Source organism: Staphylococcus sp. HMSC068C09, assembly GCF_001813735.1.
In the GTDB taxonomy this organism is placed as follows: domain Bacteria; phylum Bacillota; class Bacilli; order Staphylococcales; family Staphylococcaceae; genus Staphylococcus; species Staphylococcus hominis.
The window spans coordinates 405,469-462,889 of sequence record NZ_KV813756.1; the positions used below are offsets into that span (position 1 = coordinate 405,469).

48 protein-coding genes and 1 pseudogene are annotated in these 57,421 nt (G+C 32.1%); 45 read left to right on the top strand and 4 right to left on the bottom strand.

Annotated elements, in window-relative coordinates; translation table 11 throughout:
- Positions 1-186: 186 nt before the first annotated feature.
- Genes rsgA through HMPREF2930_RS06750 form a run of 3 tightly spaced genes read left to right on the top strand, consistent with a single transcriptional unit; the run spans position 187 to position 2,352 of the window.
- A complete protein-coding gene (gene rsgA / locus HMPREF2930_RS06740) occupies positions 187-1,062 on the top strand; it encodes a ribosome small subunit-dependent GTPase A (RefSeq protein WP_017174574.1) in 876 nt (291 codons plus the stop codon).
- Positions 1,062-1,706 carry a ribulose-phosphate 3-epimerase gene (gene rpe, locus HMPREF2930_RS06745; protein ID WP_017174575.1) on the top strand — a complete coding sequence of 215 codons (645 nt, stop codon included), beginning with the start codon at positions 1,062-1,064 and terminating at the stop codon, positions 1,704-1,706. The genes rsgA and rpe overlap by 1 nt, the downstream gene beginning before the upstream one ends.
- 4 nt (positions 1,707-1,710) lie before the next feature.
- On the top strand, positions 1,711-2,352 hold the full coding sequence (locus tag HMPREF2930_RS06750; protein WP_017174576.1) for a thiamine diphosphokinase: 642 nt from the start codon (positions 1,711-1,713) through the stop codon (positions 2,350-2,352).
- A gap of 51 nt (positions 2,353-2,403) precedes the next feature.
- Here the strand turns inward: HMPREF2930_RS06750 and rpmB are convergent, their stop codons facing one another.
- The gene (gene rpmB, locus HMPREF2930_RS06755) at positions 2,404-2,592 is read right to left on the bottom strand and encodes a 50S ribosomal protein L28 (RefSeq protein ID WP_002448748.1); all 189 of its coding nucleotides are present in this window, start codon (positions 2,590-2,592) and stop codon (positions 2,404-2,406) included.
- Positions 2,593-2,862: 270 nt separating this feature from the next.
- Between rpmB and HMPREF2930_RS06760 the strand changes: the two genes are divergently transcribed.
- From HMPREF2930_RS06760 to rplS, 17 genes are all read left to right on the top strand, one after another.
- Positions 2,863-3,237: an Asp23/Gls24 family envelope stress response protein gene (locus HMPREF2930_RS06760; RefSeq protein WP_002448841.1), complete on the top strand. Its 375-nt coding sequence runs from the start codon at positions 2,863-2,865 to the stop codon at positions 3,235-3,237.
- Positions 3,238-3,251: 14 nt separating this feature from the next.
- Positions 3,252-4,910, top strand: coding sequence for a fatty acid kinase catalytic subunit FakA (gene fakA / locus HMPREF2930_RS06765; protein WP_017174577.1), 1,659 nt, complete (start codon positions 3,252-3,254; stop codon positions 4,908-4,910).
- A 583-nt stretch (positions 4,911-5,493) separates the two neighbouring features.
- Positions 5,494-7,545: an ATP-dependent DNA helicase RecG gene (gene recG / locus HMPREF2930_RS06770; protein WP_017174578.1), complete on the top strand. Its 2,052-nt coding sequence runs from the start codon at positions 5,494-5,496 to the stop codon at positions 7,543-7,545.
- 172 nt (positions 7,546-7,717) lie between these two features.
- Positions 7,718-8,254: a transcription factor FapR gene (fapR, locus tag HMPREF2930_RS06775; RefSeq protein ID WP_070597271.1), complete on the top strand. Its 537-nt coding sequence runs from the start codon at positions 7,718-7,720 to the stop codon at positions 8,252-8,254.
- Positions 8,247-9,233 (top strand): phosphate acyltransferase PlsX, encoded by a 987-nt coding sequence (plsX, locus tag HMPREF2930_RS06780; protein WP_017174580.1) that lies wholly within the window; start codon positions 8,247-8,249, stop codon positions 9,231-9,233. Before fapR ends, plsX begins: the two co-directional genes overlap by 8 nt.
- Positions 9,226-10,152 (top strand): ACP S-malonyltransferase, encoded by a 927-nt coding sequence (gene fabD, locus HMPREF2930_RS06785; RefSeq protein ID WP_017174581.1) that lies wholly within the window; start codon positions 9,226-9,228, stop codon positions 10,150-10,152. The genes plsX and fabD overlap by 8 nt, the downstream gene beginning before the upstream one ends.
- Positions 10,145-10,879: a 3-oxoacyl-[acyl-carrier-protein] reductase gene (gene fabG, locus HMPREF2930_RS06790; protein WP_017174582.1), complete on the top strand. Its 735-nt coding sequence runs from the start codon at positions 10,145-10,147 to the stop codon at positions 10,877-10,879. Before fabD ends, fabG begins: the two co-directional genes overlap by 8 nt.
- 126 nt (positions 10,880-11,005) lie before the next feature.
- The gene (locus tag HMPREF2930_RS06795; RefSeq protein ID WP_001830184.1) at positions 11,006-11,239 is read left to right on the top strand and encodes an acyl carrier protein; all 234 of its coding nucleotides are present in this window, start codon (positions 11,006-11,008) and stop codon (positions 11,237-11,239) included.
- Positions 11,240-11,320: 81 nt separating this feature from the next.
- Positions 11,321-12,052, top strand: a complete 732-nt coding sequence (gene rnc / locus HMPREF2930_RS06800) for a ribonuclease III (protein ID WP_002448736.1) — start codon at positions 11,321-11,323, stop codon at positions 12,050-12,052.
- Positions 12,053-12,121: 69 nt separating this feature from the next.
- Positions 12,122-15,691, top strand: coding sequence for a chromosome segregation protein SMC (smc, locus tag HMPREF2930_RS06805; protein ID WP_017174583.1), 3,570 nt, complete (start codon positions 12,122-12,124; stop codon positions 15,689-15,691).
- A complete protein-coding gene (gene ftsY, locus HMPREF2930_RS06810) occupies positions 15,688-16,917 on the top strand; it encodes a signal recognition particle-docking protein FtsY (RefSeq protein WP_017174584.1) in 1,230 nt (409 codons plus the stop codon). The genes smc and ftsY overlap by 4 nt, the downstream gene beginning before the upstream one ends.
- Complete coding sequence (locus tag HMPREF2930_RS06815; protein WP_017174585.1) at positions 16,904-17,236, top strand: putative DNA-binding protein; 333 nt, start codon at positions 16,904-16,906, stop codon at positions 17,234-17,236. The genes ftsY and HMPREF2930_RS06815 overlap by 14 nt, the downstream gene beginning before the upstream one ends.
- Positions 17,237-17,256: 20 nt before the next feature.
- The gene (ffh, locus tag HMPREF2930_RS06820) at positions 17,257-18,627 is read left to right on the top strand and encodes a signal recognition particle protein (RefSeq protein WP_002448737.1); all 1,371 of its coding nucleotides are present in this window, start codon (positions 17,257-17,259) and stop codon (positions 18,625-18,627) included.
- A 261-nt stretch (positions 18,628-18,888) separates the two neighbouring features.
- A complete protein-coding gene (gene rpsP / locus HMPREF2930_RS06825; protein WP_002448807.1) occupies positions 18,889-19,164 on the top strand; it encodes a 30S ribosomal protein S16 in 276 nt (91 codons plus the stop codon).
- 131 nt (positions 19,165-19,295) lie between these two features.
- The gene (gene rimM, locus HMPREF2930_RS06830) at positions 19,296-19,796 is read left to right on the top strand and encodes a ribosome maturation factor RimM (RefSeq protein ID WP_017174586.1); all 501 of its coding nucleotides are present in this window, start codon (positions 19,296-19,298) and stop codon (positions 19,794-19,796) included.
- Positions 19,796-20,533 (top strand): tRNA (guanosine(37)-N1)-methyltransferase TrmD, encoded by a 738-nt coding sequence (trmD, locus tag HMPREF2930_RS06835; protein ID WP_017174587.1) that lies wholly within the window; start codon positions 19,796-19,798, stop codon positions 20,531-20,533. Before rimM ends, trmD begins: the two co-directional genes overlap by 1 nt.
- A 104-nt stretch (positions 20,534-20,637) precedes the next feature.
- Complete coding sequence (gene rplS / locus HMPREF2930_RS06840) at positions 20,638-20,988, top strand: 50S ribosomal protein L19 (RefSeq protein ID WP_002448843.1); 351 nt, start codon at positions 20,638-20,640, stop codon at positions 20,986-20,988.
- A 74-nt stretch (positions 20,989-21,062) separates the two neighbouring features.
- Here rplS and HMPREF2930_RS06845 read toward each other — a convergent pair.
- The 3 genes and pseudogenes from HMPREF2930_RS06845 to HMPREF2930_RS06855 form a co-directional block, all read right to left on the bottom strand.
- Positions 21,063-21,536, bottom strand: a pseudogene (locus tag HMPREF2930_RS06845) (transposase); the annotation flags it as partial.
- Between the two features lie 390 nt (positions 21,537-21,926).
- Positions 21,927-24,551, bottom strand: coding sequence for a YfhO family protein (locus tag HMPREF2930_RS06850; protein WP_017174589.1), 2,625 nt, complete (start codon positions 24,549-24,551; stop codon positions 21,927-21,929).
- Positions 24,541-27,147, bottom strand: a complete 2,607-nt coding sequence (locus HMPREF2930_RS06855; protein WP_017174590.1) for a YfhO family protein — start codon at positions 27,145-27,147, stop codon at positions 24,541-24,543. Before HMPREF2930_RS06855 ends, HMPREF2930_RS06850 begins: the two co-directional genes overlap by 11 nt.
- A 255-nt stretch (positions 27,148-27,402) precedes the next feature.
- Here HMPREF2930_RS06855 and ylqF point away from each other — a divergent pair, with 255 nt between their 5' ends.
- From ylqF to infB, 25 genes are all read left to right on the top strand, one after another.
- Complete coding sequence (gene ylqF, locus HMPREF2930_RS06860) at positions 27,403-28,287, top strand: ribosome biogenesis GTPase YlqF (RefSeq protein WP_017174591.1); 885 nt, start codon at positions 27,403-27,405, stop codon at positions 28,285-28,287.
- Positions 28,271-29,038, top strand: a complete 768-nt coding sequence (locus tag HMPREF2930_RS06865; protein ID WP_017174592.1) for a ribonuclease HII — start codon at positions 28,271-28,273, stop codon at positions 29,036-29,038. The genes ylqF and HMPREF2930_RS06865 overlap by 17 nt, the downstream gene beginning before the upstream one ends.
- A 126-nt stretch (positions 29,039-29,164) precedes the next feature.
- Positions 29,165-30,331: an ADP-forming succinate--CoA ligase subunit beta gene (sucC, locus tag HMPREF2930_RS06870; protein ID WP_017174593.1), complete on the top strand. Its 1,167-nt coding sequence runs from the start codon at positions 29,165-29,167 to the stop codon at positions 30,329-30,331.
- 21 nt (positions 30,332-30,352) lie between these two features.
- Positions 30,353-31,258 (top strand): succinate--CoA ligase subunit alpha, encoded by a 906-nt coding sequence (gene sucD / locus HMPREF2930_RS06875; RefSeq protein ID WP_037540990.1) that lies wholly within the window; start codon positions 30,353-30,355, stop codon positions 31,256-31,258.
- 257 nt (positions 31,259-31,515) lie between these two features.
- On the top strand, positions 31,516-32,388 hold the full coding sequence (gene dprA, locus HMPREF2930_RS06880) for a DNA-processing protein DprA (protein WP_019835580.1): 873 nt from the start codon (positions 31,516-31,518) through the stop codon (positions 32,386-32,388).
- 138 nt (positions 32,389-32,526) lie between these two features.
- On the top strand, positions 32,527-34,596 hold the full coding sequence (gene topA, locus HMPREF2930_RS06885) for a type I DNA topoisomerase (RefSeq protein WP_017174596.1): 2,070 nt from the start codon (positions 32,527-32,529) through the stop codon (positions 34,594-34,596).
- A gap of 23 nt (positions 34,597-34,619) precedes the next feature.
- Positions 34,620-35,927, top strand: a complete 1,308-nt coding sequence (gene trmFO / locus HMPREF2930_RS06890; RefSeq protein ID WP_017174597.1) for an FADH(2)-oxidizing methylenetetrahydrofolate--tRNA-(uracil(54)-C(5))-methyltransferase TrmFO — start codon at positions 34,620-34,622, stop codon at positions 35,925-35,927.
- A gap of 137 nt (positions 35,928-36,064) precedes the next feature.
- A complete protein-coding gene (gene xerC / locus HMPREF2930_RS06895) occupies positions 36,065-36,958 on the top strand; it encodes a tyrosine recombinase XerC (RefSeq protein ID WP_017174598.1) in 894 nt (297 codons plus the stop codon).
- Positions 36,959-37,504: an ATP-dependent protease subunit HslV gene (gene hslV / locus HMPREF2930_RS06900; protein WP_002448739.1), complete on the top strand. Its 546-nt coding sequence runs from the start codon at positions 36,959-36,961 to the stop codon at positions 37,502-37,504.
- Between the two features lie 66 nt (positions 37,505-37,570).
- Positions 37,571-38,971 (top strand): ATP-dependent protease ATPase subunit HslU, encoded by a 1,401-nt coding sequence (gene hslU, locus HMPREF2930_RS06905; RefSeq protein WP_017174599.1) that lies wholly within the window; start codon positions 37,571-37,573, stop codon positions 38,969-38,971.
- A gap of 21 nt (positions 38,972-38,992) precedes the next feature.
- The gene (gene codY, locus HMPREF2930_RS06910; protein WP_037540991.1) at positions 38,993-39,769 is read left to right on the top strand and encodes a GTP-sensing pleiotropic transcriptional regulator CodY; all 777 of its coding nucleotides are present in this window, start codon (positions 38,993-38,995) and stop codon (positions 39,767-39,769) included.
- A 220-nt stretch (positions 39,770-39,989) separates the two neighbouring features.
- Positions 39,990-40,778, top strand: a complete 789-nt coding sequence (gene rpsB, locus HMPREF2930_RS06915) for a 30S ribosomal protein S2 (RefSeq protein ID WP_002448842.1) — start codon at positions 39,990-39,992, stop codon at positions 40,776-40,778.
- Positions 40,779-41,038: 260 nt separating this feature from the next.
- The gene (gene tsf, locus HMPREF2930_RS06920) at positions 41,039-41,917 is read left to right on the top strand and encodes a translation elongation factor Ts (RefSeq protein WP_017174601.1); all 879 of its coding nucleotides are present in this window, start codon (positions 41,039-41,041) and stop codon (positions 41,915-41,917) included.
- 138 nt (positions 41,918-42,055) lie between these two features.
- On the top strand, positions 42,056-42,778 hold the full coding sequence (gene pyrH / locus HMPREF2930_RS06925) for a UMP kinase (RefSeq protein WP_017174602.1): 723 nt from the start codon (positions 42,056-42,058) through the stop codon (positions 42,776-42,778).
- Between the two features lie 16 nt (positions 42,779-42,794).
- Positions 42,795-43,349: a ribosome recycling factor gene (frr, locus tag HMPREF2930_RS06930; protein ID WP_017174603.1), complete on the top strand. Its 555-nt coding sequence runs from the start codon at positions 42,795-42,797 to the stop codon at positions 43,347-43,349.
- Between the two features lie 185 nt (positions 43,350-43,534).
- Positions 43,535-44,305, top strand: a complete 771-nt coding sequence (locus HMPREF2930_RS06935; protein WP_017174604.1) for an isoprenyl transferase — start codon at positions 43,535-43,537, stop codon at positions 44,303-44,305.
- A gap of 3 nt (positions 44,306-44,308) precedes the next feature.
- Positions 44,309-45,091 carry a phosphatidate cytidylyltransferase gene (locus HMPREF2930_RS06940; protein WP_017174605.1) on the top strand — a complete coding sequence of 261 codons (783 nt, stop codon included), beginning with the start codon at positions 44,309-44,311 and terminating at the stop codon, positions 45,089-45,091.
- 211 nt (positions 45,092-45,302) lie between these two features.
- Positions 45,303-46,589 carry an RIP metalloprotease RseP gene (gene rseP, locus HMPREF2930_RS06945; protein ID WP_017174606.1) on the top strand — a complete coding sequence of 429 codons (1,287 nt, stop codon included), beginning with the start codon at positions 45,303-45,305 and terminating at the stop codon, positions 46,587-46,589.
- Positions 46,590-46,605: 16 nt separating this feature from the next.
- Positions 46,606-48,306, top strand: a complete 1,701-nt coding sequence (locus tag HMPREF2930_RS06950; RefSeq protein WP_070597273.1) for a proline--tRNA ligase — start codon at positions 46,606-46,608, stop codon at positions 48,304-48,306.
- 168 nt (positions 48,307-48,474) lie between these two features.
- Positions 48,475-52,785: a PolC-type DNA polymerase III gene (locus HMPREF2930_RS06955; RefSeq protein WP_141751512.1), complete on the top strand. Its 4,311-nt coding sequence runs from the start codon at positions 48,475-48,477 to the stop codon at positions 52,783-52,785.
- Between the two features lie 145 nt (positions 52,786-52,930).
- A complete protein-coding gene (gene rimP / locus HMPREF2930_RS06960) occupies positions 52,931-53,398 on the top strand; it encodes a ribosome maturation factor RimP (protein WP_017174609.1) in 468 nt (155 codons plus the stop codon).
- A 20-nt stretch (positions 53,399-53,418) separates the two neighbouring features.
- Positions 53,419-54,645 (top strand): transcription termination factor NusA, encoded by a 1,227-nt coding sequence (nusA, locus tag HMPREF2930_RS06965; protein ID WP_019835114.1) that lies wholly within the window; start codon positions 53,419-53,421, stop codon positions 54,643-54,645.
- 29 nt (positions 54,646-54,674) lie between these two features.
- The gene (gene rnpM, locus HMPREF2930_RS06970; RefSeq protein WP_002448835.1) at positions 54,675-54,959 is read left to right on the top strand and encodes an RNase P modulator RnpM; all 285 of its coding nucleotides are present in this window, start codon (positions 54,675-54,677) and stop codon (positions 54,957-54,959) included.
- Entirely contained in the window at positions 54,956-55,273 is a 318-nt protein-coding gene (locus HMPREF2930_RS06975) for a YlxQ family RNA-binding protein (protein WP_017174611.1), read from the top strand. The genes rnpM and HMPREF2930_RS06975 overlap by 4 nt, the downstream gene beginning before the upstream one ends.
- A 4-nt stretch (positions 55,274-55,277) precedes the next feature.
- Positions 55,278-57,383 (top strand): translation initiation factor IF-2, encoded by a 2,106-nt coding sequence (infB, locus tag HMPREF2930_RS06980; protein WP_017174612.1) that lies wholly within the window; start codon positions 55,278-55,280, stop codon positions 57,381-57,383.
- Positions 57,384-57,421 lie beyond the last annotated feature (38 nt).

A 57,421-nucleotide genomic window follows, 5' to 3' on the forward strand; every position in this document is an offset into this window, starting at 1 on the left:
TTCTATTGAAATAATATAGAAATTGTCTTTTTAACAACTATAATTTTATTATGTAAAGTTAATTTTTTAAGTGATTTCAATGTCTTTCTATCCTTATCTTTATGATGAGGGTATAGAATATATATATTATTAATTCTATGTTTGCTATAATAACGTAAACATAAATACTTAATTTGAGGTGTTAATTTGGAAACAGGACGTATTGTTAAACTAATTAGTGGAGTATATCAAGTAGATGTAGGTGGAAAAAAATATAATACTAAACCTCGTGGTCTTTTTAGAAAGAAAAAATTTTCTCCTGTAGTAGGAGATATCGTTGACTTTGACATTCAAAATGAAGATGAAGGTTATATTCACCACGTGCATGAACGCCACAATGCATTAAAGCGTCCTCCAGTAAGTAATATTGATGGTCTGATTATTGTAATGAGTGCGGTTGAACCTAAATTTTCAACACAATTGTTAGACAGATTTTTAGTGATTGCACATTCTTACAACTTATCTCCTAGTATATTAGTCACTAAAAAAGATATTGCTAGTGAAACGCAAATCAATCATATCGAAACAATACTAAATACATATAAGGAAATAGGATATTCTGTTCAATTTGTAGGTAAAAAAACTGATAAAGTTGATATTGTGAATACTTGGCCCAATGGTCTAATTGTGCTAAGTGGACAATCTGGTGTTGGAAAATCAACATTTATAAATACGTTTAAACCAGAACTAAATCTTGAAACCAATGATATCTCTAAATCACTTAATCGAGGCAAACATACGACAAGACATGTAGAGCTATTTGAAAGAGAAAATGGTTTTATAGCAGATACACCTGGTTTTAGTGCACTTGATTTTGATCATATTGAAAAAGATGATGTAAAGTATTACTTTAAAGAAATTAATACTTTTGGAAATGATTGTAAATTTAGAAATTGTAATCATATTAAAGAACCTAAATGCAATGTTAAACATCAATTAGAAAACAATAATTTAGCACAATTTCGTTATGAACACTATTTACAATTAGTTAATGAAATTTCGAATAGAAAGGTTAGATATTAATGAGACACATTTTTCCTTCTTTATTATCAGTCGATTTTTTGAATTTAAAACATGAAATACAATTATTAGAAGAAGCGGGCGTTGACGGTCTACATTTTGATGTTATGGATGGTCAATTTGTACCTAATATATCAATTGGATTACCCATATTAGATGCAGTAAGATCAACTACACAATTACCAATTGATGTACACCTCATGATTGAGAATCCTGAAAACTATATTGAGACATTTGCAAAACATGGTGCAGACATGATTTCAGTCCATATTGAATCAACCCCTCATATTCATCGTGCTATTCAACTTATCAAAAGTCTAGATAAAAAAGCAGGTGTAGTAATTAATCCTGGCACCCCTGTAGATAGGGTCGTACCTGTTCTTTCCATGGTGGATTATGTTTTAGTAATGACGGTTAATCCTGGTTTCGGTGGACAAACATTTATCGACATGTGTGCTTCAAAAATTAAGTTATTAAATGATTTGAAGTCATCTTTTAATTTAAATTTTAATATTGAAGTCGATGGCGGTATAAATGATAAAACGATAGATATTTGTGCAAAACATGGGGCTAACCTTTTTGTTACAGGTTCATACTTTTTTAACCATGATGATTATAAAACAGTGACTAAAATATTGAGAGGTTGAGATAATGAAAATTAATTTACTATGTGGAGATCGTCATTTACCACCTCATATTTTTTCAAAATTATCAACTGAACCTTGGGGTGGAATAGATCGTGGGACTTTAATTCTTTCTGAACACAGTATTGTACCTGTTTTTTCAGTGGGCGATTTTGACTCCGTCAATGATGAAGAAAGAGAAATTTTAAAAAAAACATTAAATATTCATCCAGTTAAAGCTGAAAAAGATGACACTGATTTAGCATTAGGCGTAGAACAAGCTATTCAAAAGGGATATACAGAAATAGATATCTACGGAGCAACGGGTGGAAGATTAGATCATTTTATGGGAACATTACAAATTCTTTTCAAGTCAGACTATATAAAAAAAGAAATTATAATTAAAGTAATAGATAAGCAAAATGAAATCATGCTACTTAATACCGGAACACATCAACTTCATAAATCTGATAAATATCAATATGTTTCATTTATTCCAGTAAATGGAGAAGTGATATTATCTTTATCTGGGTTTAAATATAATTTAAATCATCAGCACTTAGAAATAGGCTCTACACTGACAATTTCTAATGAAGTCAATCGATCAATGGCAATTATCGAAGTTGAAAAAGGTCAAGTACTGCAAATGAGAAGTAGAGATTTAGAGTAATAAAAAAATGCCTTCACCACATATGAAGGCATTTTTAGTGCATTATATTTATTAAACTCTAGTAACTTTACCAGATTTTAAAGCACGAGCAGAAACCCAAACTTTTTTAGGTTTACCGTCAACTAAAATTCTAACTTTTTGAAGGTTAGCGTTAAATCTGCGTTTGTTCGCATTTAAAGCGTGTGAACGATTATTACCAGTCGTAGCTTTACGACCTGTTACGTAACATTGTTTACCCATCAAAGTACCTCCTTTAATAAATATAAATACACTTAACTACTTATATACTTAAACTAAGATACCATATATCAATATTTAAAGCAATAAAATCATATGTAATTTATGTTAATTGTTTTGAAAATGTAAATCTATGGTATAATTAACTATTGTGGAGTTATTATAATATATTTTTATGTAGATTGGCTTATTTATAAAATAGTTATCTTTATCATATATGTATACATCATTTATTAAATATGATTTTAACCATAATTCAGGAGGATAATGAAGATGACATTAGAAATCTTAAATGACTATGGCAAAATTGATATCTCAAATGAGGTCATTGCTTCTGTTGTAGGAAGTAAAGCTGTAGAAAGTTATGGCATTGTTGGCATGGCATCTAGACAACAAGTAAGAGACGGTATTGCTGAAATATTAGGACATGAGAATTATGCTAAAGGCATTGTTGTTAAAGAAGATAATGGTGTGATTGATATAGATATGTACATCATTGTAAGTTATGGTGTCAAAATTTCTGAAGTAGCTAACAATGTACAATCATCAGTAAAATATACACTCGAAAGTTCACTTAATATTAAAGTGAATTCTATTAATATTTTTGTACAAGGTGTAAGACTTAATAACAAGGGCAAGAAGGTATAGGAGGACAAAGCACGATGATTAGCAAAATTAATGGTAAATTATTTGCCGATATGATTATACAAGGGGCACACAATTTATCTAATAATGCAGATTTAGTTGATTCCCTTAATGTATACCCGGTACCTGATGGTGATACAGGAACAAATATGAATTTAACAATTACCTCAGGTCGCGAAGAAGTTGAAAATAATTTATCTCAAAGTATTGGTGAATTAGGTAAAACTTTTTCTAAAGGACTTTTAATGGGAGCACGTGGTAACTCTGGTGTTATTTTATCTCAATTATTTAGAGGATTTTGCAAAAATATTGAAGATGAAAAGGAGATTAATGCTCAACAATTTGCTAGTAGTTTTCAAGCAGGTGTAGATACAGCTTATAAAGCAGTCATGAAACCAGTTGAGGGAACTATTTTGACTGTTGCCAAAGATGCAGCAAGTGCAGCTATGACTAAAGCAGAAGAAACAGATGACTGCATCGAAGTAATGGAATATACAATCGAAAAAGCTGAGCAATCTTTAAATAATACGCCAAATTTATTAGCAGTTTTAAAAGAAGTAGGCGTAGTGGATAGTGGCGGTAAAGGTTTATTATGTGTCTACGAAGGCTTTTTAAAAGGACTAAAAGGCGAAAAAGTTGAAGCTAACAAACAAAAATTAGACACAGAAGATTTGGTTCATGAAGAACATGATTTTCATGGGGTTATTAATACAGAAGATATTAAGTACGGTTATTGTACTGAAATGATGGTACGCTTTGGAAAAGATAAAAAAGAATTTAATGAACAAACATTCAGAAATGATATGAGCGAATTTGGTGATTCATTATTAGTTATTAATGATGATGAAATAGTTAAAGTCCATGTACATACAGAAACACCAGGTGAAGTGTTCAATTATGGACAACAATATGGTGAACTTATTAAATTAAAAGTAGAAAATATGCGTGAACAACATCGTGAAGTAATTAGAAAAGAACAAAGTCATCAACAAGCAACAGCTTCGCAACAACCTAAAACAGTTGAAACAGCAGTAATTGCCATTTCAATGGGTGAAGGTATCTCTGAGTTGTTCACTTCAATGGGTGCGACACACATTATTAGTGGTGGGCAAACAATGAATCCTTCTACAGAGGATATTGTTAAGGTGATTGAACAGTCTGAATGCCAGCGTGCAATTATCTTACCAAATAACAAAAATATTAGAATGTCTAGTGATCAAGCAGCACAACTTGTTAAAGCTGACACAGTAGTCATTCCAACTACATCTATTCCTCAAGGTATTGCAGCACTTTTCCAATATGATGTTGCATCTACGTTAGAAGAAAATGCGTCTCATATGAATACAGCGTTAGAAACAGTTAAATCTGGATCAATTACATTTGCTGTCAGAGATACTAAGATTGATGGTGTAGATATTAAAAAAGATGAATTTATGGGATTAGCTGAAAGTAAAATTGTGACTAGTAATGCAGATGAATTTAAAACTATTACTGGCTTATTAAGTACATTGTTAAATGAAGAAAGTGAAATATTAACAGTGATAACTGGTGAAGATGCACAATCTGATATGACAACTCAATTAGAAGAATGGATAGAAAATGAATATCCAGATGTTGAAATAGAAATCCATAAAGGTGATCAACCAATTTATCCATATTTATTTGCTGTAGAATAAAGTGAGATTTAATAGTGGGAGTGATAACGATGAAATAATTGTCGTTGTCACTCCCCATTTTATATTTAAGAAAATTATTGAAAAATATGACAATGGAGAGCTTAATTTAATAGATTTTTCAAGACATAATGACCAATCAATATATAGTAAAATAGAAAGATATGCTATCAGTAATGAACTGTAAAATAGAGGAAGATATAACAATTAAGAAGATATCTAATACTCAAAGAGTGATTAAAAATATCATATAATTCAGCAGTAATAATAACTGGGAATATATGTATAAATCGTTCTTGATTTGGACCTTGATGAAATATAAAATATTTCGTACTTCTAAAATTTAAATAAGATGAAGAGCTAATGCAAAATCAATTAAAATAGATTGAAACATTGTAGGATCTCTTTTTATTGGTTAAGTATGATAATTGATATTAGTGTTAAAAGTGAATGTTGTACGTTTATACGTTTAAATGAAGCGAGTGATATTCATTTGTCGAGTGAGCTATAGTAAGATGGTATCACTAAATATTTATAATAAACGTGATAAAATATAAATAAGATTAAAAATATTAGGTGAGAAATAATGTCGAAAGTTAGTTTAATTGAAAGTCCATATCCGCTTCAATCTATAAAAGGACTTGGACCAAAGAGAATTGCTTTACTACATGAATTAAACATTCACACAATAGAAGATTTAGTGTTATATTTACCAACACGTTATGAAGATAATACTGTCGTAGATTTAAACTTAGCTGAAGATCAATCTACTGTGACAGTAGCAGGAGAAATTTATTCTGTACCCACGGTAGCCTTTTTTGGCCGGAATAAATCAAAATTAACTGTCCATTTAATGATTGATAATATCGCAGTTAAATGTGTATTTTTTAATCAACCGTATTTAAAAAAGAAAATTGAGTTAAATCAAATAGTAACAATAAAAGGTAAATGGAATCGTGCTAAACAAGAAATTAATGGCAATCGTATTTTTTTTAATGACACTCATACCTCTACTGAAGAAGTGAGATTAGAACCGGTATATCGACTTAAAGAAGGTATTAAACAAAAACAGATGCGTGATATGATTCATCAATCTCTTAATGATGTCACTATACATGAATGGATTACAGAGGAATTAAGACAAAAGTACAAATTGGAATTACTAGATTATACTATTAAAACGTTGCATCTACCTAAAGATAAACAAGCGCTTATGCGTGCGAGACGTACATATGCTTTTACTGAATTATTTATGTTTGAACTACGTATGCAATGGTTAAATCGCGTAGAAAAAGCTTCAGATGAAGCCATTGAAATTAATTATGATATTAATAAAGTAAAGTCATTTATCCAGTCGTTACCTTTTGAATTAACAGATGCACAGAAATCGAGCGTTAATGAAATATTTAGAGATTTGAAAGCGCCAATACGCATGCATCGTTTATTACAAGGTGATGTTGGGTCAGGGAAAACAGTTGTAGCAGCAATTTGTATGTATGCACTCAAAACTGCTGGATATCAATCTGCACTGATGGTACCTACAGAAATTTTGGCTGAACAACATGCAAACAGTTTAACAGAACTTTTCGGTGACCATATGAATGTGGCTTTAATAACTGGATCGGTAAAAGGAAAAAAAAGACGTGTATTGCTAGAACAATTAGAGAATGGAACGATCGATTGTTTAATTGGTACACATGCATTGATTCAAGATGATGTACAATTTAAAAATGTAGGGTTAGTGATTACTGATGAACAGCATCGTTTTGGTGTGAATCAACGTCAATTACTAAGAGAAAAAGGTGCTATGACCAACGTATTGTTTATGACTGCGACGCCTATACCGAGAACGTTAGCCATTTCAGTATTTGGAGAAATGGATGTGTCCTCAATTAAACAACTACCTAAAGGTCGAAAGCCAATTATTACACATTGGGCGAAACATGAACAGTATGACCAAGTGTTAGCTCAAATGACAAGCGAACTAAAAAAAGGACGCCAAGCCTATGTGATTTGTCCACTAATTGAAAGTTCTGAACATCTAGAAGATGTACAAAATGTTGTTGAACTTTTTGAGTCACTACAAGAATTTTATGGTAAAACACATGTAGGTTTATTACATGGGAAAATGTCAGCAGACGAAAAAGATGATGTAATGGCACGTTTTAGTCATCATGATATTGATATCTTAGTGTCGACAACCGTAGTTGAAGTAGGCGTTAATGTTCCTAATGCTACATTCATGATGATTTATGATGCTGATCGCTTTGGATTATCTACATTACATCAACTTAGAGGTCGTGTTGGACGTAGTGAACATCAAAGTTATTGTGTATTAATTGCATCACCTAAAACAGAAACTGGCATAGAAAGAATGACCATTATGACACAAACTACAGATGGATTTGAATTAAGTGAACGTGACTTAGAAATGAGAGGCCCTGGTGATTTCTTTGGAGTTAAACAAAGCGGGTTACCAGATTTTATGGTTGCTAATATAGTAGAAGATTATCGTATGCTAGAAGTAGCTCGTGATGAGGCTGCAGAACTCATTCAATCCGGGGAGTTCTTTACTGAGAAATATGAACGTTTAAGAGCATTTATCAACGACCATTTACTTAACATAAGTTTTGATTAACATCAGTAAACTGATATTTAATTCAAATTATTTATTATATGAACATGTAATATTTGTTGAGGATAATAAATAGAAAGTGTTATGATATGTGAGGAATGATTAAGACTTGGTACTAAAATATTTAAAGGGGAGGAAAGTATGAAATTAAAAAAAAACAGAACGTCGTCATGAGATTAAGAAGGCGATTAATGAAAACCCCTTTATTACGGATAGTGAATTGTGTGAATTATTCAACGTAAGTATTCAAACTATCCGTCTGGATCGCACACAACTTAATATTCCTGAATTACGTAAACGTATTAAATCTGTAGCTAAACAAAATTATGAATATATCAAAGGATTGGAAGCTAATGAAGTGATTGGGGATCTTATTCAAGTTAAACCTAATTATTCTGCCCAATCTATTATAGAAATTACAGAAGAGTATGTGTTTCAAAAAACACGTATTGCACGGGGGCATATTTTATTTGCTCAAGCTAATTCATTATGTGTAGCCCTAATACATAACTCTACTGTGTTAACTCAAGAAAGTAATTTGAAATTTATTGAAAAAGTAAAGTTGCATGATAATGTTAGAGCAGAAGCAACCGTAATCAATAGAACAAATCGACATTATGATATAAAAGTGGAATCTTTTGTAAAAGATACACGCGTTTTTACAGGCATATTTAAAATGTTTTATATAAGTGAGGATGAAAACCATGGTTAAAATTGCTGTAGATATGATGGGTGGCGACAATGCACCAGGAATCGTATTAGAAGCTGTAGAAAAAGCAATCAATGATTTTAAAGATTTAGAAATTATTTTATTTGGTGATGAAAAACAATATACATTAAATCATGAGCGTATAGAGTTTAGACATTGTTCAGAAAAAATTGAGATGGAAGATGAGCCTGTACGTGCCATTAAAAGAAAAAAAGACAGTTCAATGGTACGCATGGCAGAAGCGGTTAAATCTGGTGAGGCAGATGGCTGTGTATCTGCTGGTAATACAGGTGCTTTAATGTCAGCAGGGCTATTTATCGTCGGACGTATTAAAGGCGTAGCTAGACCAGCACTTGTTGTCACATTACCTACTATCGATGGTAAAGGATTTGTCTTTTTAGATGTTGGAGCCAATGCAGATGCAAAACCTGAACACTTATTGCAATATGCACAGCTAGGTAATATTTATGCTCAAAAAATTAGAGGTATTCAACAACCTAAAATATCATTGTTGAATATCGGAACTGAACCAGCAAAAGGAAATGCTTTGACTAAAAAAACATATCAATTATTAAAAGATGAAGCGACTATTCGATTTAATGGAAATATTGAGGCTAAAACATTGATGGAGGGTGACACAGATGTAGTTGTCACTGATGGTTATACTGGAAATATGGTACTAAAAAACATCGAAGGTACTGCTAAATCAATTGGAAAAATGTTAAAAGGTACACTATTAGCTAATTTAAAAAATAAGCTTGCTGCGGCGATATTGAAAAAAGATATCAGTAAGTTTGCGAAAAAATTAGATTATGCAGAATATGGTGGATCTGTTCTTTTAGGGTTAGATGGTACTGTAGTAAAAGCACATGGCAGTTCAAATGCACGTGCATTCTATTCTGCAATTCGACAAGCTAAAATTGCTGGTGATGAACAAATAGTAAAAATTATGAGAGAAACGGTAGGTAGTGACAATGAGTAAAACTGCAATTGTTTTTCCTGGACAAGGTGCACAAAAAGTCGGAATGGCTAAAGATTTATATCAAGTTAATAAAGATGCGACTTCTATTTTAGAATTAGCGCAAACAACGGTTGATTTTGATTTATTAGAAACGATGTTTACAGATAAAGAGGAAAAATTAGGAGAAACTGAGAATACTCAACCTGCATTGTTAACACATAGTATTGCATTACTAAAAGCACTAAACCATATAGATGCTGACTATACAATGGGGCATAGTCTAGGTGAATATTCAAGTTTAGTGGCTGCTGGTGTACTAAAATTTGAAGATGCAGTGAAAATTGTGCGTAAGCGTGGCGAATTAATGACTCAAGCTTTTCCAAATGGTGTAGGAAGTATGGCTGCTGTTTTAGGGCTAAGTTATGAAGAGGTAAATGAAATTTGTAAAGAAATTTCATTTGGAGATCAATTAATTGAACCTGCCAATATTAATGCACCAGGTCAAATCGTTGTATCTGGGCATAAAGCGCTGATTGATAAATTAACTAAAGAAGGAAAATCTTTAGGTGCGAAGCGTGTGATTCCTTTAGCAGTATCAGGTCCTTTCCACTCTTCAATGATGCAAGTAATTGAAGAGAATTTCGCTTCATTTATTGATCAATTCACTTGGAATGATGCTCAATTTCCTATCGTTCAAAATTACAATGCTCATGGAGAAACAAAAGCAGAAACGATTAAACAAAATATGGTGAAACAACTCTATTCACCAGTACAATTTATTAAATCGACAGAATGGTTAATAGACCAAGGTGTGGATCATTTTATTGAAATTGGACCTGGTAAAGTATTATCTGGTTTAATTAAAAAAATTAATCGAGATGTTAAAATTACATCGATTCAAACATTAGAAGATGTGAAAGGATGGAATGAAAATGACTAAAAGTGCATTAGTAACTGGTGCTTCTAGAGGAATTGGACGTAGTATTGCATTGCAATTAGCAGAAGATGGATTCAATGTAGCAGTTAATTACGCGGGTAATAAAGAAAAAGCAGAAGCAGTGGTTAAAGAAATTAAAGAAAAAGGCGTAGAAAGTTTTGCAATACAAGCAAATGTTGCTGAAGGTGATCAAGTCAAAGTTATGATTAAAGAAGTTGTAAATCAATTTGGCTCTTTAGATGTTCTTGTAAACAACGCAGGTATTACAAAAGACAATTTATTAATGCGAATGAAAGAGCAAGAATGGGATGACGTTATTAATACTAACTTAAAAGGGACATTTAATTGTATTCAAAAAGCTACGCCACAAATGTTACGTCAACGTAGCGGTGCTATTATTAATTTATCTAGTATTGTAGCGGCTATGGGTAATCCTGGACAAGCTAATTATGTTGCGACAAAAGCAGGTATTGAAGGACTGACAAAATCAAGTGCACGTGAACTTGCTTCACGTGGTATTACTGTTAATGCAGTTGCGCCTGGGTTTATCGTCTCAGATATGACAAATGCATTAAATGAAGATCTTAAATCACAAATGTTGGAGCAAATTCCATTATCACGTTTTGGAGAAGATAAAGATATTGCCTATGCAGTGTCATTTTTAGCATCTGATCGTGCAAAATATATTACAGGTCAAACGTTATCAGTTAATGGTGGCATGTATATGTAATATATACGTCATGTATTTAAAAGGATAAATAGTCATTATCCTTTTAATAAATACTTGTGTTTTAGCCCTTAAAATGGGAAAATATAATAGTCTATGGATAGACACTTTTAAAGGAGGTGAATCGACGTGGAAAACTTCGATAAAGTAAAAGATATCATCGTTGACCGTTTAGGTGTAGACGCTGATAAAGTAACAGAAGATGCATCTTTCAAAGATGATTTAGGCGCTGACTCACTTGATATCGCTGAATTAGTGATGGAATTAGAAGACGAATTTGGTACTGAAATTCCTGATGAAGAAGCTGAAAAAATCAACACTGTTGGTGATGCAGTTAAATACATCAATAGTCTTGAAAAATAAAAACTTACATCTGAGTCGTCGTCATGATGGCTCAGATTTTTTTCATAGGACATCAATAACATGAACGGAGGTTTATCAATCATGCACCCGAAACAATCAGAAATGATTAAAGACTTTCAATATCAATTTGATAAAAAAATGAAAATGCTTGGTCTTAGTTATACTCATTTAGATGTGTACCAACAAGCGTTTTCGCACTCTAGCTTTATTAATGATTTTAATATGGATCGATTAGCTCATAACGAGCGTTTAGAATTTTTAGGAGATGCGGTATTAGAATTGACGGTTTCACGTTACCTTTTTGACAAATATCCTAATTTACCAGAAGGAAATTTAACTAAAATGAGAGCGACAATCGTATGTGAACCCTCACTTGTAATATTTGCAAATAAAATTGAATTAAATCAACTCATTTTACTTGGAAAAGGTGAAGAAAAAACAGGTGGTAGAACAAGACCTTCATTAGTATCAGATGCTTTTGAAGCGTTTATTGGGGCTTTATACTTAGACCAAGGCTTAGAAGTAGTCTGGAAGTTTGCTCAAAAAGTCATTTTTCCATATGTAGAACATAATGAATTAATTGGCGTGGTCGATTTTAAAACACAATTCCAAGAATATATTCATAGTCAAAGTAAAGGGGATGTGACGTATCATTTGATTAAAGAAGAAGGTCCAGCACACCATCGTTTATTTACATCTGAAGTGATTTTAGAAAATAAAGCAATCGCAAAAGGACAAGGCAGAACAAAAAAAGAATCTGAACAAAAAGCAGCTGAAAGTGCTTATCATAAGTTAAGAGATGAGAACAAATAATAATGAACGCATTTCATATATTATCTTCTTTTCAACAAGAATGAGTATGAATGAATTAAGGAGAAGAGTATGGTTTATTTGAAATCTATAGATACCGTTGGCTTTAAGTCATTTGCAGATCGTACGAATGTACAGTTCGATAAAGGCGTGACAGCAATTGTTGGTCCAAATGGTAGTGGGAAAAGTAATATTACTGATGCGATTAAATGGGTTTTAGGAGAACAATCTGCTAAGTCGCTTCGTGGCTCTAAAATGGAAGATATTATTTTCTCAGGGGCAGAACATCGTCAAGCACAAAATTATGCAGAAGTACAATTAAAATTAGATAATTCTACAAGAGAGTTGCAGATTGAGGCTGATGATGTGATTGTAACACGTCGTCTTTATCGTAGTGGAGAAAGCGAATATTATTTAAATAATGATAGGGCACGTCTACGCGATATTACAGAGTTATTTTTAGATTCTGGTCTAGGAAAAGAAGCGTTTAGTATTATTTCACAAGGTAGAGTAGATGAAATTTTAAATGCTAAACCTGTTGACCGACGTCAAATCATAGAAGAATCAGCGGGTGTTTTAAAGTATAAAAAAAGAAAAACGGAATCTTTACAAAAGCTAGGTCATACAGAAGATAATCTATCTCGAGTAGAGGATATTTTATATGATTTAGAAGGGCGTGTTGAACCTCTAAAAGCAGAAGCATCTATTGCTAAAGAATACTTACAATTATCAAAAGAGATGGAGCATAGTGATGTTGTCGTAACTGTACACGATATTAATCAATATGATGAAGAGAATCGTCAACTCGATGAACGATTGAATCATCTAAAAAGCCAACAAGCTGAAAAAGAAGGTCAACAAGCTCAATTAAATCAATATTTACAAAAACAAAAAACGCAACGTCAAAAACTTGAAAGAGATACCGACCACACTAATATAGATTTAATTACTACAACTGAGGAATATGAAAAATTTATTGGAAAATTAAATGTACTTGAAGAGCGAAAAAGAAATCAATCAGAAACGAATGCACGATTTGAAGAAGAATTAGATAATTTACAGTATGAATTAAAGAATGTTCAAGATGAAAGAGAACTTTCTGTAGAACAAGTATCTAAACTTAAAAAACAGCATCAATCGCTTAATAAAGAGATTAAACAGTTAGAATCAAAACTTAATCTTACAGATGCACAACATGATGAAAAATTAGAAACTATTAAAAATGAATATTATGAATTAATGTCCGAGCAATCTGAAGTGAATAATGATATTCGTTTTTTAGAACGTACTATTCAAGAAAATGAAACCAAAAAAACACGTCTCGATGCAAGATTAATAGAAGTATTTGATCAACTTAAACATATTCAAAATGACATACATCAAACAGAACAAGCGCATACTACTACATCACAAAAAATGAACATAACAGAGAAAGACATGCGTGATGTTGAAGATCGTTTATCTGAAGCAAAACGTATAGAAGCGACATATGAAGATAAGTTATATCAAGCATATCGATATACTGATAAAATGCGCGTGCGTATGGAAAGTTTAGAAACACAAGCAGAAGACTATTCCTACTTTTTTAATGGAGTAAAACATATATTAAAAGCAAAAGAGAATACTTTAAGTGGTATTCATGGTGCAGTAGCTGAAGTCATCAAGGTACCATCAAAATTGACACAAGCGATTGAAACAGCGTTAGGAGCCTCATTACAACACATTATTGTAAATAATGAAAAAGATGGTCGCCAAGCGATAAAATTTTTAAAACAACGAGGATTAGGAAGAGCAACATTTTTACCACTAAATGTAATTAGAGCAAGAAGTTTATCTCATCATATTCAAAATATAGCTCGAAATTTTGATGGTTTTATTAATATTGCATCGGAAGCGGTTGAAGTTAATCAAACGTATCAAGCTGTGATAGATAATTTGATGGGTACTACAATTATAGTGGAGAATCTTAAAATTGCGAATGAACTTGCAAGAGCGATTCAATATAAAGCACGAATCGTTACCTTAGAAGGAGATATCGTTAATCCAGGAGGAGCAATGACAGGTGGCGGAATGCGTCAATCAAAAAGTATTTTAGCTCAAAAAGATGAATTGGCAACAATGAAAATACAATTAAACGACTACGAAGAGAAAACAAAAGAATTCGAACAACAATTGCAAAAGCAAAAAGAGAAAGTTGAGACATTAAGTAATAAGTATGTAGAGTTAAGCCAACAATATCATCAATTAAAAGATACCGCTCACGAAGAAACATTGACTTTAGATCGATTGAAAAAACAAGAAACACATATAAAAAGTGAACATGAAGAATTTGAATTTGAGAAAAATGATGGCTATCAAAGTGAAAAAAGTCGTCACACATTAAAGCAACAACAATTGCGTTTATCTGAAATTCAAGAGCAACTAAAACAACTTGAAAATGACATAGAGGTATATTCAAAACTCTCTAAAGAAGGTAAAGAAAATGTATCGCAAGTTGAAAAAGAATTAAATCAAAAACGTTCTGATGTTGCAGTCGTTAAAGAAAAAATAAGTCATCAAATTATGTCATTGGAAAGAATAGATAAGCAACTTGCACAAATTAACCAACAAATCATTGCAACTAAAGAGAAAATAGAATTATTTAATTCTGACGATATGATGGGCGAAAAAGCATTTCAACAACTTCAATCAAGTATCCAAGATAAAGCGTCTCAACGTGATAAATTAAAACAAAAACTTGATACTTTAAAAGAACAGAAAGATTCTATAAATGAAGATATTGAAATTCATGAGTACAAACTCGAACAATGCCATCAAGATTTATTATCTATTGAAAGTTTTTATCAAGATATTAAGGCCCAACAGTCTAAATTAGATGTTCTTATTAATCACGCAATGAATCATTTAAATGAAACGTATCATCTTACACTTGAACGTGCGAGAGAAACTTATCAATCAGATGTTTCAATAGAAACATTAAGAAAAAAAGTAAAATTAACTAAGATGTCAATTGAAGAATTAGGTTCAGTTAATGTTAATGCTATTGAACAATTTGAAGAATTAAATGAACGTTATACATTTTTGAATGAACAGAGAAATGATTTAAGAGAAGCAAAACAGACTTTAGAACAAATCATTAATGAAATGGATCAAGAAGTAAAAGATCGTTTCAAAGCTACATTTTTTGAAGTACAAGATTATTTCACAACTGTCTTTCAATCACTTTTTGGTGGTGGTCATGCCAAGTTAGAGCTTACGGATGATGATTACTTGTCTGCAGGAGTAGATATTATTGTTCAACCACCAGGTAAAAAATTACAAAATCTTTCTTTATTAAGTGGTGGCGAACGCGCATTAAGTGCTATTGCATTACTGTTTGCTATTTTAAAAGTAAGATCAGCACCATTTGTTATACTAGACGAAGTGGAAGCAGCTTTGGATGAAGCTAATGTTATTCGTTACGCACAGTTTTTAAATGATTTATCGGAAAAAACACAGTTTATTGTCATTACGCATAGAAAAGGTACCATGGAGTATTCGGATCGTTTATATGGTGTTACAATGCAAGAGTCAGGCGTTTCAAAATTAGTAAGTGTAAATTTAAATACAATAGATGAGGTTATGAAGGAGGAAAATGCATGAGTTTTTTCAAACGACTAAAAGATAAATTTTCTACAAAGTCGACTGAAGATATTGAAAAGGAATTAACGGAAGATGAGGAATTAGATCAACCATCAACAAAAGACAATGAACAAGAAAATGAAGAACCTGCACCAAAAAAGAAAAAACCACGTAAATTAAGCGAAGCTGACTTTGACGAAGATGGGTTAATTTCAATTGAAGATTTTGAAGAAATTGAAGCTCAAAAAATGGGAGCGAAATTTAAAGCAGGTTTAGAAAAATCAAGAGAAAACTTCCAGGAGCAATTAAATAACTTGATTGCACGTTATAGAACTGTAGATGAAGATTTCTTCGAAGCTTTAGAAGAAATGTTGATTACTGCGGATGTAGGTTTCAATACGGTTATGCAATTAACGGATGAATTACGTACAGAAGCACAACGTCGTAATATCAAAGAAACTGAAGGTTTAAGAGAAGTTATCGTTGAAAAAATTGTAGAAATTTATCACCAAGAAGATGATCATTCAGAAGCAATGAATATCGAAGATGGCCGATTAAATGTCATTTTAATGGTTGGGGTCAATGGTGTAGGTAAAACTACAACGATTGGTAAATTGGCACATCGTTATAAAATGGAAGGTAAAAAAGTTATGTTGGCTGCTGGTGATACTTTCAGAGCAGGTGCAATTGAACAATTACAAGTTTGGGGCGATCGTGTAGGCGTAGAGGTAATCAGACAAAGCGAAGGTTCTGATCCTGCAGCAGTGGTTTATGATGCAATCAATGCGGCTAAGAATAAAGATGTAGATATATTAATTTGTGATACAGCAGGTCGTTTACAAAATAAATCAAACTTAATGCAAGAATTGGACAAAATGAAACGAGTCATTAGTCGTGCTGTTCCAGATGCACCACATGAAGCATTATTATGTTTAGACGCAACCACTGGTCAAAATGCACTATCACAAGCACGTTCATTCAAAGAAGTAACCAACGTTTCAGGGATTGTGCTCACTAAATTAGATGGCACAGCAAAAGGTGGTATTGTACTTGCTATTCGAAACGAATTGCATATTCCAGTAAAATACGTTGGTTTAGGTGAAAAACTAGATGATTTACAACCATTTAATCCTGAAAGTTATGTATATGGATTGTTTGCTGATATGATTGAGCAAAATGATAATATCCCTGATGAAATGCAAAGCTTAACAGATAATAATGAGGAACACCAAAATGGGGAAAAATGATTTAGTTAAAACGTTAAGAATGAATTATCTATTTGATTTTTACCATTCTTTGCTTACTGAAAAACAAAAGAATTATCTTGAGTTATTTTATCTAAATGATTACTCATTAAGTGAAATTGCTGAAACGTTTAAAGTGAGTAGACAAGCGGTTTATGATAATATAAGAAGAACTGGCGATTTAGTAGAAGACTATGAAACTAAATTAAAGTTATATGAGAAATTTGAACAACGTCAAATGATTTATAACGAAATGAAACAATCTATTCATGATACTAAAAAACTGGAACATTTAATCCAAAAATTAGAAGAACTAGAATAATTTATAAGGAGGTTGTTAATATGGCATTTGAAGGATTATCCGATCGTTTACAAGCCACGATGCAAAAAATTCGCGGTAAAGGTAAAGTAACAGAAGCGGATATTAAAACAATGATGCGTGAAGTTAGATTAGCATTGTTAGAAGCCGATGTTAACTTCAAGGTAGTCAAAGACTTCGTTAAAACAGTTTCCGAACGTGCTTTGGGATCAGACGTTATGCAGTCTTTAACACCTGGACAACAAGTTATAAAAATAGTACAAGATGAATTAACACAATTAATGGGTGGAGAAAATACATCTATTAAAATGGCTAATAAGCCACCCACAGTTGTAATGATGGTTGGTTTACAAGGGGCAGGTAAAACAACTACCGCTGGTAAATTGGCATTGTTAATGCGTAAAAAATATAATAAAAAGCCAATGTTAGTAGCAGCCGACATATATCGTCCAGCTGCGATTAATCAATTACAAACAGTAGGTAAACAACTTGATGTACCTGTTTATAGTGAAGGTGATCAAGTTAAACCACAACAAATTGTAGATAACGCATTAAGATATGCTAAAGAAGAACATTTGGACTTTGTAATTATCGATACTGCGGGACGTTTACACATTGATGAAACATTAATGAATGAATTAGCTGATGTTAAAGAAATCTCAAAACCAGATGAAATTATGCTTGTTGTAGATGCAATGACAGGACAAGATGCTGTGAACGTTGCGCAATCATTTGATGAGCAATTGGATGTCACTGGTGTGACTTTAACTAAATTAGACGGAGATACTCGTGGTGGTGCGGCACTTTCTATTCGTGCAGTAACACATAAACCAATTAAATTTGTTGGTATGAGTGAAAAAATGGATGGTTTAGAATTATTCCATCCAGAGCGTATGGCATCTCGTATACTAGGTATGGGTGACGTATTAAGTCTTATTGAAAAAGCGCAACAAGATGTGGACCAAGAAAAAGCTAAAGATTTAGAAAAGAAAATGCGTGAGTCTTCATTTACATTAGATGACTTCTTAGAACAATTGGATCAAGTGAAGAATTTAGGACCACTGGATGATATTATGAAAATGATTCCAGGTATGAATAAAATGAAAGGCTTAGATAAGCTAAATATGAGTGACAAACAAATTGACCATATTAAAGCTATTATTCAATCAATGACACCTAATGAAAGACAAGATCCAGCAATTTTAAATGTTTCAAGAAAGAAACGTATAGCAAAAGGCTCAGGCCGTTCATTGCAGGAAGTGAATCGTTTAATGAAACAATTTAATGATATGAAAAAAATGATGAAACAATTTACGGGTAATGGTCGTAAAGGTAAAAAAGGTAAACGTAGCCAAATGGAAAATATGTTAAAAGGCATGAATTTACCATTCTAAAAAGTAATGAAAGCGGAATAACATCCTAAGTGTTATTCCGCTTTTTCATAAATAAGTAAAGGAACGCATGTACATTGGCACATACATAACTAAAATGAATAAAGGTAAGCTCTAGTTAAAGCTAGTACATAATCAAATCTACAATTTATTTCATAAATCTAGATTTGGTAAAGAAAAAAGTCTTTACAAAGTTGGAGGTTCCTGTTATTATTATTTCTTGTAGAAAATAAAAATTAAAAGATTTAAAGGAGAGTTTTATAAATGGCAGTTAAAATTCGCTTAACTCGTTTAGGTTCAAAAAGAAATCCATTCTATCGTATCGTTGTAGCTGATGCGCGTTCACCACGTGATGGTCGTATCATCGAACAAATCGGTACTTACAATCCAGCAAGTGTAAATGCACCAGAAGTTAAAATCGATGAAGAATTAGCTTTAAAATGGTTAAAAGACGGTGCAAAACCAACTGATACTGTTCACAATATCTTATCAAAACAAGGTATTTTAAAAACATTTGATGAACAAAAACGTTCAAAATAATTGATAATAATATCAATATCATATAATAACAGGTCTGTGGCATAAGGTATGTCACAGGCTTTTATTATATTCTCACTTTATAAGAAACATGTTAATATGTATAAATAAACGACTATGTAAGGAGGATAAGGATGCAAGTAGAAGTAGGACAAATTGTAAATACACATGGGATTAAAGGAGAAGTAAAAGTAAAATCTAATTCTGATTTTACTGATACACGTTTTCAACCTGGAGAAGTCCTTATCGTGAATCACCACCATAATGAAATAGAAATGACTATTACATCATATCGTATACATAAAGGATTTCACATGCTTAAATTTGAAGGTATTAATAATATTAATGACGTCGAACAATATAAAGGCGACTACTTATTCCAAGAACGTGATCATGAGGATATTGAATTGAATGAAAATGAATTTTACTATTCTGATATTATTGGGTGTACGGTTTTTAATAATGATACACCAATTGGAAGAGTCATTAATATTTTTGAAACAGGTGCCAATGATGTATGGGTTGTTAAAGGTGACAAAGAATACCTTATTCCATATATAGCAGATGTCGTTAAAGAAGTAGATGTTGAACATAAAACAATTCGTATTACGCCAATGGAAGGATTATTAGAATAATGAAAATAGATTACCTAACATTATTTCCAGAAATGTTCGACGGCGTTCTAAATCATTCGATTTTGAAGCGTGCGCAAGATAAAAATATTATTGAAGTTAATACTGTAAACTTTAGAGATTACGCTGAAAATAAACATAATCAAGTGGATGATTATCCGTATGGTGGCGGTCAAGGAATGGTTTTAAAACCAGAACCAGTGTTTAATGCAATGAAAGATTTAAAACGTACTGATAAAACGCGTGTCATTCTCATGTGTCCTCAAGGACGACCATTCTCTCAAGCAATTGCTGAAGAATTGAGTGAAGCTGAACATATTGTATTTATTTGTGGACACTACGAAGGATATGACGAAAGAATTAGAGAAAATTTAGTAACCGATGAAATTTCAATGGGGGATTATGTATTGACTGGCGGAGAATTACCAGCTATGACTATGACTGATGCTATCGTTAGATTAATTCCTGGAGTACTTGGTAATGAACAATCCCATCAAGATGATTCTTTCTCCGATGGTTTACTTGAATTCCCACAATATACACGTCCAAGAGAATATAAAGGTATGACTGTACCTGACGTATTGTTATCTGGAAATCATGCAAATATAGAAAAATGGCGACATGAACAAAAATTAATACGTACTTTGCATAAACGTCCGGACTTACTAGAAAAGTATCAATTAAGTGATAAGGATAAAGAATTTTTAGAAAGCTATAAAAACCAATTGAAAAACAATTAGGAGTATGCTAATATATATCAAGTGTGAAAAGACACTAAAAATCACTATGATCCGCTGCTATATGAATGTCTAGGCAAGAACATAGGTTGAAGGAGAGTATAAAAATGAGTAATCATAAGTTAATCGAAGCAGTTACAAAATCACAATTACGCACAGACTTACCAACTTTCCGTACTGGTGACACTTTACGTGTACACGTACGTATCGTCGAAGGTTCACGTGAACGTATCCAAGTTTTCGAAGGTGTTGTAATTAAACGCCGCGGTGGAGGAATTTCTGAAACTTTCACAGTTCGTAAAATTTCTTCAGGTGTAGGTGTGGAACGTACATTCCCATTACACACTCCAAAAATCGAAAAAATCGAAGTTAAACGTCGCGGTAAAGTACGTCGTGCTAAATTATACTACTTACGTAGTTTACGTGGTAAAGCTGCAAGAATTCAAGAAATTCGCTAATCAGTATATAGAAAACTATACTAAAAAATGGGTAAGTTAATACGCATTTAAAAAAGAGTCTTGGATATAAAGTTTCAAGATAAGTAAAAAAAGACAATTTCTATTGAAATAATATAGAAATTGTCTTTTTTATAATTTTTGTGATTATTTTCTGCTCATTGAGCTGTTACTTTTCTTAAATTAAGTGTCATTAGCTCAAATCCTAGTTCTCTTTTGTCTTTATTTATCCCTCGAACGGACATTCGAGTGGAACTCAAAATAGCCTTTATAAATCTAAAAACAGACGCCACATCAATTTTTCTTTGACTATAGATGGTTTTTGTTTTTGAAAGCTTTTTATTAATTTGCGCTTTAAAATATTCCCAATTATAATTCTTCATTACTTTTTTATTTGTTTTTGAATTGAAGTTCATACATGGGTGTTTCAGAGGACATTCTGAATCATCATCACATTCATATAATTTAAAATCTCGTTTAAAGCCATATTTATCATGGTGATAGGTATATTTTTTAAATACTAGTCTTTTATTGTTCGGACAAATAAATTCAGTCTTAGTATTTGTTTCTACAATATCATTTACATGTCGTGAAATATCATGTATGGGAATGAGAACTGAAATTACCATTGGTAGAGTAAGATGAATCATATTATAATCTTTATACATAAGACATCTCGTTGATTTAGTTTAGTGATGTTTATTAAATTGTACGAATATGCCTTATTTTCTTAAGTATTTCAATGTAAAATTACATATAAATACAAAATATTTTGGCAAGACTCTTGAGAGAACAGAACAAGCTGAAGACTGCAGGCTGAAGCTATTCCCTAAAAAAGCGAGCCAACAATACGCAGTATTGTAAATAAAGAAGCCAGTAAATGAATTTATAATAAACTCATTTACTGGCTATTTTTCTAGTAATTATGACTCAGGCTCTTTTTATTTTAATTGATTTTTTCGTTTTAAATATCTGCTAAATATTATACTGCTTATTATTCCGATAACGCTCAAAATTAATAGTATATAAAAATGTGGTGGTGTATAAGATAATTCAATATGAGTATCATTTTTCTTGACTGGAATAGCTGTCATAATACCGTTAGCTTGTTTTACATCTACATCGTGTCCATTAACACGTGCATGCATACCATTAGCATAGGCGATTGGTACCACTAAGTATCCAGAAGTTCCTTTAGGTTTAGTGAATGTATAGCCACTTCTAAATTGTGAAATAGTCACAGGTTTAAGTGATTTAGAAGCTTGTTTCAATGTATGATAATCTTCTCCATAGATACCTTTAATAGATAATCGATAATGTCCTTTAGTAAGACGAATCTTTAATTGATCCGAAGCTTTTACTCTCATTGTTACAGGCGTTACAAAACGTCGATATTTATAACTTAGCATATTACGATTTTGAGCATATTCATTTACTCCTATAGAATGCTCAATATCGGGAGCTAACAATTCTACATCCATTTCGACATACATATCTTTATATTGATTAGCTAACGTTTTAGGTAATGTCAATGTGATACCACCATTATTTTTTTCTACGTTTAAATGAGTTTTATCTTTCCAAGTAGCATTATTTGTAGATTGATATGCTTTACTTAATAGGTTTTTATTTTGAGTGAAAGAAGTATTCGCTTTGATTGAATCATCATCTAATACTACACCTTGTAGCATCGCTTGCTCACGATCTAATGGCGATTTGAGATCATGTTTATTAAAAATCTTATTAGTAATATGCGTGGCTGGATAATTAATAGTATTTTCTGAATGAATTAATTTATCTGAACCATTATTGATAGTATCTACCTTTTTAAAACCATAAGGCATATTCAGATCATTAGGATGTCGGAATCGATCTTGAACATCCCACATGGCTTCTAAATTTGCTCGATTCCCTAAGTATCGATATGTACTATTTTTATCAACAGGCATATTAATTTGCATTTCTTTATCATAGTATTTTAATATGTCACCATCAAAAATACTTGAGTAAAGTGAAATGCCATTATAATGGTAAATAAATGGTGAATTGAGTGCATAGGCTGACATGTAATCGATACGATGGAAAGGATTTTTATTATCTTTTTGTTTTTTAATATTATTAATTTTTTTAGCAAGTTTATGATTATAATAACTTGAATCTGTTAATGTTTTCGTAGTCGTTGCATATGGATCAATAGTACGGGCTCGTGAATCGTGTGTCATTATAATTTGTTGTACAAAGAATAGTAATACAATAGCTATTAGTATATAAGGTTGATATAACCATTGTTTTTTCCATACTACAAAGATTAAAACGATGATTAAAAATAATGGTACAATCATCCAATTGACATAAGCACTTGCAAATATATAGTGATATAAACCAAATATAAATACCGGAATTGCTACAAGTAAATATTGTTTTAATGTAAGTTCAGATAAATATTGAATATATAATGCAATTAAGATACTAGTTGAAATAGATAAAAAGTATACCCATCGACGTTGTGGTAATGAAAAGCCATTAAATGCACTATCAAAGTATTGTGATAACGATCCAATAAGTAAAAACCAAGTGATGATAGCAAAAATTTTATAATAGTAGTGACGATATAACTTAAACGTAAATAAAGCCATTAATGCAATAATCGAAACTGTGATATAAAAACCATCAGAAAAAATATGATATTTACTTTGTGTTAAATCTGTAAACAATGTAATATTAAAGTCATCATTTTGGGCTCTATCATTGTTTAGGAATGAAGATACACCTGTATAGAATCCTAAAATACTAGATAAAAGCGCAAGTATTGCACCAATAACGAGTAAATAAAATTTTTCCCATCTTGATACGATATCACAACGATATTTAAAAATGACTCTTAATATGAAATAAATCCCTAATACAATAGCTTGGTAGTAACTGAAATAAAAATTAGAAAATAAGGTCAGAGCAACTGAAAAGATAAATAGCCCTATTCTTCTTTTTTGGAAGAAACGTTCCATTCCCCATAAAGATAAAGGTAATAAAATCAATAAGTCTCCATAAAATGACCATGTATAGTTATAGTAAAGCACAAGAGTGGATGCACCATATAAAATAGTAGCGATAAGCAATGGCGCTGTTTTCAACTTTAGCCATTTTAAATAGTAAAATACAACAATAATTGTAATAATCGTTCTAGCGTAAGCGATTATTAATTGGTTAGTTGCCCAAAAGGCGATATGACTCGTTTGCCAATGAAATAAAAAATGACTTACCCAGATTATAAAAAAATTAATCCACATTATGGGAGATAAAGAATAATAATAGGCCAACCCCTTAATGTAATCTCCGCCTAATCCAAAAGATTGATCATAGGCTCCTTTGAACTTACTGTAATGTTCATATAAGTACATTTGAAATGGCATCATTTGTCTAAAACCATCTCCAGAACCACTAAATACAAATCCTTCTTTGAAATAATCTTGAATAAATGGATAATAAATTGCTAAAGAAATGATATTAGCAATTATAAATATAGATAAAAAGGTCAATAATCGATTGGACCGAATTTTATTGATCAATGTTTTTCCTCAACTTTCTCTTTTTGGTATTAACAAATCTAACAAATACAACACTTATTACTATACTGATGAGTGAGATTAAAATCATAGTATTCCAATAAGGTGGTTGATATTTAATAATTATTTTTTTAGCAGATGAATTAACAGGAACGCCTGTCATCATGTAATTAACTTTCATAGGTTTAATACGGTGTCCATCAACATACGCTTGCATCCCTTCTCTATAAGGAATATTAATTGAAGCAATCCCTTTATCATGTTTAGCTAAGTTGACTTCAACGCCGTTTTTAATATCTTTATATTTGTTATTAAAATCAGCTTTTTTATGCATTTGTTTTAATATTTTATAGTTTTCACCATTTAATTGTTGAAGGTTTAAATAAAATGTTCCTTTAGGAGATAAAGTGATATTAATGTTTCCCTTATTATCAGGTTGTGTTCGATAAAGTTGAGTATCAATACCAGTACGATAAGTAGAATTGTTAAATAATCGGTGATTTGCATAATTATTTACAGAGACTGTGTAATTACTATCAGGATTACCACGCTTTATTTTCATCGTAACGTAAAAATCATCATACTTTTGGCGTAATGATTGAGGTAAGTGTATCGTTAATGTTCCACCTTTATCTCCAATTACTTTATAGACATTACCATTTAAATGTTTTAAATTTTTATAACTCAATGATGATTGATTTAATAAATTAGGAGCTTTAGCTTTATAACTTGTGCCTTCATTGTTTAAAATCACACCTTTTAACATTGCATGTTCTCTATCAATTGCAGTCGTCAATTTTTTACTATTGTATATAGAATCAGTTACTTTAACAGATGGTAAGTTAAGTGTATTTTCATAAATACCATATTGTCCGCTTGATTTTATTTTTTTGAAGTAGGAAGGTAAGTTATTTTGATAATTTTTTAGCATCATATAACGCACTGAAAATAGACTCGCGATATTTTGTCGTCCATTCGTTGATTGATATCTACTCAATGACTCCTCAGCTAAATTAATTTTTAAAGCATCGTAATAATAATCGAGTATATTATGATGAAAAATACTTGAATATAAACTTAACCCTTTAAAATGTTGATACATCGGTGTATTATCTTGCTCGTTGACTCTCCAATCGATACGTTCATCTTCATGCTTATTTTGATTCATTTCTTGAACAAGTGCACGTTGTAAGTCGGAACTATATAAACTGGAATTAATATAAAACGTATTTCCACGATCAGTGTGATCTTTATAGTAAATTTGATTTTTAATAAATACTATAGAGACCAAGATACTTAATAATATAATTGAAACACTATATAAATAACTTAATTTAAAACGATATGTACGATCTTTAATGATAAGAACCATCAATCCAATCAAAGATACAATAGGGACTAATATGAACCATGCTAAAAATTTATGATATATCATAGCACTTATAAATATAACTAATTCTGCAATAATATTACTTATTAGATAAGATTTTGTAGTTAGTGTTTTGAAATATTTTAAAAATAATCCGATTAATAGTGTGGAATTAAAAGCTAAAATAAAATGCCAACGCTTTTGAGGCGCTGAAAAACCATTAAATACTTGGTCGATGAAAGGTATAAAACTAAATATAATAAATACAAAGGTAAGGATAGCAAATAAACGATAATAATAATGTTTATATAATTTAAAACTTAAAAGAGCTTGAATGGTAATAAATAATAATACAATTAAATAATTATCAAAGAAAATATTTGTATTAATATCTAATTTTTCAAATGTATCAACTGCTCCAGAAAAAGGTACACGACGGTTATTTAAAAAGCTTTGAGCACCATGAAAAAAGATAAATAAACTATTACCTAAACCTAACAGGGCACTAATGATTAAAGTTAAAAATGCTTTACTTCTTGAGAGAATATCTTTTGGATGTCTAAATATTATACGAATCAGTATATAACCCGCACCTATTAAACAAAGATAGTATGCAAAATAAAAGTTATTAATTAGTATTAAAGAAACAGTAACAATGAATAGTCCAAACTTCTGTTTTTGTAAGACTCTTTCAATAGAGAGTAATAATAACGGCATCCAAACAAACACATCACTAAAGAAGGGCCAATACACTGTAAAGCGATAATATAAGGGTGACATAACAAATAAAAACGCTACAACTAAGCTTAACCATTTGTTATTTGAAATGTATTTACTATATAAATAAGTGCAATACATGGCAATCATTGCTTTAATCATGGACATAATCAGTGCATTAATCATCCAAAATAATACATTATGCGTATGTAAAGGAATAAAAATTTTAATAAGTGCAATAAATACTACATTTATTATAAATAAAATATTTGTGGAGAAGTAGTAACTAAGATCTGTAAAGAAATCGCCACCTAATCCAAAATCAGTGGAATAAAACAAATTGCCACTACTCCATTTATCAAATAAATACATTTGAATTGGAACCATTTGTTCCATTCCATCATTTGGACCTGTAAATAAAATACCATCGTGAATAAAACGATAAATGACATAACTATGTCCTATGATGGACAGTGCTATAAAAAGTCCTAGATAAGTAAAGAATTTTTTCATATTAAACCTCTATAGTTAGAATGTACTATTCATAATTAAAAAATGACTACATACTAAATTGTAGAGTATTAAACTTCTTAATAAAAGTATTTATATGTTTTATAAAAAATTAGAAATTTGTTTTTAATATTAGCGATTTAATGAATATGAAATAGCATGTTAAAATATAATAGAATTGATAATAGTAGTGAAGATTTTAAATATTGATTATAATCGAACAGTTGAAATAAATTTAATGAAAGTAGGGTGAATGTCATGGTGATTCAATGGTATCCAGGGCATATGGCAAAGGCCAAAAGAGAAGTGACAGAACAACTTAAGAAAGTAGATGTGGTATTTGAACTTGTTGACGCACGTATACCGTATAGTTCAAGAAATCCAATGATTGATGATGTCATTAAACAAAAACCACGCGTAGTTATTTTAAATAAAAAAGATATGTCGAATTTAAATGAAATGCAAAAGTGGGAACATTTCTTTACTGATAAAGGTTTTTATCCTGTAGCAGTTGATGCGAAACACGGCAAAAATTTAAAAGGTGTAGAATATGCTGCAATTGAAGCGACTAAAGAAAAATTTGAGAAAGAAAAAGCGAAAGGACTTAAACCTAGAGCAATACGTGCCATGATTGTTGGTATACCTAATGTGGGGAAATCTACATTAATTAATAAGTTAGCTAAAAAAAATATTGCTCAAACAGGAAATAAGCCGGGAGTAACGAAACAACAACAATGGATTAAAGTAGGTAAAGCATTACAACTACTAGATACGCCAGGTATTTTATGGCCTAAATTTGAAGATGAAACTGTAGGTAAAAAACTAAGCCTTACTGGTGCCATTAAAGATAGTATCGTACACTTAGATGAAGTAGCAATATACGGTTTACACTTCTTAATTAAACATGATATTGAAGGATTGAAGAATCATTACAATATTGATGTAGAAACTGATGCAGAAATTTTAGAATGGTTTGATGCTATTGGACGTCGACGTGGGTTATTACAAAAAGGAAATGAAGTCGATTACGAGGCTGTCATCGAATTGATTATTAATGATGTGCGTAATGCTAAAATTGGAACTTATTGTTTTGATATTTATTCAGAAATGAAAGGGGACTTAGATTATGCCTCAAACAATTAAAGAGATTAAAGCATTATTAGACACAATTGATTCAATTGAAGCACTTGAACAACATGAATTAATGAGTGATACAAGAAAAGGGGTACAGCAAAATATAGTACGACGTCGTAAACAGCTTTTAAAAGATCAAGAAACACGAGAACATTATCAACAAATGAATAAATATGAAAATGAAATATTAAAGGACAATCCTAATGCTTTAATATGTGGGATTGATGAAGTAGGTCGTGGTCCACTTGCTGGGCCTGTTGTAGCTTGTGCAGTCATTTTAAATAAAGAACATCAATATTTAGGATTAGATGACTCGAAGAAAGTTTCAGCAACAAAGCGAAAAATACTTAACGAACAATTAAAAGAAGGCGTTTATGATTATGCTTACGGGATAGCAAGCGCTGAAGAAATTGATGAGTTCAATATTTACAACGCAACCAAATTAGCTATGAAACGTGCTATTAATCAATTAACAGAACAACCTAACCATTTACTTATTGATGCTATGACATTGGATAATGCAATTCCTCAAACTTCTATTATTAAAGGAGATGCTAAAAGTGTTTCTATTGCTGCTGCTAGTATCATGGCAAAAGAATATAGGGATGGTTTAATGGCGGAAGTAGCACTGAAATATCCTGGTTATGATTTTGAAAAAAATGTAGGATATGGCACTAAATCACACCTTCAAGGATTAAAACAATTAGGCATAACGCCATATCATCGTAAAACGTTTGAGCCTGTTAAATCAATGATATAATTAAATAAAAATAAAATTATTTGAATTTAAAAACTATTGCAAAAAGTATAACACTTTCAGTTTACAAAAGCGCTTACATTTTCTATAATTAAAGTGAACTTAACCTAAGAAACAGGAGGATGGAAGATGAATATCCACGAGTATCAAGGTAAAGAAATATTTCGTGCTATGGGTGTAGCCGTTCCAGAAGGACGTGTAGCATTTACTGCTGAAGAAGCGGTGGAAAAGGCAAAAGAATTAAATTCAGATGTTTATGTAGTGAAAGCACAAATTCACGCTGGGGGTAGAGGTAAAGCAGGTGGAGTTAAAATTGCTAAATCACTGTCTGAAGTTGAAACTTATGCTAATGAATTATTAGGCAAGCAATTAGTAACGCATCAAACTGGGCCTGAAGGTAAAGAAGTTAAACGCTTATATATCGAAGAAGGTTGTGATATTCAAAAAGAATATTATGTAGGCTTTGTCATTGATCGTGCTACTGATCGTATTACATTGATGGCTTCTGAAGAAGGTGGAACTGAAATTGAAGAAGTTGCAGCTAAAACGCCAGAAAAGATCTTTAAAGAAACAATCGATCCAGTGATAGGGTTATCACCATTCCAAGCACGTCGTATTGCATTCAATATCAATATTCCAAAAGAATCTGTAAATAAAGCAGCAAAATTCTTACTTTCTTTATATAATGTTTTTGTTGAAAAAGATTGTTCTATTGTTGAAATTAATCCACTTGTAACAACGGGTGATGGTGATGTTTTGGCTTTAGATGCGAAATTAAATTTTGATGATAATGCATTATTTAGACATAAAGATATTTTAGAATTACGTGATTTAGAAGAAGAAGATCCAAAAGAAATTCAAGCATCTAAATATGATTTATCATATATTGCTTTAGATGGTGACATTGGTTGTATGGTTAATGGTGCCGGATTAGCCATGGCTACAATGGATACAATTAATCATTTCGGTGGTACTCCAGCTAACTTCCTAGACGTTGGTGGCGGTGCTACAAAAGAAAAAGTAACTGAAGCATTCAAAATCATCTTGGGGGATGATAATGTTAAAGGTATTTTTGTAAATATCTTCGGTGGAATTATGAAATGTGATGTGATTGCAGAAGGTATTGTAGCAGCAGTTAAAGAAGTCGAATTAACTTTACCTTTAGTTGTTCGTTTAGAAGGCACAAACGTTAAACGTGGTAAAGAGATTTTAAATGAATCTGGTCTAGCAATTGAACCAGCAGCAACAATGGCTGAAGGTGCACAACAAATTGTTAAACTTGTTAAAGAAGCGTAAGGAAAGGATGGGAACACTAAAATGGGTGTATTTATAGATAAGAATACTAAGGTAATGGTGCAAGGTATTACAGGGTCTACTGCCCTTTTCCATACAAAACAAATGCTTGATTATGGCACACAAATTGTCGCAGGGGTAACACCAGGTAAAGGTGGACAAGTTGTTGAAGGCGTGCCAGTGTATAATACAGTAGCTGAAGCTAAAAAAGAAACAGGTGCTAACGTATCAGTAGTTTACGTACCAGCACCATTTGCTGCAGATTCAATTTTAGAAGCAGCTGATGCAGAATTAGATATGGTGATCTGTATTACTGAACATATTCCAGTTGTTGATATGATTAAAGTGAAACGTTATTTAGAGGGTAGAAAAACACGTTTAGTTGGACCGAACTGTCCTGGTGTAATTACGGCAGATGAATGTAAAATTGGTATCATGCCAGGTTATATTCATAAAAAAGGGCATGTAGGTGTTGTTTCTCGTTCAGGTACTTTAACATATGAAGCAGTACATCAATTAACTGAAGAAGGTATTGGTCAAACCACAGCAGTAGGTATCGGTGGGGACCCAGTTAACGGTACAAACTTTATCGATGTACTTAAAGCATTTAATGAAGATGAAGAAACAAAAGCTGTTGTTATGATTGGCGAAATCGGTGGTACTGCTGAAGAAGAAGCAGCTGAATGGGTCAAAGCAAACATGACTAAACCAGTGGTTGGTTTTGTTGGTGGACAAACAGCACCTCCAGGAAAACGTATGGGCCATGCAGGTGCAATCATCTCAGGTGGTAAAGGAACTGCTGCAGAAAAAATTAAAACGCTTAATGAATGTGGTGTTAAAACAGCAGATACACCATCAGAAATTGGTACAACACTAATTGAAGCGGCAAAAGAAGCAGGCATTTATGAAGAACTATTAACAGTGAAGTAGCAATTATGTAATTAATAATTGAATTCAAACTGTCAACAATTACTGAAATTTGTTGGCAGTTTTTCTTATATATATCGTAGACTACAATATATTATAAATGACTGAACGCTCTATTTTTCACATGTTATGAAATCAAAAAGTATACATAATCTTTTAATATTATTACTCCTTACATTTATATATCAAATTTGTCTTATAAATGAAATTTTACTGTTAATGATTCACGGTATAATAAATTAAAAGGAGACATTTACTTCATGAATGATTTTATTTTATTAAAAATGAGATGGATAGGGTATACGACCCAACATATTCATCATTTACTCAATGTATTTCCAAAATTTTTCAATGTTAATGAACATGATCAATTTGAAATGATCAATGAATGGGAATCTCTATATTTAAAAAAGAAGCGTTTTACTCAATTAACAGAGATTTCTTACGATTATATTCAAACCCAACTTTCTAGATATCAGGTTAACTATGTTACTTCATTTTCTTCTCAATATCCTTCATTGCTTAAAACTATTTACGACTATCCTTTTATATTATTTTATCGTGGAAATATACATTTATTATCATCTACGTATACTTTAGGTGTTGTAGGTTCACGTGAGGCCACAAATTATTCTAAGTGTGCACTAGATTATCTATTTCCTCACTTTATAAATATTCCACTAACGATTGTATCCGGTTTAGCGAAAGGTGCTGATAGCATAGCTCATCAATTCGCATTAAAACATCATCTTCCAACTATTGCAGTTCTAGGTTTTGGTCATTTAAATCATTATCCAAAGGAAACACGAAAGTTACGCAATATAATTGAAGAAACTGGTTTAGTCATAAGTGAATATCCTCCTTTAACAAAAATAAACAAATATCAATTCCCTGAAAGAAATCGTCTGATAAGCGGGTTGTCTCGTGGTGTATTAATTACTGAAGCTAAAATTAAAAGTGGTAGTCAAATTACAATAGATTGTGCTTTAGATCAAAATAGAAATGTTTATGTACTGCCTGGATCGATGTTTAATCCTTTGACAAAAGGAAATTTATTACGTGCTCAAGAAGGTGCAATGATTGTTTCAGAAGCAGAAGATATATTATATGATTATCGCTTTTTAAACGATTAAATATATAAATAATTAATTGTGAAAATTCAAAGGATATTTCACAAAAAAATATCTATATTGGATTAAAATATTGACAAAAACAAAATTAACCGTTTATCATTTATCTTTAGTAATTGAAAAAGCAAGGGGGAATTCACTTTGGCAGATAATTTAGTCATCGTTGAGTCGCCTGCAAAAGCGAAAACCATTGAAAAATATTTAGGTAAACGATATAAAGTTATTGCTTCTATGGGACACGTACGAGATTTACCAAGAAGTCAAATGGGTGTAGACGTAGAAGATAACTATGAACCAAAATATATAACTATTCGAGGTAAAGGTCCTGTTGTTAAAGATTTAAAAAAATATGCGAAAAAAGCTAAAAAAGTTTTCTTAGCTAGTGACCCTGACCGCGAAGGTGAAGCGATTGCTTGGCATTTATCAAAAATTTTAGAACTTGAAGAATCAAAAGAAAACAGAGTTGTATTTAATGAAATCACTAAGGATGCAGTAAAAGAAAGTTTTAAACATCCTCGTGGTATTGAAATGAATTTAGTTGATGCACAACAAGCGCGTCGTATTTTAGATAGACTTGTAGGTTATAATATTTCTCCAGTACTATGGAAGAAAGTAAAAAAAGGATTGTCAGCTGGTCGAGTACAATCAGTTGCTTTAAGATTAGTCATTGACCGTGAAAATGAAATCCGTAATTTTAAACCAGAAGAATATTGGTCAATTGAAGGTGAATTTAGATATAAAAAATCAAAGTTCACTGCTAAATTCTTACATTATAAAAACAAACCGTATAAATTAAAAACAAAAAAAGATGTTGAAAAAATTACATCCGAATTAAATGGTGATGAATTTGAAATCACTAATGTAAATAAAAAAGAAAAAACGAGATACCCTGCAAATCCATTTACAACGTCTACGTTACAACAAGAAGCAGCACGTAAACTTAATTTTAAAGCACGTAAGACTATGATGTTAGCACAGCAATTATATGAAGGTATCGATTTGAAACGACAAGGTACAGTTGGATTAATCACATATATGAGAACAGATTCAACACGAATCTCACAAACTGCTAAAGATGAAGCAAAATCATATATTGAAGAGAAGTATGGTACTGAGTATACTTCAAACCGTAAAACAAAAGGTAAACAAGGGGATCAAGATGCCCATGAAGCTATTCGTCCAACAAGTACATTACGTACACCAGATGAAATGAAAGCATATTTAACACGTGATCAACATCGCTTGTATAAATTAATTTGGGAACGTTTTGTAGCAAGTCAAATGGCTCCTGCAGTTTTAGATACTGTGGCTTTAGATGTAACACAAAATGACATTAAATTTAGAGCAAATGGACAAACAATCAAATTTAAAGGCTTTATGACATTATATGTTGAAGCAAAAGATGACAAAGATAATGATAAAGAAAATAAATTACCAAAATTAAATCAAGGTGACAAAGTAACTGCAACACAAATTGAACCGGCACAACATTTCACTCAACCACCTCCACGATACACAGAGGCACGATTAGTTAAAACATTAGAAGAATTAAAAATTGGTAGACCTTCAACATATGCTCCAACGATTGACACAATTCAAAAACGTAATTATGTTAAACTTGAAAGTAAACGTTTTGTACCAACTGAACTAGGAGAAATCGTGTATGAGCAAGTGAAGGATTACTTCCCAGAAATTATTGATGTTGAATTTACAGTTAATATGGAAACCTTGCTCGATAAAATTGCAGAAGGTGATATCGGTTGGAGAAAAGTTATCGATAATTTCTATGGTAGTTTTAAATTAGATGTTGCACGTGCAGAGGAAGAAATGGAAAAAGTTGAAATTAAAGATGAACCAGCCGGCGAAGATTGTGAAGTATGTGGAGCTCCTATGGTAATAAAAATGGGACGTTATGGTAAATTTATGGCGTGCTCGAATTTCCCAGATTGTCGAAATACAAAAGCTATTGTTAAAACTATTGGTGTCACTTGTCCAAAATGCAAAGATGGCGATGTAGTTGAGAGAAAATCTAAGAAAAATAGATTATTTTATGGTTGTTCGAATTATCCAGAGTGTGATTTTATTTCTTGGGATAAACCAATAGGAAGAGATTGTCCAAAATGTAATCATTACTTGATGCAACATAAAAAAGGACGTAGTTCTCAAGTGATTTGTTCTAATTGTGACTATAAAGAAGAAGTACAAAAATAGAGTTTTATTAAAGGAGAATGTATATGAGTCAAACTGTTAATGTTATAGGCGCAGGATTAGCTGGTTCAGAAGCAGCTTATCAATTAGCAGAACGTGGTATTAAAGTGAATTTAATCGAAATGCGTCCTGTTAAACAAACGCCTGCCCATCATACAGATAAATTTGCTGAGTTAGTATGTTCTAATTCACTACGTGGTAATGCATTAACAAATGGTGTAGGTGTGCTTAAAGAAGAAATGCGACGTTTAGATTCATTAATCATCGCAGCAGCTGATAAAGCTAGAGTTCCAGCTGGTGGTGCATTAGCAGTAGATAGACATGACTTTGCTGGTTATATTACAGATACATTGAAAAATCATCCTAATGTAACTGTTTTGAATAAAGAAATTCACAGTATTCCAGAAGGACATACAATCATTGCAACAGGCCCGTTAACAACTGAACATTTAGCTAAAGAAATTGTAGAAATTACAGGTAAAGATCAACTATATTTCTACGATGCAGCAGCTCCAATCATTGAAAAAGATTCAATTGATATGGATAAAGTCTATTTGAAATCACGCTATGATAAAGGTGAAGCAGCATATTTAAACTGCCCTATGACTGAAGAAGAATTCAATCGTTTTTATGATGCGGTATTAGAAGCTGAAGTTGCACCTGTAAATGAATTTGAAAAAGAAAAATATTTTGAAGGATGTATGCCATTTGAAGTGATGGCTGGTAGAGGTCATAAAACATTACTATTTGGTCCAATGAAACCAGTAGGATTAGAAGACCCTAAAACTGGTAAACGTCCATATGCAGTAGTGCAATTACGTCAAGATGACGCAGCTGGTACGCTTTATAATATTGTCGGCTTCCAAACACATTTAAAATGGGGCGCTCAAAAAGAAGTCATTCAATTAATTCCAGGTTTAGAAAATGTTGATATTGTTAGATATGGTGTGATGCATAGAAATACCTTCATTAATTCACCTGATGTTTTAAATGAAAAATATGAATTAATTAATAATGATAGAATTCAATTTGCAGGACAAATGACAGGTGTGGAAGGATATGTTGAAAGTGCAGCAAGTGGACTTGTAGCAGGTATCAATTTAGCGCATAAGTTACTTGGAAAAGGAGAAGTGATTTTTCCAAGAGAAACAATGATAGGCAGTATGGCTTATTATATTTCTCATGCTAAAAATGAAAAAAACTTCCAACCAATGAATGCTAACTTTGGTTTATTGCCGTCACTTGATCGCCGCATTAAAGATAAAAAAGAACGTTATGAAGCACAAGCATATCGTGCACTAGACTATTTAGAAAATTTCAAAAAAACGTTATAGATTTAAATTATAATAAAATATTTTGAAGGAATTTTTAAATTATTCACAAATTCTCAAAAGATTTTGAATTCTATAGCTAATTATTTTAGTCCCCCTCAGTTTATATGCTACAATGCATATGATGGAGGGGATTTTTAGTGGAAGAAATCCAAAAGAAATTTTTGAATATGCTTAAAGTTGAAAGAAATTTCTCCGACCATACATTAAAAGCGTATCATGACGATTTAGCTCAATTTAATCAGTTTTTAGAACAAGAACTGTTAAATTTAAGAACGTTTGAATATAAAGATGCAAGAAATTATCTAAGTTATTTATATTCCAATAATTTGAAACGTACTACTGTATCAAGAAAAATATCAACATTAAGAACATTTTATGAGTTCTGGATGACTCAAGATACATCTGTAAATAATCCTTTTATACAACTTGTACATCCTAAGAAAGAGCAATATCTTCCTCAATTTTTTTATGAAGAAGAAATGGAAGCATTATTTAATACTGTTTCAAACGATGCAAAAAAAGGATTAAGAGATAGAGTAGTAATTGAATTATTATATGCAACAGGCATTCGTGTTTCAGAACTTGTGAATATAAAGGTTATGGATTTAGATATGAATCTTCCAGGGGTAAAGGTATTGGGTAAGGGAAATAAAGAACGATTTGTGCCTTTTGGAGAGTTTTGTAGACAAAGTATTGAACAATATTTAGAAAAATTCAAACCACTTAAAGGTAAAAGTCATCCTTATTTAATTGTTAATATGAAAGGTGATCCTATTACTGAGAGAGGTATTAGATATCTTCTCAATGATGTAGTTAAACGTACAGCGGGGGTAACTGAAATCCACCCTCATAAATTAAGACATACATTTGCTACACATTTATTGAATCAAGGTGCAGACCTAAGAACAGTTCAATCTTTATTAGGACACGTTAACCTTTCTACAACTGGTAAGTATACACATGTATCTAATCAACAATTGCGCAAAGTGTATTTAAATGCACATCCTCGAGCAAAAAAGGAGAGTAAATAAATGAGTAAGACATCATTACATGCTACAACGATATATGCTGTAAGACACAATGGAGAAGCGGCAATGGCTGGAGACGGTCAAGTTACACTTGGTGAACAAGTAATTATGAAGCAAACAGCTAGAAAAGTAAGACGCTTATACGAAGGTAAAGTGTTAGCAGGATTTGCAGGAAGCGTAGCCGATGCATTTACATTATTTGAAAAATTTGAAACTAAATTACAACAATTTAGCGGTAATTTAGAACGCGCTGCTGTAGAACTTGCTCAAGAATGGCGTGGAGATAAGCAATTACGTCAACTGGAAGCCATGCTTATCGTAATGGATAAAGATGGTATTTTAGTGGTAAGTGGTACAGGTGAAGTCATTGCGCCTGACGATGATTTAATCGCTATTGGTTCAGGAGGAAACTATGCATTAAGTGCAGGAAGAGCACTTAAACGTCATGCTTCACATATGACTGCTAAAGAAATGGCATATGAAAGCTTAAAAGTGGCTTCAGATATTTGTGTATTTACAAATGATAATATTATTGTTGAGACTTTATAAATAACATATATAAACAAAACGGAAATGAATTGATATGGACATACATTAAGGTGGAGGTAATAGTAAATGGATGCAAACGGTATAAAATTAACACCTAAAGATATCGTATCTAAATTGGACGAATATATTGTAGGTCAAGAAGATGCAAAACGTAAAGTAGCAATCGCGTTAAGAAATAGATACAGAAGAAGTCTTCTTGATGAAGAAACTAAGCAAGAAATTGCACCCAAAAATATTTTAATGATTGGCCCAACTGGTGTAGGTAAAACAGAAATTGCACGCCGTATGGCAAAAGTCGTAGGTGCACCATTCATTAAAGTAGAAGCTACAAAATTCACTGAAGTTGGATATGTTGGACGTGATGTAGAAAGTATGGTTAGAGACTTGGTGGACGTGTCTGTAAGACTCGTAAAAGAGCAAAAGAAATCATTAGTTGAAGATGAAGCAACACAAAAAGCTAATGAAAAATTAGTAAAATTACTTGTTCCTAGTATGAAGAAAAAAGCAGCTCAAAATAATAATCCACTTGAATCTCTTTTAGGTGGTGCTATTCCTAATTTTAATCAGAATGACGAGGAAGAAGAAGCCCCTACAGAAGAAATCAAAACAAAACGGTCAGAAATAAGACAACAACTTTTAGCAGGTAAGCTAGAAGAAGAAAAAGTTAGAATCAAAGTTGAACAAGACCCTGGCGCATTAGGAATGTTAGGCACGAGTCAAAATCAACAAATGCAAGATATGATGAATCAATTGATGCCTAAACGAAAAGTAGAAAGAGAAGTACCAGTAAAAACAGCACGTAAAATTCTTACTGATGATTTTGCAGATGAATTAATTGATCAAGAAACTGCTAATCAAGAAGCTTTAGAATTAGCAGAACAAATGGGAATTATCTTTATCGATGAGATTGATAAAGTCGCTACAAACAATTCCAATAGTGGTCAAGATGTATCAAGACAAGGTGTTCAAAGAGATATATTACCAATCCTTGAAGGTAGCATGATTCAAACTAAGTATGGTACTGTAAATACTGAGCACATGCTATTTATTGGTGCTGGCGCTTTCCATGTTTCTAAACCAAGTGACTTGATTCCTGAGTTACAAGGGCGTTTTCCAATTCGAGTTGAACTTGAAAGCTTAACAGTCAATGATTTCTATAGAATATTGACTGAACCTAAGTTATCTCTTATAAAGCAGTATGAAGCACTGTTAAAAACTGAAGAAGTTACGGTCAACTTCTCTGATGAAGCGATAACACGATTAGCTGAAATGGCATATCAAGTGAATCAAGATACAGACAATATTGGTGCACGTCGATTACACACTATTTTAGAAAAAATGTTAGAAGATTTATCTTTTGAAGCACCAAATATGCCAAATGCAGTAGTAGATATAACACCACAGTATGTTGATGATAAGTTGAAATCTATTTCAACAAACAAAGATTTAAGTGCATTTATTTTATAATATAAATAAAGGAGAAATTTTATGAGCTTATTATCTAAAACTAGAGAATTAAATACATTATTACAAAAACATAAAGGCATTGCGGTAGACTTTAAAGATGTTGCTCAGACTATTAGTAATGTAACTGTTACAAATGTCTTCATCGTTTCTCGTAGAGGTAAAATTTTAGGTTCAAGTTTAAATGAACTTTTAAAGAGTGAACGAATTAGTAATATGTTGACTGAAAGTAAACATATTCCAAGTGAATACACTGAACTACTTATGCAAGTTCAACAAACTAAAGCGAATATTGATATTGATTCAGACTTGACAGTATTCCCTCCAGAACACAGAGATGTATTTATTAATAGTAGAACAACCATCTTCCCGATTTTAGGGGGAGGCGAACGCTTAGGTACACTGATTCTAGGAAGAGTTAAAGATGACTTTAATGAAAATGATTTAGTGCTTGGCGAATACGCTGCAACTGTTATTGGTATGGAAATTTTACGTGAGAAACATAATGAAGTTGAGAAAGAAGCACGTGATAAAGCTGCTATTACAATGGCAATCAATTCATTATCTTATTCTGAAAAAGAAGCGATTGAACATATTTTTGAGGAACTTGGTGGTAATGAAGGTCTATTAATTGCATCTAAAGTAGCAGATAGAGTAGGTATTACACGTTCTGTAATTGTAAATGCGTTACGTAAATTAGAAAGTGCTGGTGTAATAGAATCACGATCGCTTGGCATGAAAGGTACATTTATTAAAGTTAAAAAAGAAAAATTCTTAGATGAACTTAATCGAAGTGAATAAATATTTTTTAAAACTACTATCTATCTATTAAAATTAAGATAGTAGTTTTTTATTTTATGCAGTTAAAAAATGTTGCGTAATGATTCTAGATATGATATTATTATTGACGGCTATAAAGCCAATACACACGTAGTGAATGTAAATATAAAGGGTGCAGTCTTAAGTATTGTCTTTATATTAGTTTACTATGGAGGTAATTAACCAATAGGAGGAATTTAACATGGCAGTAATTTCAATGAAACAATTACTAGAAGCCGGTGTTCACTTCGGTCACCAAACACGCCGTTGGAACCCAAAAATGAAAAAATATATCTTTACTGAAAGAAATGGTATTTATATCATTGACTTACAAAAAACAGTAAAAAAAGTTGAAGAAGCTTATAACTTCTTAAAACAAGTATCTGAAGATGGCGGTAAAGTCTTATTCGTAGGTACTAAAAAACAAGCACAAGAATCAGTTAAAGCTGAAGCAGAACGTGCTGGTCAATTCTACGTTAACCAAAGATGGTTAGGTGGAATCTTAACTAATTATAAAACAATCTCAAAACGTATTAAACGTATTTCTGAAATTGAAAAAATGGAAGAAGACGGTTTATTTGACGTTTTACCTAAAAAAGAAGTTGTTGAACTTAAAAAAGAATATGACCGTTTAATCAAATTCTTAGGCGGTATTCGTGATATGAAATCTATGCCTCAAGCATTATTCGTAGTTGACCCTCGTAAAGAGCGCAATGCGATTGCTGAAGCACGTAAATTAAATATCCCTATCGTTGGTATCGTTGACACTAACTGTGATCCTGATGAAATCGACTATGTTATCCCAGCGAATGATGATGCTATTCGTGCCGTTAAATTATTAACTGGTAAAATGGCTGACGCTGTCTTAGAAGGTCAACAAGGTATTTCAAACGATGAAGTAGCTGCAGAACAAAACATCGATTTAGATGAAAGTGAAGAAACTCAAAAAGCAGAATCAACTGAAGAAAATACTACTGTTGAATCAAACTAAGATATAGTTTAAATGGGTGATAAGATGTAATGCTTATCGCCCTTTTTTTAAAATATTTATTTAAAATGGATAGTAAATTGGGTATAAATATAAAAGATAAATATTCAATTATACTTTTAAATCAGATTTTATTTTTAAAATAACCTTAATTTAAAAAATTATTAATAAATCGTAATAGAGTATTGGAAATAATAGTACCTTTAATGGTAATATTTAAATATCATCTATTATTACAATTAGACATATTGGAGGAATAATTAATGGCAATTTCAGCAAAACTTGTTAAAGAATTACGTGAAAGAACTGGCGCAGGTATGATGGATTGTAAAAAAGCGCTAACTGAAACTGATGGAGATATCGATAAAGCAATCGACTACTTACGTGAAAAAGGTATTGCTAAAGCAGCTAAAAAAGCTGATCGAATCGCTGCTGAAGGTTTAGTACATGTAGAAGTAAAAGGTAATGAAGCAGCAATCGTTGAAATTAACTCTGAAACTGATTTCGTTGCTCGAAACGAAGGATTCCAAGAATTAGTTAAAGAAATTGCTAATCAAATCCTTGAAAGTAAAGCTGAAACAGTAGAAGCTTTATTAGAAACTAAATTAGCAAGTGGTCAAACAGTTGATGAAAGAATGAAAGAGGCTATCTCAACAATCGGTGAAAAATTAAGCATCCGTCGTTTTGCTATTAGAACTAAATCTGATAACGATGCTTTTGGTGCATACTTACACATGGGTGGACGTATCGGTGTATTGACTGTTGTTGAAGGTTCTACTGATGAAGAAGCAGCTAAAGATGTAGCAATGCACATCGCTGCAATTAATCCTAAATATGTTTCTTCAGACCAAGTAAGTGACGAAGAAATTAATCACGAAAGAGAAGTATTAAAACAACAAGCATTAAATGAAGGTAAACCTGAAAATATCGTTGAAAAAATGGTTGAAGGTCGTTTACGTAAATATCTTCAAGAAATTTGTGCTGTTGACCAAAACTTCGTTAAAGACCCAGATCAAACAGTTGAAGCTTTCTTAAAATCTAAAGGCGGTAAATTAGCTGACTTCGTACGTTATGAAGTAGGCGAAGGTATGGAAAAACGCGAAGAAAACTTTGCTGATGAAGTTAAAGGTCAAATGAAATAATTTGTTCACATTATTCTAACAAGAAAGAAGACACCTTTAAGGAATTCTATATAATAAAATTCTTTTATTATAGAAGACCATTAGTGTCTTCTTTACTTGTATATATTACATATCATTAATCATAGAGAGGAAAAAATAATGGCGCAGACTTCTAAATATAAACGTGTAGTACTGAAACTTAGTGGTGAAGCACTTGCAGGTGAAAAAGGTTTTGGTATCAATCCTATCATCATTAAAAGTGTAGCAAAACAAGTCGCTGAAGTAGCTAAAATGGATTGTGAAATAGCTGTTATCGTTGGTGGCGGTAATATTTGGAGAGGTAAAACAGGTAGCGATTTAGGCATGGACCGTGGTACAGCTGATTATATGGGCATGCTTGCTACTGTAATGAATGCATTGGCATTACAAGATAGTTTAGAGCAATTAGATTGTGATACACGAGTATTAACTTCAATTGAAATGAAACAGGTTGCTGAGCCTTATATTCGTCGTCGCGCAATTAGACATTTAGAGAAAAAACGCGTAGTTATTTTTGCAGCTGGTATTGGTAATCCATACTTCTCTACTGACACAACTGCAGCACTACGTGCAGCTGAAGTAGAGGCCGATGTCATTTTAATGGGTAAAAATAATGTTGATGGTGTGTATTCTGCCGACCCAAAAATTGATAAAAATGCTGTAAAATATGATCATCTAACACATATTCAAATGTTACAAGAAGGCCTACAAGTTATGGATTCAACTGCTTCTTCATTCTGTATGGATAATAACATTCCATTAAATGTATTCTCTATTATGGAAGAAGGCAATATTAAACGTGCCGTTATGGGCGAAAAAATTGGTACATTAATTACTAAATAATTAGAGGTGTAAATGTATGAGTGAGATAATTCAAGATACAAAATCTAGAATGAAAAAATCAATTGAAAATTTATCACGTGAATTAGCTAATATTAGTGCGGGTAGAGCGAATTCTAATTTATTAAACGGAGTAAATGTTGATTATTATGGTGCCCCAACACCAGTTCAACAGTTAGCGAGTATAAACGTGCCTGAAGCACGCTTACTTGTCATTTCTCCATATGATAAATCATCTGTAGCTGATATTGAAAAAGCGATTATTGCTGCTAACCTAGGTGTGAACCCTACTAGTGACGGTGAAGTTATTCGTATCACTGTTCCTGCTTTAACTGAAGAACGTCGTAAAGAATTAGTTAAAAATGTTAAAAAAATCGGTGAAGATTCAAAAGTTTCAATCCGTAATATTCGTCGTGATATCAATGATCAATTGAAAAAAGACGAAAAAAATGGAGACATTACTGAAGATGATTTAAGAAGCCAAACAGAAGATGTTCAAAAAGTAACAGACAATTCAATTAAAGAAATTGATAATTTAGTTGATGAAAAAGAAAAAGATATTATGTCTGTTTAATATTTCATCATACTCTTCTATGACAAGATTATAAATTGTTTTAGTCTAAACTGTGCCAAGTCAGACTTTGGTACAGTTTTTTAATTTGCTTATTCAATGCCATTATTTAGTATGATAAAATGATAGATGATTTCTTAAATAACCTATATAATATAACAGAAATGATCAGGCTCGGAGGAAAGACCATGTTTAGAAAGCTAATAAAAAGAAATAAGACTAAAATCAATCAAAATGATGATTTAGATATACATAATTTACCTGAACATATAGCAATTATCATGGACGGAAATGGTCGTTGGGCAAAAAAGCGTAAAATGCCTAGAATTAAAGGTCACTATGAAGGTATGCAAACCATAAAAAAAGTGACACGTGAAGCAAGTCATTTAGGTATTAAATATTTAACTTTATACGCTTTTTCAACGGAAAATTGGTCAAGACCTGAAAGTGAAGTTAATTATATCATGAATTTACCTGTGAATTTTTTAAAAACATTTCTACCAGAACTTATAGAGAAAAATGTTAAGATAGAAACTATTGGTTTTTTAGATGCAGTACCCCAATCAACAATTGAGGCGATTAATTATGCTAAAGAAAAAACCAAAAATAATACAGGCTTGAAATTAGTATTTGCCATTAATTATGGTGGACGAGCTGAACTTGTTCAAAGTATGAAATCAATTTATGATGAACTTCAACGTAATGGTCAAAACAGTGATGATATTGATGAATTGATGATTTCCAAACATTTAATGACCCATCCAGATCCAGATCCAGATTTATTAATACGTACATCTGGAGAACAACGCCTTAGTAACTTCTTAATTTGGCAGGCTTCGTATAGTGAATTTATTTTTAATGAGAAGTTATGGCCAGACTTTGATGGTGAAGAATTAAAACAATGTATAAAAATATATCAATCTCGCCAAAGACGTTTTGGAGGATTAAGTGAGGAGTAAATTATGAAAGTAAGAACATTGACCGCGATTATAGCATTGCTTATTTTTCTACCTATATTATTAAAAGGTGGAACTATTTTAATGCTTTTTGCTTATTTGCTGGCGCTCATTGCTTTAAAAGAATTGTTAAATATGAATATGATTAAATTTTTATCAATTCCAGGTATTTTCAGTGCTATAGCGCTTATTATTATTATGCTTCCTCAGTCTGCCGGAGATTGGGTGAGTGATGTTCAATTAAAAAGTTTAATTGCAATGAGCTTCATACTATTAAGTTATACTGTACTTTCGAAAAACAGATTTAGCTTTATGGACGCTGCATTTTGTTTAATGTCTGTAGCATACGTTGGAATAGGATTTATGTATTTTTATGCTACACGTTCTTATGGTTTACATTATATACTTTTTGCATTTTTAATCGTATGGTTAACAGATACTGGCGCATATATATTTGGACGATTAATGGGAAAACACAAACTATGGCCAGTTATTAGTCCAAACAAAACGATTGAAGGTTTTATTGGAGGACTCATTTGTAGTTTAATTGTTCCACTTGTAATGATGTTTTTTGTAGATTTTCATCTAAATATTTGGCTGTTATTATTAATTACAATTATTTTAAGTGTATTTGGTCAATTAGGTGACTTAGTAGAATCTGGTTTTAAACGTCATTTTGGTGTTAAAGATTCAGGCAGAATCTTGCCAGGACATGGCGGTATTTTAGATAGATTTGATAGCTTTATGTTTGTTTTACCACTGTTAAACATTCTATTGCTACAAATGTAATAAAAAATTAACGTTTTATTTATTTATGAAAAGTATATAATGATATAATTGAGGAGTTATTGAGTTCACATTTGATTAATATTATACAATCGTGTACTTTATAGCTCTTTTTTAAAACTGTTTTTTTATACTAGAAATTATTATAAAATTTAAAATCTAAAATCTTATAATCTAGATAATTTAAATATTAAAATTAATTGAGGTGTTGTAAGTGAGTTATTTAATCACAATCGTCTCATTTATTATCGTATTTGGTGTACTCGTTACAGTACATGAATATGGACATATGTTTTTTGCAAAACGTGCAGGTATTATGTGTCCAGAATTTGCGATTGGAATGGGACCCAAAATTTTCAGTTTCCGTAAAGATGAAACGTTATATACAATACGTTTACTTCCAGTTGGTGGGTATGTAAGAATGGCAGGAGATGGATTAGAAGAACCACCCGTTCAGCCAGGAATGAATGTTAAAATAAAACTAAATGAACAAGATGAAATTACACATATTATTTTAGATGATCAACATAAATTCCAAAAAATTGAAGCGATTGAAGTTAAACGATGTGATTTTAAAGATGATTTATATATTGAAGGTATTACAGCATATGATAATGAAAGACATCATTTTAATATTGCTAAAAAAGCTTACTTTGTTGAAAATGGTAGTTTAATTCAAATTGCACCAAGGCATCGTCAATTTACACATAAAAAACCATTACCTAAGTTTTTAACTTTATTTGCGGGCCCATTATTTAACTTTATTTTAGCTCTCGTACTATTTATTGGCTTAGCTTATTATCAAGGTACGCCTACCCCTACAGTAAAACAATTAGCAGACAATTATCCAGCACAAGAAGCTGGATTAAAAGCTGGAGATAAAATTGTTCAAGTTGGACACTATAAAATTAACGATTTTAGCGATATTCAAAGTGCACTTAATAAAACGAAAGACCATCAAACAACAATTAAAATTGTACGAGATGGTCACACCAAATCACTAGATGTTACACCTAAAAAACAAGTGATTAAACAGACAAAATTAAATTCTAAAACTTCTTATGTATTAGGTTTTCAACCTGCGAATGAACATTCACTATTTAAGCCATTAGCATTAGGCGTACAACAATTTTTAGATGCAAGTGTACTTATTTTTAAAGCAGTTGGAACAATGATTGGAAGTATTTTCACAGGTGGCTTTACTTTTGATATGTTAAATGGTCCAGTGGGTATTTATCACAATGTAGATTCTGTAGTAAAACAAGGTATTATTGCATTAACATACTATACGGCATTGCTGAGTGTTAACTTAGGGATTATGAACTTATTACCTATTCCAGCTTTAGATGGTGGTAGAATTTTATTTGTTATTTATGAAGCGATATTTAGAAGACCAGTAAACAAAAAAGCTGAAACTGCAATTATTGCTGTTGGAGCTATATTTGTAGTGATTATTATGGTCTTAGTCACTTGGAATGATATACAACGTTATTTCTTATAATTTAGGAGGATAAAAAATGAAACAATCGAAAGTCTTTATACCAACAATGAGAGAAGTCCCTTCTGAAGCTGAGGCTTTAAGTCATCAGTTGTTATTAAAAGCAGGTTTAATTAAACAAAGCACAAGTGGTATTTATAGTTATTTACCCTTAGCAACACGTGTACTAAATCATATTTCTAAAATCATTCGTGAAGAAATGGAAAATATTGATGCAGTTGAGATTTTAATGCCAGCATTGCAGCAAGCAGAACTTTGGGAAGAGTCGGGACGTTGGGGCGCTTATGGTCCTGAATTAATGCGATTAAAAGACCGTAATGGAAGAGAATTTGCTTTAGGACCTACTCACGAAGAAGTAGTGACTTCTATCGTTAGAGACGAATTAAAGTCTTATAAACAATTACCATTAACATTATTCCAAATTCAATCTAAGTTCCGTGATGAAAAACGTCCACGTTTTGGTTTATTACGTGGAAGAGAGTTCATCATGAAAGATGCTTATTCTTTCCATGCTGATGAAGCATCATTAGATCAAACATATCAAGAGATGTACAATGCTTATAGTCGTATTTTTAAACGTGTTGGAATTAATGCGCGTCCAGTAGTAGCTGATTCAGGTGCTATTGGCGGTAATCATACACATGAATTTATGGCTTTAAGTGAAATTGGTGAAGATACGATTGTGTATAGTGAAAATAGTGATTATGCAGCAAATATTGAAAAAGCTGAAGTTAAGTATTATCCAAATGAGAAACATACAGACATTAAATCACTAGAAAAAATAGAAACGCCAAATATTAAAACAGCTCAAGAATTGGCTGACTTTTTAAATCGTCCAATTGATGAAATTGTAAAAACAATGATTTTCAAAGTGGATGGAGAATTCATGATGTTTTTAGTAAGAGGCCATCACGAGCTCAATGATGTGAAGGTGAAAGCATACTTTGAAACTGATAATGTGGAAATGGCGACTCAAGATGAAATTGTAAATTTACTTGGAGCAAATCCTGGTTCATTAGGACCTATTCATAATAAAGACATTAAAATTATTGCTGATAATTTTGTTAAAGATTTAAATAACATAGTGGTAGGTGCTAATGAAGATGGCTATCACTATATTAATGCAAATGTTGAGCGTGATTTTAATATCGATGAATACGGAGACTTTAGATTTATTTTAGAAGGTGAACCGTTAAGTGATGGTTCTGGAAATGCAAAATTTGCAGAAGGTATTGAAGTTGGACAAGTATTTAAACTGGGAACGAAATATTCTGAAGCAATGAATGCTAAATTTTTAGATAATCAAGGTAAAGCGCAACCTTTAATTATGGGTTGCTATGGTATCGGAGTGTCTAGAACATTAAGTGCGATTGTTGAGCAAAATAATGATGAAAATGGTATTATTTGGCCAAAGTCAGTCACTCCATTTGATTTACATTTAATTACAATCAATCCTAAAAAAGAAGAACAACTTGAATTAGGAGATAAATTATACTCAGAATTACAATCTAAATATGATGTACTTTATGATGATTGTAAAGAGCGTGCAGGCGTTAAATTTAATGACGCTGATTTAATTGGTTTACCGATAAGAATTGTTGTAGGTAAAAATGCAAGTGAAGGTATTGTTGAAGTTAAAGTGCGTCAAACGGGTGAAAGTGAAGAAGTTCATGTTAATGAATTAGACAATCACATTGCTTCACTCTATGAAAAACTATAGGTGCACATGAATAAAAATGGTTGGAACATTTTGTTGTTTCCAACCTCTTTTATTGTTTTTATTAGTTAAACTGTAATCATGAAAAATAAATGTGAAAGTAGTATAATATAAATCAAGTTTTTTAAAGTAAATGATAAGTTCGAAATAAGGTGGTTATTCTTTGTGGCAATGACAAGTCAGGAAAAATTTAGAGTACTTGCCGATCAAATTAAGATTTCAAATCAATTGGATAAAGAAATACTTGAAAAAGGTGAACTCACACGAATAGATGTATCAAATAAAAATAGAAGTTGGGAATTTCAGATTACGTTACCTTATTTTCTTTCAAATGAAGATTATTTAATCTTTACTCATGCAATTAAAGAAGAGTTTAAAGATATTGCACATGTGGACTGGCATTTTACAATTCAAAATACATCGAATCAAGATGAACATGTGATTAAATATTTTGGACATTGTATTGAACACACAGCTTTATCACCAAAAGTGAAGGGTCAACTTAAACAAAAACGTTTAATTATGTCAGGTAATGTTTTAAAAGTAATGACTTCAAATGATGTTGAAAGAAATCATTTTGATAAAGTATGTAATGGTAGTTTAGTAAAAGCATTTCAAAAATGTGGCTTTGATATAGATAAAGTAATATTTGAAACTGATGATTCGAATAGAGATGAAGATCTTGCTTCATTAGAGGCACATATTCAAGAAGAAGATCAACAAAGTGCTAAAGAAGCTACAGAAAAAATTGAAAAAATAAAAGCTGAAAAAGCAAAACAACAAGATAATAACGGCAGTAGTGTTGAAAAATGTCAAATAGGAAAGCCAATTCACGTTGAAAATATTAAACCTATTGAAACAATTATTGAAGAAGAATTTAAAGTAGCCATTGAAGGGGTTATCTTTGATATTAACATTAAAGAACTAAAAAGTGGACGTCACATTGTTGAACTTAAAGTGACAGACTATACAGATTCTTTAGTATTAAAAATGTTTACTAGAAAAAATAAGGATGATTTAAATCACTTTAAAGCCTTAAGTGTAGGTAAATGGGTACGTGCACAAGGTCGTATAGAAGAAGATACGTTTGTACGTGATTTAGTCATGATGATGTCAGATATTGAAGAAATCAAAAAGACACCTAAACAAGATAAAGCAGAAGAGAAACGTGTCGAATTTCATTTACATTCATCAATGAGTCAAATGGATGGTATTCCAAACATCAGTGCGTACGTTAATCAGGCTGCAGCATGGGGACATAAAGCAATAGCTGTTACTGATCATAATGTGGTTCAAGCTTTTCCTGATGCTCATAGTGCAGCGGAAAAAAATGGAATTAAAATGATTTACGGGATGGAAGGCATGTTAGTCGATGATGGTGTGCCTATTGCCTATAAACCTACTGATAGAGATTTAAAAGAAGCTACATATGTAGTGTTTGACGTCGAAACAACAGGTTTATCTAATCAATATGATCAAATTATCGAACTTGCTGCTGTCAAAGTTAAAGACGGCGAAATTATAGATAAATTTGAAAGATTTAGTAATCCACATGAAAAATTATCAGAAACAATAATTAATCTGACACACATTACAGATGACATGCTAGTGGATGCACCAGAAATTGAAGAAGTACTAACAGAATTTAAGGAATGGGTAGGAGATGCCATTTTTGTAGCGCATAATGCTTCATTCGATATGGGCTTTATTGATACAGGGTACGAACGATTAGGTTTCGGTCCATCAACTAATGGAGTGATTGATACTCTTGAATTATCACGTACCATTAACACTGAATATGGTAAACATGGATTAAATTTCTTAGCTAAAAAATATGGCGTTGAACTTACTCAACACCATAGAGCGATTTATGATACTGAAGCAACGGCTTATATTTTCATTAAAATGGTTCAACAGATGAAAGAACTAGGTGTGACTAATCATAAAGATATTAATAAAAAGTTATCAAATGAAGATGCCTATAAACGTGCACGACCAACCCATGTCACACTCATAGTTCAAAATCAAGATGGACTCAAGAATTTATTTAAAATCGTAAGTGCTTCTTTAGTAAAATATTATTATAGAACACCTAGAATTCCACGAACATTATTAAATGAATATCGAGAAGGCATTCTAGTAGGTACAGCTTGTGATGAAGGGGAATTATTTACAGCTGTGATGCAACGTGATCAATCTGAAGTTGAAAAAATAGCAAAGTATTATGATTTTATAGAAGTACAACCACCTAAACTTTATCAAGATTTAATTGATCGTGAATTAATTCGTGATACTGAAACATTGTATGAAATATATGATCGTATTTTAAAAGCAGGAGAAAGTACAGGAATACCTGTGATAGCTACTGGTAATGCTCATTACTTATTTGAGCATGATGCTATTGCTCGTAAAATTTTAATTGCATCACAACCAGGTAATCCATTAAATCGTTCCACACTTCCAGAAGCACATTTTAGAACAACAGATGAAATGTTAGATGAATTTCATTTCTTAGGAGAAGATAAAGCCTATGATATTGTTGTTAAAAATACGAATGAATTAGCAGACCGAATTGAGAAAGTAATTCCAATTAAAGATCAATTATTTACGCCACGTATGGAGGGCGCTAACGAAGAAATACGTGAATTAAGCTATACAAATGCGAAAAAATTGTATGGTGATGACTTACCGCAAATTGTCATTGATCGTCTCGAAAAAGAATTAGATAGTATTATTGGTAATGGCTTTTCAGTTATCTATCTCATATCACAACGGTTAGTTAAAAAGTCATTAGATGATGGATATTTGGTAGGGTCACGTGGTTCTGTAGGTTCGAGCTTTGTTGCAACGATGACAGAGATAACAGAAGTGAATCCGCTCCCTCCACACTATATATGTCCACATTGTAAGACGAGTGAATTTTTTGATGATGGGTCGGTAGGTTCAGGATTCGACTTACCTGATAAAACATGTGAAACATGTGGTGGCGAATTAATTAAAGAAGGTCAAGATATTCCATTTGAGACTTTCTTAGGATTTAAAGGAGATAAAGTACCAGATATTGACTTGAACTTTAGTGGTGAATATCAACCGCATGCCCATAACTATACGAAAGTACTTTTTGGAGAAGATAAAGTATTCCGAGCAGGTACAATTGGTACAGTGGCTGAAAAAACGGCATTTGGCTTCGTTAAAGGATATCTAAATGATCAAGGTATTCATAAACGTGGTGCGGAAATCGATAGACTTGTCAAAGGATGTACAGGTGTTAAACGTACAACTGGACAGCATCCAGGAGGAATTATTGTAGTTCCTGATTATATGGATATTTACGATTTTACACCGATACAATATCCAGCAGATGATCAAAGTGCATCTTGGATGACCACACACTTTGATTTCCACTCGATTCATGATAATGTGTTAAAACTCGATATACTTGGACACGATGATCCTACAATGATACGGATGTTACAGGATTTATCGGGTATCGATCCTAAAACGATTCCTGTTGATGATAAGGAGACAATGCAAATATTTAGTAGTCCGGCTTCTTTAGGTGTAACAGAAGAGGATATTTTATGTAAGACAGGCACATTTGGTGTACCTGAATTTGGTACAGGTTTCGTTCGTCAAATGTTAGAAGACACTAAGCCAACAACATTTTCTGAACTTGTACAAATTTCAGGTTTATCACATGGTACCGATGTGTGGCTTGGTAATGCACAAGAGTTAATTCGCTCAGGCATCTGCGATTTATCCAGTGTAATTGGTTGTCGTGACGATATTATGGTATATCTTATGTATGCTGGGCTTGAACCATCAATGGCCTTCAAAACAATGGAGTCTGTGCGTAAAGGTAAAGGACTTACGGATGAAATGATAGATGCGATGAAAGCGAATGATGTACCTGATTGGTATTTAGATTCATGCTTAAAAATTAAATACATGTTCCCTAAAGCTCACGCAGCTGCTTACGTACTTATGGCTGTACGTATTGCATACTTTAAAGTGCATCATCCGTTATACTATTATGCAGCATATTTTACAATTCGTGCATCAGACTTTGATTTAATTACAATGATTAAAGATAAAGAAAGTATTAAGAACACAGTTAAAGATATGTATTCTCGTTATATGGATTTAGGAAAAAAAGAAAAAGATGTATTAACAGTATTAGAAATAATGAATGAAATGGCACATCGTGGATTTAAAATGCAGCCGATTAGCTTAGAAAAAAGTCAAGCTTTTGATTTCATTATTGAAGATGATACATTGACCCCACCATTTATTGCTGTGCCAGGATTAGGTGAAAACGTAGCTAAACGTATTGTTGAGGCACGTGAAGACGGTCCATTTTTATCCAAAGAAGACCTTAATAAAAAAGCAGGTTTATCTCAAAAAATTATTGAATACCTTGATGATTTGGGTTCATTACCAGATTTACCAGATAAAGCACAATTGTCCATTTTTGATATGTAAATGGACAACTTAGAAGTATTAATAGTAGCTTCATTTGTTTAAGCATATAAAGTATGTTATAATTAGTTTGTGTAAAAATTTAGACTCAGGCAGAAAGAGTGGGCATATACCCGCTCTTTTCTATTTGCCAAAAAAGGAGGCCTGTATGAGTAAAATTACTGAAGAAGTAGAAACTATCATTACTCCCATTTTAGATGATTTAAACTTTGAATTAGTTGATGTTGAATATGCAAAAGAAGGCAAAGATCGTTTTTTGAGAATCTCTATTGATAAAGAAGGTGGCGTGGATTTAAATGATTGTACGCTTGCTTCTGAAAAAATAAGTGAAGCAATGGATCAAAATGATCCTATTCCTGAAATGTATTATCTTGATGTAGCTTCACCTGGAGCTGAACGTCCACTAAAAAAAGAAAAAGATTATCAAAATGCGATAGAGCAACCTATATTTGTATCTCTTTATGCGCCAATTGAAGGTGATAAAGAATGGTTAGGCATTCTGAAGTCTGTCGATGATGACACAATAACTATGGAAGTTAAAGAAAAAGCAAAGAAAAAAACAATTGAGATACCAAGAAATAAAATTGCAAAAGCACGTCACGCTGTAATGATTTAACGTGATGAGGAGGAATAATTGTGGCAAGTAATGAATTATTATTAGCAACTGAATACTTAGAAAAGGAAAAGAAAATTCCAAGAGAAGTTTTGATTGATGCAATTGAAGCAGCTTTAATTACTGCATATAAGAAAAATTATGATAGTGCTAGAAACGTCCGTGTAGAATTAAATATGGATGAAGGCACATTTAAAGTCATCGCACGTAAAGAAGTTGTAGAAGAAGTATTTGATGATCGTGAAGAAGTTGATTTAAGCACAGCTTTAGTTAAAAATCCTGCTTATGAAATAGGTGATATTTACGAAGAAGATGTCACACCTAAAGACTTTGGTCGTGTGGGCGCACAGGCTGCTAAACAAGCAGTAATGCAACGTCTAAGAGATGCTGAAAGAGAAATTTTATACTCTGAGTTTATTGATAAAGAAGAAGATATTTTAACAGGTGTGATTGATCGTGTTGATCATCGATATGTGTATGTTAATTTAGGTAGAATCGAAGCGGTTTTATCTGAAGCTGAAAGAAGTCCTAATGAGACATACATTCCAAATGAAAGAATTAAAGTCTATGTTAATAAAGTAGAGCAAACAACAAAAGGTCCACAAATTTATGTGTCAAGAAGTCATCCGGGTTTATTAAAACGTTTATTTGAACAAGAAGTTCCAGAAATTTATGATGGAACTGTTATTGTGAAATCAGTTGCACGTGAAGCAGGAGATCGTTCTAAAATTAGTGTATACTCTGAAAATCCAGATATAGATGCAGTGGGAGCTTGTGTAGGTGCAAAAGGTTCACGTGTTGAAGCGGTTGTTGAAGAATTAGGTGGAGAAAAAATCGATATTGTTCAATGGGATGAAGATCCAAACGTTTTTGTACGTAATGCTTTAAGCCCATCACAAGTTTTAGAAGTTATTGTTGATGAAGATAACCAATCTACTGTAGTGGTAGTACCTGATTATCAATTATCATTAGCTATTGGTAAACGTGGACAAAATGCGCGCTTAGCTGCCAAACTTACAGGATGGAAAATTGATATTAAATCTGAAACAGATGCTCGCGAAGCAGGGATTTATCCTGTAATTGAATCTGAAGAAAAAGCTGATGAAATAGTATTTTCTGAAGATAAAGATATTGAAATTGATGACATAAATTTAGAAGAAACAAACTTAACAACAGCTGAATTATCAGCGGAAGTTGATGAAACTTCAAATGAAGCACAAGACGCTTCAGATAATAAAGAAGAACATTAATACGTTTAAGCATATGGGGTGAGTAGTAAATGAAGAAGAAGAAAATTCCAATGCGCAAATGCATCATCACGAATGAAATGCGTCCTAAAAAAGACATGATTCGAGTAGTAATTAATAAAGAAGGCGAAATTTTCGCTGATGGTACTGGAAAACAACAAGGTAGAGGTGCATATGTTTCAAAAGATGTTAAAAGCGTAGAAGATGCTCAAAAAAATGGTGTACTCGAGAAGTACTTTAATGAAAGTCCTGAAAAATTAGATCCTGTATATAAAGAAGTAATTCGATTAATTTATAGAGAAGAGATTCCTAAATGATAAAAGAACAGATATTTAATTTTTTAGGCTTAGCGATGAGAGCTAGAAAAGTTAAAGTTGGAGAATCAGTACTCATATCTGAGATAAAAAAACGTAATATTAAACTTGTGATTTTATCTACTGATGCTTCAGATAACGCTAAAAAGAATATAAAGAATAAATGTGACACATATCATGTTCCGTTTAGAGTTTTCGGTACGAGAGTAGAATTAGGACAATCATTGGGCAAAGAAGAACGTGTAAATGTTGGCGTGACAGATTCAGGTTTTGCTAAAAAACTTATGTCGATGATTGATGAATATTGTAAGGAGTGATTATATGAGTAAAAAGAGAATTTACGAATATGCGAAAGAATTAAATGTTAAAAGTAAAGAGATTATAGATGAGTTAAAGAAAATGGACGTTGAAGTATCCAATCACATGCAAGCATTAGAAGATGACCAAATTAAGATGCTTGATAAAAAGTTCAAATCATCACAAAATGAAGAAAATAAAAAACAAAACACTCAAAATAATCACCAAAAACAACAAAGTAAAAAAGATAATAATCAAAACAAATCTAATTCAAAGAAAAAAAACAATAAAAATAGCAAAAACAATAAAAACAATAAAAACAACAAAAATAATAATAAAGGTAAGAATAACAAATCTGCTGCTGAACCTAAAGAAATGCCTTCAAAAATCACGTATGAGGAAGGTATTACAGTAGGAGAACTTGCTGATAAATTAAATATCGAATCATCTGGTATTATTAAAAAATTATTCTTGTTAGGTATTGTTGCTAATATTAACCAATCATTAGATGAAGAAACATTAGAACTTATCGCAGATGATTATGGTGTTGAAATTGAAAAAGAAGTTGTTGTTAATGAAGAAGACCTAACAACTTATTTTGATGATGAAGAAGACGATCCAGATGCAATTGAACGACCAGCAGTTGTAACAATTATGGGACACGTTGACCATGGTAAAACAACATTACTAGACTCAATTAGAAATACTAAAGTCACAGCAGGAGAAGCAGGCGGTATCACACAACACATTGGTGCATATCAAATTGAAAATAATGGTAAAAAAATTACTTTCTTAGATACACCTGGACATGCAGCTTTCACAACAATGCGTGCACGTGGTGCTCAAGTAACAGATATCACTATTTTAGTAGTAGCAGCAGATGATGGCGTTATGCCTCAAACAATTGAAGCAATTAACCATGCTAAAGAAGCGGATGTACCAACAATTGTTGCGGTCAACAAAGTTGATAAACCAACTGCAAATCCAGACCGAGTGATGCAAGAGTTAACTGAATATGGTTTAATTCCAGAAGATTGGGGTGGCGACACAATCTTTGTACCACTTTCAGCATTAAATGGTGATGGTATTGATGACTTATTAGAAATGATTGGTTTAGTTGCCGAAGTACAAGAATTAAAAGCTAATCCTGATAAGCAAGCAGTAGGTACTGTTATTGAAGCAGAATTAGATAAATCACGTGGACCAGCTGCGTCATTATTAGTTCAAAATGGTACGTTACATGTAGGTGATTCAATTGTAGTTGGTAATACGTATGGGCGCGTAAGAGCTATGGTAAATGATTTGGGTCAAAGAATTAAAACAGCTGGCCCTTCTACACCGGTTGAAATTACTGGTATTAACGATGTACCTCAAGCAGGTGACCGCTTCGTTATTTTCAAAGATGAAAAACAAGCGCGTCGTATTGGTGAAGCTCGTCATGAAGCAAGTGTGATTCAACAACGTCAAGAAAGCAAAAATGTTTCATTAGATAATTTATTCGAACAAATGAAACAAGGAGAAATGAAAGATCTTAATGTCATTATTAAAGGTGATGTACAAGGTTCTGTAGAAGCTTTAGCTGCATCTCTTATGAAAATTGATGTTGAAGGCGTAAATGTTCGTATTATTCATACAGCTGTTGGGGCAATCAATGAATCAGATGTTACATTAGCTAATGCTTCAAATGGTATTATTGTTGGATTTAACGTACGTCCTGATGCAGGTGCGAAACGTGCAGCAGAAGCTGAAAATGTTGATATGCGTCTTCATAGAGTCATCTATAATGTTATAGAAGAAATTGAATCAGCGATGAAAGGTTTATTAGATCCTGAATTTGAAGAACAAGTTATCGGACAAGCTGAAGTACGTCAAACATTCAAAGTTTCAAAAGTTGGAACCATTGCTGGTAGTTACGTGACTGAAGGTAAAATCACTCGTAACGCAGGCGTACGTGTCATTCGTGATGGTATTGTTCAATTCGAAGGTGAACTTGATACGTTAAAACGTTTTAAAGATGACGCTAAAGAAGTATCACAAGGTTACGAATGTGGTATTACAATTGCAAACTTTAATGACATTAAAGAAGGCGACATTATTGAAGCATTCGAAATGGTAGAAATTGAAAGATAACTAATTTGTAAGAGGCTAAAGTGTATATGATATAGGTA

What these genes read in the sequence shown, in the direction of transcription:
- rpe (WP_017174575.1), top strand. Translation starts at nt 1,062, where the DNA reads ATGAGACACATTTTTCCTTCTTTATTATCAGTCGATTTTTTGAATTTA.
- HMPREF2930_RS06750 (WP_017174576.1), top strand. Translation starts at nt 1,711, where the DNA reads ATGAAAATTAATTTACTATGTGGAGATCGTCATTTACCACCTCATATT.
- rpmB (WP_002448748.1), bottom strand. Translation starts at nt 2,592, where the DNA reads ATGGGTAAACAATGTTACGTAACAGGTCGTAAAGCTACGACTGGTAAT.
- HMPREF2930_RS06760 (WP_002448841.1), top strand. Translation starts at nt 2,863, where the DNA reads ATGACATTAGAAATCTTAAATGACTATGGCAAAATTGATATCTCAAAT.
- fakA (WP_017174577.1), top strand. Translation starts at nt 3,252, where the DNA reads ATGATTAGCAAAATTAATGGTAAATTATTTGCCGATATGATTATACAA.
- recG (WP_017174578.1), top strand. Translation starts at nt 5,494, where the DNA reads ATGTCGAAAGTTAGTTTAATTGAAAGTCCATATCCGCTTCAATCTATA.
- plsX (WP_017174580.1), top strand. Translation starts at nt 8,247, where the DNA reads ATGGTTAAAATTGCTGTAGATATGATGGGTGGCGACAATGCACCAGGA.
- fabD (WP_017174581.1), top strand. Translation starts at nt 9,226, where the DNA reads ATGAGTAAAACTGCAATTGTTTTTCCTGGACAAGGTGCACAAAAAGTC.
- fabG (WP_017174582.1), top strand. Translation starts at nt 10,145, where the DNA reads ATGACTAAAAGTGCATTAGTAACTGGTGCTTCTAGAGGAATTGGACGT.
- rnc (WP_002448736.1), top strand. Translation starts at nt 11,321, where the DNA reads ATGCACCCGAAACAATCAGAAATGATTAAAGACTTTCAATATCAATTT.
- smc (WP_017174583.1), top strand. Translation starts at nt 12,122, where the DNA reads ATGGTTTATTTGAAATCTATAGATACCGTTGGCTTTAAGTCATTTGCA.
- ftsY (WP_017174584.1), top strand. Translation starts at nt 15,688, where the DNA reads ATGAGTTTTTTCAAACGACTAAAAGATAAATTTTCTACAAAGTCGACT.
- HMPREF2930_RS06815 (WP_017174585.1), top strand. Translation starts at nt 16,904, where the DNA reads ATGGGGAAAAATGATTTAGTTAAAACGTTAAGAATGAATTATCTATTT.
- ffh (WP_002448737.1), top strand. Translation starts at nt 17,257, where the DNA reads ATGGCATTTGAAGGATTATCCGATCGTTTACAAGCCACGATGCAAAAA.
- rpsP (WP_002448807.1), top strand. Translation starts at nt 18,889, where the DNA reads ATGGCAGTTAAAATTCGCTTAACTCGTTTAGGTTCAAAAAGAAATCCA.
- rimM (WP_017174586.1), top strand. Translation starts at nt 19,296, where the DNA reads ATGCAAGTAGAAGTAGGACAAATTGTAAATACACATGGGATTAAAGGA.
- trmD (WP_017174587.1), top strand. Translation starts at nt 19,796, where the DNA reads ATGAAAATAGATTACCTAACATTATTTCCAGAAATGTTCGACGGCGTT.
- rplS (WP_002448843.1), top strand. Translation starts at nt 20,638, where the DNA reads ATGAGTAATCATAAGTTAATCGAAGCAGTTACAAAATCACAATTACGC.
- HMPREF2930_RS06855 (WP_017174590.1), bottom strand. Translation starts at nt 27,147, where the DNA reads ATGAAAAAATTCTTTACTTATCTAGGACTTTTTATAGCACTGTCCATC.
- ylqF (WP_017174591.1), top strand. Translation starts at nt 27,403, where the DNA reads ATGGTGATTCAATGGTATCCAGGGCATATGGCAAAGGCCAAAAGAGAA.
- HMPREF2930_RS06865 (WP_017174592.1), top strand. Translation starts at nt 28,271, where the DNA reads ATGCCTCAAACAATTAAAGAGATTAAAGCATTATTAGACACAATTGAT.
- sucC (WP_017174593.1), top strand. Translation starts at nt 29,165, where the DNA reads ATGAATATCCACGAGTATCAAGGTAAAGAAATATTTCGTGCTATGGGT.
- sucD (WP_037540990.1), top strand. Translation starts at nt 30,353, where the DNA reads ATGGGTGTATTTATAGATAAGAATACTAAGGTAATGGTGCAAGGTATT.
- dprA (WP_019835580.1), top strand. Translation starts at nt 31,516, where the DNA reads ATGAATGATTTTATTTTATTAAAAATGAGATGGATAGGGTATACGACC.
- trmFO (WP_017174597.1), top strand. Translation starts at nt 34,620, where the DNA reads ATGAGTCAAACTGTTAATGTTATAGGCGCAGGATTAGCTGGTTCAGAA.
- hslV (WP_002448739.1), top strand. Translation starts at nt 36,959, where the DNA reads ATGAGTAAGACATCATTACATGCTACAACGATATATGCTGTAAGACAC.
- hslU (WP_017174599.1), top strand. Translation starts at nt 37,571, where the DNA reads ATGGATGCAAACGGTATAAAATTAACACCTAAAGATATCGTATCTAAA.
- codY (WP_037540991.1), top strand. Translation starts at nt 38,993, where the DNA reads ATGAGCTTATTATCTAAAACTAGAGAATTAAATACATTATTACAAAAA.
- rpsB (WP_002448842.1), top strand. Translation starts at nt 39,990, where the DNA reads ATGGCAGTAATTTCAATGAAACAATTACTAGAAGCCGGTGTTCACTTC.
- tsf (WP_017174601.1), top strand. Translation starts at nt 41,039, where the DNA reads ATGGCAATTTCAGCAAAACTTGTTAAAGAATTACGTGAAAGAACTGGC.
- pyrH (WP_017174602.1), top strand. Translation starts at nt 42,056, where the DNA reads ATGGCGCAGACTTCTAAATATAAACGTGTAGTACTGAAACTTAGTGGT.
- frr (WP_017174603.1), top strand. Translation starts at nt 42,795, where the DNA reads ATGAGTGAGATAATTCAAGATACAAAATCTAGAATGAAAAAATCAATT.
- HMPREF2930_RS06935 (WP_017174604.1), top strand. Translation starts at nt 43,535, where the DNA reads ATGTTTAGAAAGCTAATAAAAAGAAATAAGACTAAAATCAATCAAAAT.
- HMPREF2930_RS06940 (WP_017174605.1), top strand. Translation starts at nt 44,309, where the DNA reads ATGAAAGTAAGAACATTGACCGCGATTATAGCATTGCTTATTTTTCTA.
- HMPREF2930_RS06950 (WP_070597273.1), top strand. Translation starts at nt 46,606, where the DNA reads ATGAAACAATCGAAAGTCTTTATACCAACAATGAGAGAAGTCCCTTCT.
- HMPREF2930_RS06955 (WP_141751512.1), top strand. Translation starts at nt 48,475, where the DNA reads ATGACAAGTCAGGAAAAATTTAGAGTACTTGCCGATCAAATTAAGATT.
- rimP (WP_017174609.1), top strand. Translation starts at nt 52,931, where the DNA reads ATGAGTAAAATTACTGAAGAAGTAGAAACTATCATTACTCCCATTTTA.
- rnpM (WP_002448835.1), top strand. Translation starts at nt 54,675, where the DNA reads ATGAAGAAGAAGAAAATTCCAATGCGCAAATGCATCATCACGAATGAA.
- HMPREF2930_RS06975 (WP_017174611.1), top strand. Translation starts at nt 54,956, where the DNA reads ATGATAAAAGAACAGATATTTAATTTTTTAGGCTTAGCGATGAGAGCT.
- infB (WP_017174612.1), top strand. Translation starts at nt 55,278, where the DNA reads ATGAGTAAAAAGAGAATTTACGAATATGCGAAAGAATTAAATGTTAAA.